This window comes from Photobacterium damselae (assembly GCF_003026815.1).
In the GTDB taxonomy this organism is placed as follows: Bacteria; Pseudomonadota; Gammaproteobacteria; order Enterobacterales; family Vibrionaceae; genus Photobacterium; species Photobacterium damselae.
In genome coordinates this window covers 1-57671 of record NZ_PYOG01000014.1, presented here as the reverse complement: position 1 = coordinate 57671, position 57671 = coordinate 1, and the positions used below count along the sequence as shown (strand labels likewise).

Annotated in this window: 58 protein-coding genes, 2 tRNA genes and 3 pseudogenes (1 of these 63 running past the window's edge); 30 read left to right on the top strand and 33 right to left on the bottom strand. The window is 40.0% G+C overall.

Going from position 1 to position 57671, the window contains the following annotated elements; genetic code table 11:
• On the bottom strand, window positions 1-46 hold the 5' end (the start) of the coding sequence (pdxY, locus tag CTN07_RS13320) for a pyridoxal kinase PdxY (protein ID WP_036765846.1). Its footprint begins 809 nt before the window's first position; 46 of the gene's 855 nt are visible here — the first part of the coding sequence; it begins with the start codon at window positions 44-46; its stop codon lies beyond the left edge, outside the window.
• 736 nt (window positions 47-782) lie between these two features.
• On the opposite strand from pdxY, the gene CTN07_RS13315 reads away from it, so the two are divergent.
• Both CTN07_RS13315 and CTN07_RS13310 read left to right on the top strand, forming a co-directional pair.
• Window positions 783-983: a S1 domain-containing protein gene (locus tag CTN07_RS13315; protein WP_005305940.1), complete on the top strand. Its 201-nt coding sequence runs from the start codon at window positions 783-785 to the stop codon at window positions 981-983.
• Between the two features lie 208 nt (window positions 984-1191).
• Window positions 1192-1282: transfer RNA gene (locus CTN07_RS13310), tRNA-Ser, on the top strand.
• Window positions 1283-1368: 86 nt separating this feature from the next.
• On the opposite strand, the gene CTN07_RS13305 is transcribed toward CTN07_RS13310, so the two are convergent.
• Both CTN07_RS13305 and CTN07_RS13300 read right to left on the bottom strand, forming a co-directional pair.
• Complete coding sequence (locus CTN07_RS13305; RefSeq protein WP_005305937.1) at window positions 1369-1917, bottom strand: RNA methyltransferase; 549 nt, start codon at window positions 1915-1917, stop codon at window positions 1369-1371.
• A gap of 99 nt (window positions 1918-2016) precedes the next feature.
• Complete coding sequence (locus tag CTN07_RS13300; RefSeq protein WP_005305934.1) at window positions 2017-2574, bottom strand: hypothetical protein; 558 nt, start codon at window positions 2572-2574, stop codon at window positions 2017-2019.
• 323 nt (window positions 2575-2897) lie between these two features.
• On the opposite strand from CTN07_RS13300, the gene CTN07_RS13295 reads away from it, so the two are divergent.
• Window positions 2898-3248 carry a GlpM family protein gene (locus CTN07_RS13295; protein ID WP_036765844.1) on the top strand — a complete coding sequence of 117 codons (351 nt, stop codon included), beginning with the start codon at window positions 2898-2900 and terminating at the stop codon, window positions 3246-3248.
• 129 nt (window positions 3249-3377) lie between these two features.
• A tRNA-Ser gene (locus CTN07_RS13290) sits at window positions 3378-3468 on the top strand.
• Window positions 3469-3564: 96 nt separating this feature from the next.
• Here CTN07_RS13290 and CTN07_RS13285 read toward each other — a convergent pair.
• Window positions 3565-4575 carry a LacI family DNA-binding transcriptional regulator gene (locus tag CTN07_RS13285; protein ID WP_232282478.1) on the bottom strand — a complete coding sequence of 337 codons (1011 nt, stop codon included), beginning with the start codon at window positions 4573-4575 and terminating at the stop codon, window positions 3565-3567.
• A 159-nt stretch (window positions 4576-4734) separates the two neighbouring features.
• Here CTN07_RS13285 and nhaC point away from each other — a divergent pair, with 159 nt between their 5' ends.
• Both nhaC and CTN07_RS13275 read left to right on the top strand, forming a co-directional pair.
• Window positions 4735-6183, top strand: a complete 1449-nt coding sequence (nhaC, locus tag CTN07_RS13280) for a Na+/H+ antiporter NhaC (protein WP_005305928.1) — start codon at window positions 4735-4737, stop codon at window positions 6181-6183.
• 58 nt (window positions 6184-6241) lie between these two features.
• Window positions 6242-7411: a MalY/PatB family protein gene (locus CTN07_RS13275; protein WP_005305925.1), complete on the top strand. Its 1170-nt coding sequence runs from the start codon at window positions 6242-6244 to the stop codon at window positions 7409-7411.
• 136 nt (window positions 7412-7547) lie between these two features.
• Here the strand turns inward: CTN07_RS13275 and CTN07_RS13270 are convergent, their stop codons facing one another.
• Together CTN07_RS13270 and CTN07_RS13265 are read right to left on the bottom strand one after the other, a co-directional pair.
• Window positions 7548-9020: a C69 family dipeptidase gene (locus CTN07_RS13270; RefSeq protein ID WP_005305922.1), complete on the bottom strand. Its 1473-nt coding sequence runs from the start codon at window positions 9018-9020 to the stop codon at window positions 7548-7550.
• 377 nt (window positions 9021-9397) lie between these two features.
• Window positions 9398-9748, bottom strand: a complete 351-nt coding sequence (locus tag CTN07_RS13265; RefSeq protein WP_036765843.1) for a DUF3316 domain-containing protein — start codon at window positions 9746-9748, stop codon at window positions 9398-9400.
• Between the two features lie 55 nt (window positions 9749-9803).
• On the opposite strand from CTN07_RS13265, the gene CTN07_RS13260 reads away from it, so the two are divergent.
• From CTN07_RS13260 to hypE, 6 genes are all read left to right on the top strand, one after another.
• On the top strand, window positions 9804-10097 hold the full coding sequence (locus CTN07_RS13260; protein ID WP_036765842.1) for a hypothetical protein: 294 nt from the start codon (window positions 9804-9806) through the stop codon (window positions 10095-10097).
• A gap of 326 nt (window positions 10098-10423) precedes the next feature.
• On the top strand, window positions 10424-11365 hold the full coding sequence (locus CTN07_RS13255; RefSeq protein WP_005305916.1) for a hypothetical protein: 942 nt from the start codon (window positions 10424-10426) through the stop codon (window positions 11363-11365).
• 154 nt (window positions 11366-11519) lie between these two features.
• The gene (gene hypF / locus CTN07_RS13250) at window positions 11520-13880 is read left to right on the top strand and encodes a carbamoyltransferase HypF (protein WP_005305913.1); all 2361 of its coding nucleotides are present in this window, start codon (window positions 11520-11522) and stop codon (window positions 13878-13880) included.
• A 29-nt stretch (window positions 13881-13909) separates the two neighbouring features.
• Window positions 13910-14164: a HypC/HybG/HupF family hydrogenase formation chaperone gene (locus CTN07_RS13245; RefSeq protein WP_036765841.1), complete on the top strand. Its 255-nt coding sequence runs from the start codon at window positions 13910-13912 to the stop codon at window positions 14162-14164.
• On the top strand, window positions 14164-15288 hold the full coding sequence (hypD, locus tag CTN07_RS13240; protein WP_005305908.1) for a hydrogenase formation protein HypD: 1125 nt from the start codon (window positions 14164-14166) through the stop codon (window positions 15286-15288). The genes CTN07_RS13245 and hypD overlap by 1 nt, the downstream gene beginning before the upstream one ends.
• A gap of 10 nt (window positions 15289-15298) precedes the next feature.
• Window positions 15299-16291: a hydrogenase expression/formation protein HypE gene (gene hypE, locus CTN07_RS13235; protein WP_005305906.1), complete on the top strand. Its 993-nt coding sequence runs from the start codon at window positions 15299-15301 to the stop codon at window positions 16289-16291.
• An 82-nt stretch (window positions 16292-16373) separates the two neighbouring features.
• Here hypE and CTN07_RS13230 read toward each other — a convergent pair whose 3' ends face one another.
• Window positions 16374-17408: an alkene reductase gene (locus CTN07_RS13230; RefSeq protein WP_005305904.1), complete on the bottom strand. Its 1035-nt coding sequence runs from the start codon at window positions 17406-17408 to the stop codon at window positions 16374-16376.
• A 2-nt stretch (window positions 17409-17410) separates the two neighbouring features.
• Window positions 17411-17953, bottom strand: a complete 543-nt coding sequence (locus CTN07_RS13225) for a peroxiredoxin-like family protein (protein ID WP_036766063.1) — start codon at window positions 17951-17953, stop codon at window positions 17411-17413.
• A gap of 175 nt (window positions 17954-18128) precedes the next feature.
• Between CTN07_RS13225 and CTN07_RS13220 the strand changes: the two genes are divergently transcribed.
• On the top strand, window positions 18129-19031 hold the full coding sequence (locus CTN07_RS13220; protein ID WP_005305899.1) for a LysR family transcriptional regulator: 903 nt from the start codon (window positions 18129-18131) through the stop codon (window positions 19029-19031).
• Between the two features lie 61 nt (window positions 19032-19092).
• Here the strand turns inward: CTN07_RS13220 and CTN07_RS13215 are convergent, their stop codons facing one another.
• Both CTN07_RS13215 and CTN07_RS13210 read right to left on the bottom strand, forming a co-directional pair.
• Window positions 19093-19929: an HNH endonuclease gene (locus tag CTN07_RS13215; RefSeq protein WP_005305896.1), complete on the bottom strand. Its 837-nt coding sequence runs from the start codon at window positions 19927-19929 to the stop codon at window positions 19093-19095.
• Window positions 19930-20113: 184 nt separating this feature from the next.
• Window positions 20114-21262 (bottom strand): iron-containing alcohol dehydrogenase, encoded by a 1149-nt coding sequence (locus tag CTN07_RS13210; RefSeq protein WP_005305892.1) that lies wholly within the window; start codon window positions 21260-21262, stop codon window positions 20114-20116.
• A 159-nt stretch (window positions 21263-21421) separates the two neighbouring features.
• Here CTN07_RS13210 and CTN07_RS13205 point away from each other — a divergent pair, with 159 nt between their 5' ends.
• Window positions 21422-22306 carry an AraC family transcriptional regulator gene (locus CTN07_RS13205; protein WP_005305889.1) on the top strand — a complete coding sequence of 295 codons (885 nt, stop codon included), beginning with the start codon at window positions 21422-21424 and terminating at the stop codon, window positions 22304-22306.
• 11 nt (window positions 22307-22317) lie between these two features.
• Window positions 22318-22572, top strand: coding sequence for a hypothetical protein (locus CTN07_RS13200; RefSeq protein WP_036765840.1), 255 nt, complete (start codon window positions 22318-22320; stop codon window positions 22570-22572).
• A gap of 57 nt (window positions 22573-22629) precedes the next feature.
• Here the strand turns inward: CTN07_RS13200 and CTN07_RS13195 are convergent, their stop codons facing one another.
• From CTN07_RS13195 to CTN07_RS13160, 8 genes are all read right to left on the bottom strand, one after another.
• Window positions 22630-22890, bottom strand: coding sequence for a Txe/YoeB family addiction module toxin (locus CTN07_RS13195; RefSeq protein WP_036765839.1), 261 nt, complete (start codon window positions 22888-22890; stop codon window positions 22630-22632).
• Window positions 22880-23140 (bottom strand): type II toxin-antitoxin system Phd/YefM family antitoxin, encoded by a 261-nt coding sequence (locus tag CTN07_RS13190; RefSeq protein ID WP_036765838.1) that lies wholly within the window; start codon window positions 23138-23140, stop codon window positions 22880-22882. The genes CTN07_RS13195 and CTN07_RS13190 overlap by 11 nt, the downstream gene beginning before the upstream one ends.
• Window positions 23141-23332: 192 nt before the next feature.
• Window positions 23333-25015: an RluA family pseudouridine synthase gene (locus CTN07_RS13185; protein ID WP_005305887.1), complete on the bottom strand. Its 1683-nt coding sequence runs from the start codon at window positions 25013-25015 to the stop codon at window positions 23333-23335.
• Between the two features lie 74 nt (window positions 25016-25089).
• Window positions 25090-25824 (bottom strand): hypothetical protein, encoded by a 735-nt coding sequence (locus tag CTN07_RS13180; RefSeq protein ID WP_005305885.1) that lies wholly within the window; start codon window positions 25822-25824, stop codon window positions 25090-25092.
• Window positions 25825-25830: 6 nt separating this feature from the next.
• Window positions 25831-26049 (bottom strand): YgjV family protein, encoded by a 219-nt coding sequence (locus CTN07_RS13175; protein ID WP_050787827.1) that lies wholly within the window; start codon window positions 26047-26049, stop codon window positions 25831-25833.
• A gap of 175 nt (window positions 26050-26224) precedes the next feature.
• Window positions 26225-26842: a TPM domain-containing protein gene (locus tag CTN07_RS13170; protein WP_005305882.1), complete on the bottom strand. Its 618-nt coding sequence runs from the start codon at window positions 26840-26842 to the stop codon at window positions 26225-26227.
• Window positions 26843-26844: 2 nt separating this feature from the next.
• The gene (locus tag CTN07_RS13165) at window positions 26845-27594 is read right to left on the bottom strand and encodes a TPM domain-containing protein (RefSeq protein WP_005305879.1); all 750 of its coding nucleotides are present in this window, start codon (window positions 27592-27594) and stop codon (window positions 26845-26847) included.
• Window positions 27595-28194, bottom strand: coding sequence for a LemA family protein (locus CTN07_RS13160; protein WP_036765834.1), 600 nt, complete (start codon window positions 28192-28194; stop codon window positions 27595-27597). It abuts the gene before it with no gap.
• A gap of 373 nt (window positions 28195-28567) precedes the next feature.
• On the opposite strand from CTN07_RS13160, the gene CTN07_RS13155 reads away from it, so the two are divergent.
• Window positions 28568-28984: a PACE efflux transporter gene (locus tag CTN07_RS13155; protein WP_036765833.1), complete on the top strand. Its 417-nt coding sequence runs from the start codon at window positions 28568-28570 to the stop codon at window positions 28982-28984.
• A 50-nt stretch (window positions 28985-29034) separates the two neighbouring features.
• On the opposite strand, the gene CTN07_RS23245 is transcribed toward CTN07_RS13155, so the two are convergent.
• The 4 genes and pseudogenes from CTN07_RS23245 to CTN07_RS13135 all read right to left on the bottom strand — a co-directional run bounded on the left by CTN07_RS23245 (window position 29035) and on the right by CTN07_RS13135 (window position 31630).
• Window positions 29035-29355: an oxidoreductase gene (locus CTN07_RS23245; protein ID WP_036765832.1), complete on the bottom strand. Its 321-nt coding sequence runs from the start codon at window positions 29353-29355 to the stop codon at window positions 29035-29037.
• 10 nt (window positions 29356-29365) lie between these two features.
• Window positions 29366-29608 (bottom strand): annotated as a pseudogene (locus CTN07_RS13145) (glutaredoxin); the annotation flags it as partial.
• Window positions 29609-29673: 65 nt separating this feature from the next.
• Window positions 29674-30861: an MFS transporter gene (locus tag CTN07_RS13140; RefSeq protein ID WP_005305867.1), complete on the bottom strand. Its 1188-nt coding sequence runs from the start codon at window positions 30859-30861 to the stop codon at window positions 29674-29676.
• Between the two features lie 100 nt (window positions 30862-30961).
• Window positions 30962-31630 (bottom strand): SDR family oxidoreductase, encoded by a 669-nt coding sequence (locus CTN07_RS13135; protein ID WP_005305863.1) that lies wholly within the window; start codon window positions 31628-31630, stop codon window positions 30962-30964.
• 121 nt (window positions 31631-31751) lie between these two features.
• Here CTN07_RS13135 and CTN07_RS13130 point away from each other — a divergent pair.
• Window positions 31752-32691 (top strand): annotated as a pseudogene (locus CTN07_RS13130) (LysR family transcriptional regulator).
• Window positions 32692-32726: 35 nt separating this feature from the next.
• Here CTN07_RS13130 and CTN07_RS13125 read toward each other — a convergent pair.
• Window positions 32727-33299, bottom strand: a complete 573-nt coding sequence (locus CTN07_RS13125) for an outer membrane beta-barrel protein (RefSeq protein WP_005305856.1) — start codon at window positions 33297-33299, stop codon at window positions 32727-32729.
• Window positions 33300-33388: 89 nt separating this feature from the next.
• A complete protein-coding gene (locus CTN07_RS13120) occupies window positions 33389-33967 on the bottom strand; it encodes a hypothetical protein (RefSeq protein WP_005305853.1) in 579 nt (192 codons plus the stop codon).
• Between the two features lie 618 nt (window positions 33968-34585).
• Here CTN07_RS13120 and CTN07_RS13110 point away from each other — a divergent pair.
• The 7 genes from CTN07_RS13110 to galM all read left to right on the top strand — a co-directional run bounded on the left by CTN07_RS13110 (window position 34586) and on the right by galM (window position 43776).
• On the top strand, window positions 34586-36463 hold the full coding sequence (locus CTN07_RS13110; protein WP_005305850.1) for a DUF294 nucleotidyltransferase-like domain-containing protein: 1878 nt from the start codon (window positions 34586-34588) through the stop codon (window positions 36461-36463).
• Window positions 36460-37209 (top strand): 3'-5' exonuclease, encoded by a 750-nt coding sequence (locus CTN07_RS13105; protein WP_005305846.1) that lies wholly within the window; start codon window positions 36460-36462, stop codon window positions 37207-37209. Before CTN07_RS13110 ends, CTN07_RS13105 begins: the two co-directional genes overlap by 4 nt.
• A gap of 188 nt (window positions 37210-37397) precedes the next feature.
• On the top strand, window positions 37398-39062 hold the full coding sequence (locus tag CTN07_RS13100) for a BCCT family transporter (RefSeq protein ID WP_005305843.1): 1665 nt from the start codon (window positions 37398-37400) through the stop codon (window positions 39060-39062).
• A 230-nt stretch (window positions 39063-39292) separates the two neighbouring features.
• Window positions 39293-40312: a UDP-glucose 4-epimerase GalE gene (gene galE, locus CTN07_RS13095; protein ID WP_036765829.1), complete on the top strand. Its 1020-nt coding sequence runs from the start codon at window positions 39293-39295 to the stop codon at window positions 40310-40312.
• A 78-nt stretch (window positions 40313-40390) separates the two neighbouring features.
• Window positions 40391-41443 carry a UDP-glucose--hexose-1-phosphate uridylyltransferase gene (locus CTN07_RS13090; protein WP_005305838.1) on the top strand — a complete coding sequence of 351 codons (1053 nt, stop codon included), beginning with the start codon at window positions 40391-40393 and terminating at the stop codon, window positions 41441-41443.
• A gap of 98 nt (window positions 41444-41541) precedes the next feature.
• On the top strand, window positions 41542-42702 hold the full coding sequence (gene galK, locus CTN07_RS13085; protein ID WP_036765828.1) for a galactokinase: 1161 nt from the start codon (window positions 41542-41544) through the stop codon (window positions 42700-42702).
• A 9-nt stretch (window positions 42703-42711) separates the two neighbouring features.
• On the top strand, window positions 42712-43776 hold the full coding sequence (gene galM / locus CTN07_RS13080) for a galactose-1-epimerase (RefSeq protein WP_005305832.1): 1065 nt from the start codon (window positions 42712-42714) through the stop codon (window positions 43774-43776).
• Between the two features lie 100 nt (window positions 43777-43876).
• On the opposite strand, the gene CTN07_RS13075 is transcribed toward galM, so the two are convergent.
• The 5 genes from CTN07_RS13075 to CTN07_RS13050 all read right to left on the bottom strand — a co-directional run bounded on the left by CTN07_RS13075 (window position 43877) and on the right by CTN07_RS13050 (window position 48693).
• Window positions 43877-44221: a hypothetical protein gene (locus CTN07_RS13075; protein WP_005305830.1), complete on the bottom strand. Its 345-nt coding sequence runs from the start codon at window positions 44219-44221 to the stop codon at window positions 43877-43879.
• A 183-nt stretch (window positions 44222-44404) separates the two neighbouring features.
• Window positions 44405-44977, bottom strand: a complete 573-nt coding sequence (locus CTN07_RS13070) for a DUF2913 family protein (RefSeq protein ID WP_005305828.1) — start codon at window positions 44975-44977, stop codon at window positions 44405-44407.
• A gap of 250 nt (window positions 44978-45227) precedes the next feature.
• On the bottom strand, window positions 45228-45713 hold the full coding sequence (locus CTN07_RS13065) for a VOC family protein (protein WP_005305825.1): 486 nt from the start codon (window positions 45711-45713) through the stop codon (window positions 45228-45230).
• A gap of 175 nt (window positions 45714-45888) precedes the next feature.
• Window positions 45889-46827: a DMT family transporter gene (locus tag CTN07_RS13060; RefSeq protein ID WP_005305822.1), complete on the bottom strand. Its 939-nt coding sequence runs from the start codon at window positions 46825-46827 to the stop codon at window positions 45889-45891.
• An 822-nt stretch (window positions 46828-47649) separates the two neighbouring features.
• Entirely contained in the window at window positions 47650-48693 is a 1044-nt protein-coding gene (locus tag CTN07_RS13050; protein ID WP_005305818.1) for a GMP reductase, read from the bottom strand.
• Between the two features lie 546 nt (window positions 48694-49239).
• Between CTN07_RS13050 and CTN07_RS13045 the strand changes: the two genes are divergently transcribed.
• Entirely contained in the window at window positions 49240-49602 is a 363-nt protein-coding gene (locus tag CTN07_RS13045) for a hypothetical protein (RefSeq protein ID WP_036766061.1), read from the top strand.
• A 50-nt stretch (window positions 49603-49652) separates the two neighbouring features.
• On the opposite strand, the gene CTN07_RS13040 is transcribed toward CTN07_RS13045, so the two are convergent.
• Complete coding sequence (locus CTN07_RS13040) at window positions 49653-50663, bottom strand: AraC family transcriptional regulator (protein ID WP_005305811.1); 1011 nt, start codon at window positions 50661-50663, stop codon at window positions 49653-49655.
• Between the two features lie 161 nt (window positions 50664-50824).
• Between CTN07_RS13040 and CTN07_RS13035 the strand changes: the two genes are divergently transcribed.
• From CTN07_RS13035 to CTN07_RS13015, 5 genes are all read left to right on the top strand, one after another.
• On the top strand, window positions 50825-51184 hold the full coding sequence (locus CTN07_RS13035; RefSeq protein WP_050787826.1) for a hypothetical protein: 360 nt from the start codon (window positions 50825-50827) through the stop codon (window positions 51182-51184).
• The gene (locus CTN07_RS13030; RefSeq protein WP_005305810.1) at window positions 51177-52400 is read left to right on the top strand and encodes an HlyD family secretion protein; all 1224 of its coding nucleotides are present in this window, start codon (window positions 51177-51179) and stop codon (window positions 52398-52400) included. The genes CTN07_RS13035 and CTN07_RS13030 overlap by 8 nt, the downstream gene beginning before the upstream one ends.
• A gap of 271 nt (window positions 52401-52671) precedes the next feature.
• Complete coding sequence (locus CTN07_RS13025; protein ID WP_036765825.1) at window positions 52672-52998, top strand: VPA0510 family protein; 327 nt, start codon at window positions 52672-52674, stop codon at window positions 52996-52998.
• A gap of 147 nt (window positions 52999-53145) precedes the next feature.
• A complete protein-coding gene (locus CTN07_RS13020) occupies window positions 53146-53463 on the top strand; it encodes a hypothetical protein (RefSeq protein WP_005305808.1) in 318 nt (105 codons plus the stop codon).
• A 57-nt stretch (window positions 53464-53520) separates the two neighbouring features.
• Entirely contained in the window at window positions 53521-53700 is a 180-nt protein-coding gene (locus tag CTN07_RS13015; RefSeq protein WP_005305806.1) for a hypothetical protein, read from the top strand.
• Window positions 53701-53820: 120 nt separating this feature from the next.
• On the opposite strand, the gene sstT is transcribed toward CTN07_RS13015, so the two are convergent.
• The 3 genes and pseudogenes from sstT to CTN07_RS22795 all read right to left on the bottom strand — a co-directional run.
• A complete protein-coding gene (gene sstT / locus CTN07_RS13010; protein WP_036765824.1) occupies window positions 53821-55071 on the bottom strand; it encodes a serine/threonine transporter SstT in 1251 nt (416 codons plus the stop codon).
• A gap of 516 nt (window positions 55072-55587) precedes the next feature.
• Window positions 55588-57297: a BatD family protein gene (locus tag CTN07_RS13005; protein WP_005305801.1), complete on the bottom strand. Its 1710-nt coding sequence runs from the start codon at window positions 57295-57297 to the stop codon at window positions 55588-55590.
• Window positions 57298-57303: 6 nt separating this feature from the next.
• A pseudogene (locus CTN07_RS22795) lies at window positions 57304-57671 on the bottom strand (hypothetical protein); the annotation flags it as partial.

Here is a 57671-nt window from a genome sequence, read left to right as displayed (position 1 = left end):
CATGACCATATACAACATGCGACTGAATAGAAATAATGCCTTTCATCTAGGTGCCTTTTTTACCTACCTAAGTAATATCCATACTTTACTCTCGTATACAAAATAAGCATAGCTCTTTGAATGAAATCCATGATTACAAAAGTTGAAAGATTAAAATAAGGACAAATAGTTTTAGTTTTCAACACTATAGTGGATGTTTAACTTATTGTTCGTATTTGTGAATTCTAAAAAGTCGATTTTTTAAAAAGACGTAATTTAATTGAGAAAAGCACCTGTTGATATTTTTATATCCATTCTTGATAAGGCTTTTGGTGCATATGGATGCAAATTATGACCTGGTTTTAACAAATATTATTCACTTTAAAATTAATTGGTTAGAATATTTTTGTGAAATTAATCTCAAAAAAATGAAAAAACCTATTTACAGTTACTGAAATTCTGATTACTGTTCATAACGTCTGAACTTTAGACCTAAATACTAAATCAGAAACTTTGCATGCTGAGCTTACCTCGCCAAAGCTTGCATTCTGAATGAGTTGAAATAGATAAAGCAAGTTTCTTAGCCTGAGTTCGTATCGTTGCAAATTCGAACTTAAGAGGCCGTACTAAGAGAAGGGTGTACTCTTAGCCAGAAGAAGTAGGTCAAGAAGTTAACAGAAATGATATCGCACTATCAAAACGATGGTGTGAACTAACTTTGTTCTCTAATTGATAACATCGCGATACGTAGAAAGCTTTTAATTGAATATGAGCAGTATCGTGGTGTCAGAAGGAAAATTACTATGACTTCACAAACAGGTATTATTCGTAGCTTTAACCCTGCAGAAAAGAAAGGCTTGATCACATGTGATTTAGGCGGTGACATCTCATTTGATGCGTCTCAGATTTCATGTACATCATACCCAACAATGGGCAGTATGGTTGAATTTACCCTGGATGAATCTAATAGCAAATTAAAAGCAGTTAAGATCCGTTATCTATAATCTGTTTTTATTTGTGATTGATATTAACGCGAGGCTTAGTCCTCGCGTTTTTAGTTTTAAATATAATAGTTATGCTCGCGATTAGTGATTAAAGCTAAGCTTGATGCACTTATATACAATAGAAAGGAAAAACTGGCTGTTATTTAGGCGCTTGATCTTATAGACCTTTACAACGAAGAATCCTATCTATATTATACGCAGCACTTACGGAGAGATGGCTGAGTGGTTGAAAGCACCGGTCTTGAAAACCGGCATACGTTTGTAGCGTATCTAGGGTTCAAATCCCTATCTCTCCGCCATATTAAAGAAGGCCGCTGAGTTTTGCTCAGCGGCCTTTTTGCGTTATTCTTCAGGCTATTTTAAAAGAGATTTAAAAGCATTTGGTTTAGTAAGAATAGCTAGAATCTACCGTATTGCTTTCTTTTACTTTCAGACGATTTTTATTGTCTCGACTGCGGCGGATTAACTCATTATCTTGAACAATCTGGCTTGTTTTTGCTAAACGATCATAAAGTAGAACGTTTACTGAGGCTGCAAGGTTCATACAACCAACTGTCGGTACATAAACCACATGTTGTGCGCGATCGGCAATCTCTTGGTCAATAGAACCATCTTCAGGGCCAAAGATATAAATAGCTTTATTTGGATGCTGAAACAGAGGGAGTGGAGTTGCCCCTTCTGCTAACTCAACGCAAACAATTTCGATGTCGTCATCAAGACCGTCTAAAAGAGAATCGACACCAGTAAGAGGAATCGTCTGGGACATCGATTTTGTATCAGTGCTGAACTTTGCTGCGCGGTCATAGCGTTGGCCGGTATATTTCACTTCATCTGCTTGATAGCAGCCAGCGGCACGCATAACGGCCCCTACGTTCGTCGGACTTTTAGGGTTGGTGAGTCCAATAATGGTATAGCTGTTTTGTTGCTTATTCATAATTTGGTTATCGACTGGATCGTTATATTTGATATAAAAAAGCCGCCTTATATACTCAAAATCGTATAAAGCGGCTAGTTATAATAACAGGGAGAGAAATTAAACGTTAGCTTCTTGCTGCTTAACTTCTTCTTCGGTTTGGTTACGTGTGCTATAGAGCTTATAGGCCATAATACCGATCACAAGCGCTTTGATGATCATCATCTGTGGATTGCCATAATAAGCAGCCATACCGACAAAACCAGATAAGAACATAAGAATTCGGTATTTCTTCAGTTCGGTCATATAGAGAGCCAATAGAATTAAGGCAAGATCACCAAACTGTAACGCTTCTGAAATCGTAGGATTGTTAATAAAACTACTGATAGCCACATAAGCAACGTAAAGGATACCGCCAGCCATTAAAGCTGCAACTGTGTTAATGATGGCTTTACTGGTGTTAGTAAAATCCTTTACATATCGATATGCGTTAATTGCGCCAACAGACAGGTTTAGAATAACCTTTGGCCACCATCCCATTAAAATAGACCAAGCTGTATCGTTTGTTGCAGAAGCAAAAGCGGCATAACGGGTAAATTTCATTGAGTTGAAGATGGTGAGTGATATGTAGAATGCGACAGATGTCCATCCTAATACTTCGCGAATTATATCAAGCAAAATATTATCTCTTTTCTAAACGTAATTATCATTCGCAATGGCGAAATTATCTGCTATTTCTATCATAGTGGATGGTTTATGCATCTACATCTGAGAAGATAGTTGCGAGATAATACCACGCCAGAGACAATAAATCACAGAAAAGCGATATATCAATAACTAATTGAACTTAAAAATATTTTTATCCTATTAAGCAGATTAACTTGTTATATCTCTTCGCGATTACAATTTATTATCTATTTGATTACACCATAAACACAGACACTGTGATTTATCTCAAATAAGACTGCTTGAGCATATTAAAATCGGATAGGGAAGATTAAATGATTGCGTTATTTGCTAAATGCTCATTAGGGGCGTTTGCGGTTCTATTAATTGCATTGTTGTCTAAGACAAAAAACTTCTATATTGCAGGCCTTGTGCCTTTGTTTCCAACGTTTGCTTTAATTGCACACTTTATTGTTGGTTCTGAGCGTGGGGTTGAAGAGTTAAGAACAACAGCTTTATTTGGCTTGTATTCGTTGGTTCCATATGCGGGGTATCTATTAGCGGTGTATATACTCAGCGCCCGTTACGGATTATGGATGACTTTATCATTAGCAACGGCAATATGGGTATTATTTGCTGCGGGGCTATTGGTCAGTTGGTCTAAGCTGGTTCCTGCTGTTGGTTAGATAGTAAACAGCGATATCTACTATGTCGAGTGTTTTTAATGCAAAATAAACCAAATAGATTGATGTTAAGTCAAACGGTTTGTAGAAGCTTTACAATATCGATGAACCACTCTAATATCCGTCCCCGTAGGAGAGATGGCTGAGTGGTTGAAAGCACCGGTCTTGAAAACCGGCATACGTTTGTAGCGTATCTAGGGTTCAAATCCCTATCTCTCCGCCATATTAAAGAAGGCCGCTGAGTTTTGCTCAGCGGCCTTTTTGCGTTTTGTTACTGAAATACTCCATACTAACGACCCCTTAGAAAGAGTAATCTTGATTATTCAAAAGGCTTCTGCACCGAATCGCGTTTAATTAGCAATGGATGAAATGTATTCGATACTGGTAGCTCGCAACCTTCTAAAGATAGACGAGCAGCATTCATCGCCATACTTTCAATTGGGCTGCGAATAGTCGTCAGCTTAGGATTAAAATAACACTGAGGTAGAACATCATCGAAACCTACAATAGATAAACGTTGTGGGATCTCTATGCCATGTTCTTTAAAGACTTGCATTGCAGCTGCTGCGTAAAAATCGTTAAATGCAACTAGCGCTGTTACAGGTAATCCTTTGTTGAGTAAATTAATAGCAGCTTCTGCACCACCAGGCTCTCCAAAAGGCACTTCTTCAACCCAATCGGGATTAAATTCAATACCAGCTTCAGCTAACGCTTGTTGATAGCCATTAAAACGATCAAATTTATCATCAACTTCCATTTCACAAGAAAGATAAGCAATTTTATGATGACCCTGTTCAATTAAGTGCTTCGTTGCCAAATATGTACCTGCGCTATTATCTAACCATACACATTGCGACTCAATTTCGGCTACATGACGGTTAATAATAATGATCCCTGGATGTTGTTTGACATAACGGATCAACATCTCATCAGTCATTGCTTTGCTATGAACAATGATATTGCGGCAGCCTTTACTTAATATAAATTTTAGCGCCTCTTCTTCACACTCTATATCGTAGTTACCACTTGCCACAATGAGCTTACGCCCGTGCTTTTTCGCAATTTTTTCGACGCCTTGAGTCAATAAACCATAAAAAGGAGAGTGAAAACGGCTTACGATCAAGCCAATAGTATCTTGTCCTTGATTAATGGTAAGGCGTCGGTTGTCTTTAATTTGATAGCCAAGCTGTGCCATCACACTCTCTACCTTCGCTACGGTTTCTGGCAGCACACTATCAGACTGATTAATGACTCTAGAGACGGTGGCGGTTGAGACATTTGCCGCTTTTGCTACATCTTTAATGGTTGCCATATGTGTTGAAGATCCCATTTTTTAATCATGTAATTTACATTGAATATTAATATGTTACATCAGTGAATTCCATCACAGATCGATAGATATTTAGTATTTATCCTAATAATGTGATTCAAAACAGATAAAAACAATTAATAACCTTTGTTCCTTTTATGACGTGTGGATGTAAATTACATGAATAATAAATCTATAACGGCACCACCAGTAGGGTTAGCTCTGCTGCCATTAATTGCAATGATCGGATTGCTGGTAATTGGATATGGTGTATATGGTCTTCCGATTGAAAGTCTTTTGTTAACTTCTGCGGTAATAGCAGCTGCAGTGGCATGGAAAATTGGCTACAGCTGGGATGATATTCAAAATGCTATTATCGACCGCTTAGCGAAAACTTTGCCTGCTGTCTTCATATTGGTGCTAGTTGGTGGCTTAATCGGTAGTTGGATGGTCGGTGGTACTATTCCAATGCTGGTCTACTACGGTCTAAAGATCATCAGCCCTGAATATTTAGTGCTTACATCATTTTTAGTGACTTGTATGGTGTCTCTATGTACAGGAACATCATGGGGTTCTGCGGGGACAATTGGTGTGGCTTTGATGGGTATTGCAACCGGTATGGACGCAAACCTTGCCGCGGTGGCTGGTGCTGTGGTTTCTGGCGCATACTTTGGTGATAAGATCTCACCACTTTCTGATTCTACTAACTTTGCCCCTGTTGTTGCTGGCACTGATCTGTACTCGCACATTCAGCACATGCTTTGGACTACAATTCCTGCATTTATCCTTTCTGCCGTTGTGTTCTTCTTTGTGGGTAGTCACGATGTTACCGCAGATACGCCGGAGAAGGTGATTGCAATGCTGGCTAATATTGAGCAGCTATTTTCTCTTAACATTTTCCTATTATTGCCTCCTGCGTTGATTTTGTGGGGCGCTATTCGTAAGTTGCCAACCATTCCTTTGATGTTATTAGCTATCGCAATTGGCATCTTTAACGCAGTAACATTCCAAGGCTTCAGCTTAGTAACGGCTCTAACTGCGATGCTTAATGGCTTTAACGCGAGCATGTTTGCAGATGCTGGCTTAAGTAATGTGACCGTGGTTAGCGATGTTTTAACTTTGGTTAATCGCGGTGGTATGACTTCTATGATGGGCGTTGTGTTACTGGTCTTTTGTGCTTTCTCTTTTGCTGGAGCTCTGGCTCTTACAGGCGCTCTAAATGTTCTTGTCGATCTACTAAGTAAAGGGATCAAAGGGACCGCAAGTCTTATTGGTGCAACAATTGTGACTACTATTACCGTGGTGTGTACAACATCCGATGGCAAACTGGCGCTGCTTATTCCTTCAGAGCTGTTCCGTGATACCTATAAGCGTATGCAGTTAGATCCTAAGAACTTATCTCGCACCATTGAAGATGCCGGCACCATTATTGAACCGCTTGTTCCATGGACTAATGCTGGTGTATTTATGGCTGCAACATTAGGTGTTTCAACGCTAGATTACATGCCTTGGGCAATTCAAAACTACTCTGCAATTTTCTTTGCCATGCTGTGGGCTGTAACGGGTGTTGGTATTGCCAAAGCGGTAAAAGAGACAAAAACAACAACACAAACTAAAGCAACAGTTTAAATAAATTAATTTGGAAAGCCCGTCTATTTGGGGCTTTCCTTTCTTACGTGAGGAAGTTATGGCACACGAACTAGATACTATTATTAATCGTTACGGTACAGATTGCTTAAAATGGGACTACATGGAGAAATGGTTAGGGGTTCCAGAAGGGGAAGCTCTGCCTAGTTGGGTATCGGATTGGGACTTTAAAGCTCCTAACTTTATTACTGATGCTTTACAAGAGCGTTTAAATCACGGCATTTTTGGCTATTCTGAGCGCGGTGATGAATATTTTAATTCAGTAATTGATTGGTGGGCTGAACGCCATCAAGTGAGCTTGCAAAAGGAGTGGTTCCATACAACACCGGGAAGCTTACCTGCTATTGCGATGCTGGTGGAGCAATGGTGCCAAGTCGGGGATAAAGTTTTAGTGCTTAGCCCGGTTTATCATGCTTTTTATCGCACCATTGAAAATACAGGTCGTACAGTTGCTGAATCGAGTCTGATCAATGACAACGGTTATTACACGATTGATTTTGCTGATCTTGAAGCGCAATTTCAAAATGGTGTGAAGATCATGATATTCTGCAACCCTCATAACCCAGGTGGTCGAGTGTGGACAGAGCAAGAAGTGACTCAGGTTTGTCAGTTATGTCATCAATATGGTGTGTATCTAATTTCTGATGAGATCTGGGCTGACATGGTATTTAGTGGCCACACGTTTTACAGTTGTCTACGAGTTGAACCTCAGTACTTTGATAAACTGGCGGTGTGTATCGCGGGAACTAAGACCTTTGGTTTGCCGTCAATGCGTTTGACTAATACTATGATTCCAAATGAAAAAGAAGCTCAAGCGCTCAAAACAAAGTTATTGGCTTATGGTATTGATGTCTATAGCGCCTTTAGTATTATTGCCAACCAAGCCGCTTACCGAAATGGTCATGCATGGGTTGATGAAACCGTTAAATACCTTGAAGAAAATAATAAAATTCTAGAAGCGTTTGTTCGTGATGAGCTAAAGCAAGTGACTTATCGCGTTCAAGAATCAACATATTTAGCATGGTTAGATTGTCGAGCGATGGGGCTTGATGATCAAGAACTTGAGCAAAAGTTGCATCAAGCTGGGGTGATTCCAACTATGGGATACGGATTTGGTCGAGATGGTAGTGGCTTTATCCGTCTTAACTTAGGTTGTCCAAAATCTATTTTAGAAGAGAAAATTAGCCGCTTAAGAACCGTATTAAAATAAAATCTTAGCGAACATATATCGATTGTAGAAGAGTCGAAAATAGAAGAAAGCCACGTTTTTCATAATGATTTTAATGATGAAAACGTGGCTTTGTATTTCTTATTTATTCGGTTTTGCTTTTAATACTAAGCTGATTCTATGCCCCTTCAAAATGGTAGGTCATATCAACTTTGTGCGTCAGTTTAGTAAATAGCGTGTTGGTAAGTTGATCGGTTAATTTGAGTACATCGGTAACGGTTTGTTGCTCAAAATTATTGATCAACGCCTGAGCTTGTTTTGGCTCTGACTTATAAATGGCTAGATACTGTTTTTCCATCTCTTTTTGTTTTTGCGCAGTCTGTTGTTCAAAGTTTTGATACGCCTTTTGAACAATAGGAGCAAAGTCATTCCAATCCATCATGGCAAGTGTTTGTAACTTACGGAACTTCCAATTAGCGGATTGATCATCTGCTTGATCGGTACCTAATGTAATGCTGTGAGGTACTTTGGTCATACCTTGGTAATACGGCAAATAAACACTAAGTGATGTCATACCATATGCCATGTATTCCACTTCACCAATTGCTTTGGGTAGGTTAGGACGAACTTGTAACACGTGGGATTCTTGAGTTCTAAATACCGACACCGGACGGTATGGTTCTTTAGGATTTTTATTGGCGTACGGATCGTGGGAAGTGCCTTGATAATGATTACGCAAGCCTTGTTCTACGTCAGCAACGGTAAGCTTGTGAGTTGGTTTTAAGAAGACTGGAAATGTTTTACCTTGATCAATTTTTGTTTTAAGGCCCTGAGTATACATATGTTGTAGGGTCCAAACGCGAGGGTAGTTGTAGGTGATATCATTTGGGGTATCTTGTGAATAAGCCGCATGAAAATCAAAAGGTTGACCCTTAACGGCTTGATATAAACCGTGTTGTTCAGCAAAACTCACTAAGGTTGGAGAGGCTAAATAATTTGGATTATTTGGAAGATAGTGCTGCAATCGACCTTGGTTTGCTGATACGAAGTATTTATCTGCAGGTACTTTTTCTGCCATCCATTGGTGACCACTACCGGTTTCTAAATACCAAATCCCGTCATTATCAACAAAAGCGACCCCAAAACCTTCAGAAGCCCCTTGTGTTTCAATGATCTTACCAAGTAACTCTACCCCCTCTTTGGCAGAGTGAATACGCGGTAAAATCACGTTCTCAATGGAATCTTCGCCAATACCTGTTTTGGTAACGTAAGGATCGACTTTCAGTGCTTTAGCGCCATTATAAATGGTTTCAGTTGATGACATGCCAACCCCGGCAGAGTTGAATCCAACTTCACCCATGCTTTTACCATCAGTATTAAAATCAGACATTGAAGTGTATTGCAACGCCTCTTTTGCTGCCGGATAGGTAAAGTCATTGGCATTAGAGTGGAAAGCTTCTTTCTGTGGTTTTTCTGCTGGATGGAAAACAAAATTTTTCGCGTTAGTTGCTTGGTAATCTTCATTACGGGCAACAATATATGAACCGTCTTTAGTTGCTTGATTACCTACAAGAATCGTCGTACAGGCGCTTGCTTGCCCTGCAATAGTTGCCGCAATAATACTGCTAGCCAAAAGTGTGAGTTTTTTCATTTTTTTGTATAACAAATAGAAGTGGAGAATCTGTTATACGAGGGTTAGAGGTTAATTTATGTGATCTTGATCAAATAGAGAGTTCGGGGATAGGAAGACTAAATTTTCATTTTTTGTGAGAGTGGTTATTTACTTATGGTATTGATAGTTAATAGGAAATTTATAATATCAAAACAAAGACTGTGTACGCTAAAAAAAATAACCGAGTTGTTTCAAATAGCGGCAAAGGGCTTAGATATTTCCATTCACACAATTTACCGCTATTTACGAGAATTGAAGGCTTAATCTTTTCTCATGTTAGGTGAGTTATATTTTCCCCAATATACAATAAATTATTCTCTTATTATTAATGAGGTGTCATTGGGGATTGGTAATAATCAATTATTACGGTCACGAGCTTCATAGCGATAAGTAATATCAACAATAGGTTGATAGATCATATCACCCTGTGAATTTAGGAACTGATCCACTTTCACTTTTGACTGAGTAATCTGATAACTGCGAGGGTTAACGCGATCGGTTAAGATCGGGTTCAAAGCTTTGCCAAGTTCAAATGCACTTTTACTTTCAAACCCTCGCAACAGAACTAACCCTGCATCGAAAGCTTGTTGAGAGCTTGTAAACTGAGCTCCATCTATGGTGGTCTGCTGAGACTTCCAAGTGTACGGAGAGGCATTCACGGCAAAGCTTAAAACAATACCTGAAAGAAGAGAAATTAACTTAACCATAATCTTTATACCTTATGCTTTCCACAATATGTGTTCGGTAATAAAGACCTATATAGTGAATTATTCTTTCACGGCGAAATGTAAAAAGTTATTTCAGCGATATATCGTTGAGTTAAACCGTTACTTACGACACATCAATCCAAATCCTAAGACACTTATCAATAGCCATAACGCAAATGAACCATGGCTATTTAGCGTATTCATTTCGGTCGCCATTGCAGAAGATGATGCAAATAGAGTTGAGAAGAAAAAGGTGGCTTGCTTTAGTTTTGCGGGGAAAGTATCCATCTTTGGTATTCGTATTGGTCGTTACAGTAAAAAAGTTGCGCGTATAGTAGTTAACCAGTGAAAAAAAACAATCTTTAATTGGGAAAAATGTGACTACAACACGTGAAAAAAAAGCACTATAAATATTATTTATTATCAAGTGAAAAAACATCATTTGGAGTGAGTTTTTAGTTCAATATAAATTCAGCAATGTAATTGAATTGTTTGTTTTTTGTATTGTAAATATGATGTTTTTGAGAAGGGTACAGCGATAAGCTAAAAAAATTGGCTTTTGGACAAAAAATACATTTCTACTTATTCCGTTTCCATTGATAATGCGCAAAAAGAATTTAATTGTATGATTTATTATTAATCATCTCATATATTGCTTTCAATCATGGAGAGATCATGAATGCATTATTAGGTCGTTGTGATATTACATTGCTAACGAACCGACAAGAAATCGAAGCGGCAGAAATCCACTATGTTCGCCCTGAAATAGAACACGCTCTAATCGGTTTAGAACCGCAAAATGCTATTGATGTTCTAGGCCATTTACCCAATGCATGTCGAATCTCTCATCAACTTGCGGCAAGTTATGTCTTGGGTTGTTCAACAGGGACATTATTGCGGCAGGTAAATCATGAGTGGATTAATACTCACGCGATGCAGCTTTTTTTAATGCTAAACAAGTTAGGTTGGAAGCAGTACGCAGATTCAACAACATCAGCATTAATTGCGGGGCAATGGGATATTTCAGAGCAACTGTTTGGTATGTCTGCAGAGTTAACCGTTGAGCTCATTGCAAATCATGGCGTTATTGCTTGGCTTGAGAGTACTGATATGTCAAAGCCGTATCCAAAATTACTGTCGTGGGCACTGCGTTATGGTTGGCAGATGGATTACCAGATCTTGAAGCATTCAGATCTGTATCAACGACATGCGAGCACGCTGAGTATTTCAGAAAAAATGCAAGATAATGTGTTGTTTCTTTTGATTTTATCTCGAGTATATGAACTGGCTTTATTGCTCTCTGATCATCGTTTATCGGGACAGTGGCAATTTATCAAACCAACGGTTGAAGCTGGAGGGGTGAGAGTAAATGCGCCCCATGGTGAACTTTATCATCAAGCCGTTGTTGGTTGGGATAATAAAATTGTTGAATATCAGATCATTACACCAACAGACAGATTGTGTGAACCTGATGGATTATTTGACTATATTTTTCAGCACTGTGAATTACCTGAAAATGATCCAACCGTTGGGCTTGATCTGCTCGTTGGTGCGCTCGATCCCTGTGTGAATTTTCAGTATTCGTTGCAGGATGTACAACACACATTAAATTCTTAACGTGAAATAGGCAAAGCAGAAGAGTGAACCGGCAAATTATAAGTGTTATTTCACTGTTTTTCTTTGCTTATTTTAGAGTATCGACTTAAACCCAATAACAATGAGAATTTCGCTCTAGGTTGCTGGGGAAGATTATAATTAGGTGATAGTGACAATGATTTCTCATCAATTTATTCATGTCACAGGTATTGTGCAAGGGGTCGGTTTTCGCCCTTTTGTCTATCAATTAGCTCTGGAATATCAACTGTTAGGATGGGTAATCAATGACTCTGAAGGAGTAAAAATTGATGCTCAAGGAACCGTTGAGCAACTTACGCAATTTGTTGAGCAGTTAGAACGTCAAGCCCCACCGTTAAGTCGTATTGATCATATTGAGATCACCGTTTTACCTAGTTGGAATAAGGCGCAATGTCCAACAGAGTTTGCGATTCAAGAAAGTTGTGAGCGAGAAAGTACCTCTGTCTCGATCTCTCCAGATCAAGGGGTATGTCAGGCGTGTTTAGCCGATCTTGAAGATCCCCGTTCGCGCTATTATCACTATCCTTTTACCAATTGTACCCACTGCGGTCCCCGATACAGTATCATCAAAGCGCTGCCTTATGATCGCTGTCATACCAGTATGGCGAATTTTCAGTTCTGCCAGCCGTGTGAACAAGCTTATAAAAACCCATTGGACAGACGCTACCATGCTCAACCGATCAGTTGTGAACATTGCGGCCCTTGGGTTAGTTGGCACCAGCATTCTACCGCTGAGACGGATAGTGTTGGTGAACAAGCCATTGAATCTTTAGCTAAACAGATCTTAGCGGGCGGCGTTGTTGCGCTAAAAGGCTTAGGTGGTTTCCATCTTATTTGTGATGCCAGCGATAATGTTGCTGTTGAACGATTACGTCAGTATAAACATCGCCCAAAAAAACCATTAGCGATCATGGTTCAAAGCTTATCTGATGCTCGTGTATTCGCGCAAGGTTGTGATAAAGAGTGGCAGACTCTGGATGAACAAAAACGTCCTATTGTGTTACTTAAGAAAAACCGCGAATCGATACTCGCCCCAAATCTTGCGCCAAATGTGCCGTACTTGGGGATCATGTTGCCTTATACCCCTTTGCATTTTTTGCTTTTTGCTAAATTAGCTGAACTAAAGCCTCATACACCTCACGCTTTGGTGATGACCAGTGCTAACCGTTCTGGATTGCCGATTGCAACATGCTTTGAAGAGGTTATTGCTCAATTTGGTACTGAGTTAGATGGTATTTTAAATCATAATCGTCCAATTCTTCATGCCTGTGATGACAGTCTGGTTCATGTGATTGACGATAAAGTGCATGTTTTAAGAATGGCCCGAGGTTATGCGCCATTTAGTCGATTTGCTGATACTCATAATCAAGCAACATTGGCGATGGGGGCACAACAGAAAGCATCTATAGGCCTTGCTTTGCCGCAGCAATGGATGTTATCTCCATTTATTGGCGATCTTGATAATGTCGATAATGAAATGCGCTATCAAGAAGCGATAAAAACCTTCACCTCTCTCTATCATGTTTCGCCGCAACGCATTGTTTGTGATTATCACCCAGGATATCGCTCAACCGAACTGGCGCAGAGAATGGTTACAGACGACTCCTCGATTTCGTTGACTCAGATTCAGCATCATCATGCTCATGTGCTTGCCGTGATGGCCGAGCATAATTTAACAGAGCAGGTACTTGGGTTTACCTTTGATGGAACTGGATATGGTGAGGATGAAACCGTCTGGGGTGGGGAAGTGTTATTGGCCGATACCCATAACTTTAAGCGCGTGGCAAGTTTACGATCGTTTCGTTTATTAGGTGGAGAGCAAGCCATTAAAGAGCCTGCACGTTTGTTATTGGCTATTTTGCTTGAATTTATGTCGATTGAGCAGGTTTGTTCATTGCAAGAAAAACTCTTTCCACAATGGACAAGTGCAACGTTAGAGAATCTATATCAACTTTGGCAAAGTGGCAGTCGTTCTCCATATACTTCATCAATGGGGCGGCTTATTGATGCGATGGCTTATCTTTTAGGGGTACTAGAGCGTGTCAGTTATGAAGGTGAAGCCGGGCTTTTATTGGAACAAGCCGCATTAAATTCTCAATATGAGCTTTTGTACCCGTTACCAGAATTGTCATTGGTTTCATTGAATGCGCAATCTGATTTTACGGTTATTGACTGGCAACCATGCTTTGAGTCTGTGCTATCTTGCCGATTATCGGTTGCGTTCAATCAAATGTTGCAGAACCGTCTTGCTCATGCTTTTTTACGAAATATCGCCCAAAGTATTTTTACCTTAGCCGAGAATTATCCAGCCCTACCTCTTGTGCTTTCTGGTGGTGTATTTCAAAACCGAATTATTTTGCAGAGCGCTTATACATTAGCATCCGCTCGTGATAGTGCTTTGCAACAAAAACAACCTATTTACAGTGGCGAATTGATCCCTGTGAATGATGGCGGTATTGCAGCAGGTCAGCTGTGGTATGCCATTCATAATAACTAACCACTGATATCTCATTTTTGGAAAGCAATATGTGTTTATGTATTCCGTCTAGTGTCATTGAATTATATCCAGATGAAACTGCTGCTTTAGTTGAAACCATGGGGGTTCAGCGCAAAGTTAGCACCCATTTAATTGCAGAGCCGATTGAACTTGGCGATCATCTGTTAGTTCATGTGGGTTTTGCGATCAGTAAGATTAACGCAAAAGAAGCGCAAGAAAGCCTTGAGATGTACAAACTGATTTTGGCTGATATGGAGCGCCAAGAGTTAGAAGGTTTGGTGTAATGGCAGTATCAACTCAGTTATATCAAGGATTTCGTCAGCCCGATTTGGTCAAAGCGTTGGCTGAAAAAATCGCGCAACGAGCTCAGCTACTCACCAAGCCACTTTATATGATGGAAGTATGTGGTGGTCACACTCATACCATCATGAAGTTTGGTCTAAAGCAGTTATTACCTGATAACTTGCATTTTGTTCATGGTCCAGGTTGTCCAGTCTGTGTTATGCCAAAAGAGCGTATTGATCAGGCCATTGAACTGGCTCAGCAGCCCGATGTTATTCTCGTAACTCTAGGCGATATGATTCGAGTACCGGGGTCAAAAAGTTCACTAGCTCAGTGTCGTGCTCAAGGTGGTTTAGTCGAGCCTATCTATGATCCGATGGATACACTCAAAATTGCTAAAGAAAACCCTGACAAAAAAGTGGTTTTCTTTGCTATCGGTTTTGAGACAACGACACCAATGACCGCCGTGTTGGTCGAAATGGCAGAAGCTCAACAGATCAATAATCTCTATTTTCACATTAATCATGTATTGGTTACTCCAGCTATGGAAGTGATTTTAGCTGATGGTCAGTCTCCGATTAATGCTTTTATTGGTCCTTCTCATGTGAGCGCGGTAACGGGATCTAAAATTTATCAATCGGTCGTAGATAAGCACCATATTCCGTTAGTGGTTGCGGGGTTTGAACCTGCCGATGTATTAGAATCTGTACTGATGTTGGTTGAGCAGGGCATCAAAGAACAAGCGTTACTTGATGTGCAATATAAGCGTGTTGTTACTCAGGCTGGAAATACCGCAGCACAAAGTTTGGTTGAACGTGTGTTTGATGTACGAGATGAATTCAATTGGCGTGGTTTAGGTCCAATTCCTCACTCTGCTCTTCAACTTAAGCCGTGTTATCAACATCGAGATGCTGAAATTATTTTCGACGACTGCTTCTCTCATATTGATACACCAGATCATAAAGTGTGTCGCTGTGGCGATATTTTAAAAGGCCTTGCAACACCACCTGATTGTAAAGTCTTTGGTAAAACATGTAACCCCAATCGTCCAATGGGAAGCTGTATGGTGAGCTCTGAAGGCGCTTGTAATGCTTATTACCGTTATGCTGGTACGGAAGATTTATAGGAATTAATTCATGAAACAGGTTCAATTAAGTCATGGTGGTGGCGGTGTCGAAATGAATAAACTGATCAATCAGTTGTTCTTTCGTTATTTGGGTAATGAGATTTTGCTGCGCAATGAAGATGCCGCTGTTTTAGAATGCTCTGGTCCTATCGCGATGACTACCGACAGTTTCACCGTATCGCCTCTGTTTTTTGAAGGCGGTAATATCGGTAAACTAGCCATTGCTGGCACCGTAAACGATTTGGCTATGATGGGCGCTGAGCCTCAATATCTCACTTCAAGCTTTATTATTGAAGAGGGCTTCTCGCTTGATGACTTAGAAGTGATTGTTAAGAGCATGGCTGATGAACTGAAGGTATCTGGGGCAAAAATCGTTTGTGGTGATACCAAAGTCGTGCCTAAAGGATCGGCCGATGGTGTTTATATTAATACAACAGGAGTTGGTCATATCCGTCAACGAGGAATTTCATCTCATAATGTAGCTGAGGGGGATACGCTATTAGTGTCTCGTGATGTTGGTTGTCATGGTGCGTGTGTTTTAACGGCACGAGAGTCACTAAAGCTGGCATCTCCGATTGCAAGTGATTGTGCGACTCTATGGCCAACCGTAAAAGCATTGCTTGATCAAGGTATCAAGATTCATAGCCTTCGAGATGCAACCCGAGGGGGTATTGCCGCAGTATTTAACGAATGGTGCCAAACATCAGAAGTGCAAATTACGCTAGATGAGCAGCAAATTCCTGTTAATGATAGTGTGCGTGGCATTTGCGAATTATTTGGTTTCGAACCTTATGATTTAGCCAATGAAGGAACATTTATTTTAGCGGTTCCTCATCAAGATGCTGAGCGCGCTTTGGATGTTCTACAGCAGTTTAATCCGCAAGCGGCGATTGTGGGTACGGCTTGTCGATCGGAGCAACATCGAGTGGTATTAAACAGCCCTTGGGGAAGCCGTCGTTATTTAGATTTCCCAGCAGGTGAGCTTTTACCTCGTATCTGCTAGTTAAGTTATTAGCAATCAAGAAAAACAGCCTCTTAACTAAGCGATTATCATCTGTTAAGAGGCTGTTTTTTATCGATGGGTTTTACTCTAATGTATTGAGCATTTCGGCATTATATTCAGTGATTGGCTGATGGTTTTTCAGCTTCGCGACATAATCTGGATTGGCAATTAGGGGACGACCTATTGCAACCAGATCTGCGTCTTTTTGTTCTAGTACTTGTTCTGCAATGTCTGGAGTATAACTGCCATTGCCAACCACTTTGCCTTGATAGTGACGACGCATATATTGTGTAACCGTTCCATCAATATAGTCGTATTTCACATCATCAAACGCCCCATTGTGCAGATAAACCAGATCGTAGTCGTTCAGTTTCTTTAGAACATAATCTGAAACTTCTCGATCTTTTTCATTCAGAGCCATATGAAGATAACCAACAGGAGATAGACGCAATCCAACGTGATCTATTTCCTTTTGCACCGCTTCAATCACTCTAAAAAGAAAACGTCCCATATTTTCAGGAGTCCCGCCCCATTGATCGGTTCGCTGGTTTGTCTCCCAATGTAAAAATTGATCGATTAGATAACCATTAGCGCCATGAATTTCTACACCATCAAAGCCTGCAAGTTTTGCATTGGCAGCAGCTTGCGCAAATTCTTGAATAACGCGTTCGATCTCCATATCCGTCATGGCACGAGGTTCTTCATACTGCAAACCATCAGTACGAGGAACACGACCTTCAAATGAAACCGCCGATGGTGCTATTGGCTTTTCACCATTTAGGTAGATAGAGTGAGCGATACGCCCACAGTGCCATAATTGGACGAAGATCTTACCACCTTGTTGATGCACACGATCTGTTACTTCCTGCCAATGTTGTATTTGTGATTCGTTATAAAGTCCCGGTGTATTTGGGTAGCCTTGTCCTAATGGTGAAACAATGGTTGCCTCAGTGACGATTAACCCTGTTTCTGCGCGCTTAGCGTAATATTCAGCCATAGCTATTGTTGGATTGAGATCATCATCGGCCATAGAACGCGTCATAGGTGCCATAACAATGCGGTTTTTTAGCGTTAAATTCGGTGCTAGTTCAATGGGCGTTAGCATTTGTAAGCTCATGATTATGCCTCGCCTTGATACATACCACGAATTGGGTAATGGTTGTTCGGATCACGAATAAAGCCGATACCAGAGAGTAAAACTTCAAGCTCTGGGCGAACGAATGGGCCATTTGAGATATCAACGATTTGCAATTGACCTTTATCATTGATTACAAAGAGTCCCGGTTCTGCAAATAGATGATCGGTCTCTTTTTCTGAACGAGGCTCAGAGATATAAAGTCCAAGCTGTTCCATTTGCGATACCGTTAGACCGTAAGCAATAGGGAAGGTCACATTAAGTTGTTCTTTATGAGTGAGTGCCTGCTCTTTGCTGTCAGCTGATACAGCAATAATATCAACACCGACTTTGCTAAATTGGTCTTTTAGTGTTTCTAACTGATTAAGATAGCGAGTACATAAAGGGCAATGCTTGCCGCGATATACGACAACCATTTTCCAATCATGATTGCCTTGAGGTTGGCTAAGTTCTACATGTTGGCCGTCTAATGTTGTCACTGTCATGGTTGGAAATTGAGCGCCAGCGGTAAGTTTGTGTGTAGTCATCATTATTATTCCTTAAGTATTTGGCTTGAAAGAATCATAGTGTAAAACCATAAGTTCTAGAACTAAGGTAAAATGACTACCAGCTATAACTTTTTGGAATGGCTCTGATATTATGGATACTACATCGAGTTGATGACAGCTCATTAACCCTGTTTATATAAAGAGAGAGTGGGACATGGACAAATTAGGGGCAATGCGAGCGTTTGTCCGTGTGGTGCAAACAGGAAGTTTTTCAGCAACGGGGCGAGAGTTAAATACTTCTCAAACAGCAATCAGCAAAAAAGTGGCTGCTCTTGAAAAAGAGATCGGAGTAAAGTTGCTGACTCGTAATAGTCGCGAACTGGCGCTTACTCCATCGGGTACAGAGTACTTTAATAAGTGTGTGGCGATTCTCGGTGAAATAGACGAAGCTGAGGCTAGCGCAAGAGAAGATGTTGCTGTACCGAAAGGGGTGCTAAGGATCTCTGCGCCGATCGCATTTAGCCGCTTAGTTTTAGCTTCGTTATTATCGGAGTTTAATTCTTTATATCCTGAGATCTCAATTGACTTACTTGCCAGTGATCAACATGTTGATTTGATAAGTTCGGGTGTGGATGTGGCGATTCGAGCCCGTAATCTCGAAGATTCTACCCTGATTGCTCGTCATCTGTTTGATAATGTTCTGATGCTTTTTGCATCTCCCGATTACCTTGCTAAAAACGGAACGCCAAATAAGCCTGAAGATCTGCTAGACCATAATTGTTTAGTCTATTCGCGTCTACATTCGGTGAATACATGGTCTTTCAGCTGTAAACAACAAGAGCATTTAATCTCTGTCCATGGTTCATTCCGTTGTGATAATGGTGATGTGTTACTGGATGCTGCACTTGCTGGACTCGGTATTACTCATCTACCTAAATGGATGGTAAGCCGTTATGTTGAATCGGGGGAGTTAATACCATTGCTGGTGGATTATGAAGGTCAAAAACTGCCATTTAATGCGGTATATCTACAAAACCGATATGTACCATTGAAAGTCCGCTGCTTTGTCGATTTTTTAAAGCAGAAGATAGATGGATGTGGGGAGTTTTTTGGTTAGGGTTTTGTATTATTTTGAAGTAATCAGCTCAATATAGATGAGTATTGAGCTGATTGAATATTTAACCGAAATGCAGTTTTCGATGGCAATTTGGACATAAGCTTTGAACATTATCTAAACTATCTTCACCACCTTTAGATAGTGGAATTAAATGATGCACTTCTAGATATGGTTCACCATTTGATTTTTTATTAAATGGAGCCTGACATCCACATGCTTCACAAATACCTGCTGCTCTAATTAAAGCTTCTGCAACAATATCAGGGTTTCGTTGATAGTCTTTTACAACACGAGAAATTAGTTGAGGTTTTTTATTTGCTTTTTCGATTCGCTGTCGGCGTTTTTTAGGATTATCTTGTAAAGACTTAATAACTGATTGCTCAAAATTAGTAAAATAATCAGCTTGTTCATAATCAATTTTATTTATATCTGCATTATGGATGAATGTATCGTTAGTAACGAATTCAATGTATGTTTTTCGTTTTTCTTCATTAAAATCTTTAATTAGACCAATATGTACATTACGTAATTTCTTCTTGGTTTTAGTAATTACGAATAATGGTATCTGTGCTGTGTAGCAATTTCTTAACGCCTGAATTTCATTATTATCATGTGATCCTCGACGATTAGTTGCTGGAAAATCGTATAAAATACCACAGTCCGAAAAATCATCTGCATAGTCTTTACCTGTATGTAAGATACTAACAGCAATACCGAACTCGTTGTTTATAATCTTTTTAGTTACAGTTGAATGAACCCAAATACCAGCAGCTCCACCATATAGCTGTAATTCTCTTAACTTGTTTGGTGTGACATTAGTTGCGATATCACCATAACTAATTTTCTGAAATAGATTTTTTCTACGCAGTATTTCTTTTTGGATTAATTCAGTATTCATGTGTAATATTATACATCTTCACGATAAGTGTCTGATATATTAGATGCCTGAATTAAATGCAAGTAGTTTTAGTGCTCAGTGTTTATTATTTGTGACTAGATAAGCATACCGAGTTGGTTGTGAACAAAAAAACGGCAGATCCTAGATCTGCCGTTTACTATTGCGCTGGGCGAAAACCTACCCTTTAAGCAATTGCATTTTCTAAAATTTCACGACTACGCTCTAGAGTGATGGATTGGTTTTCACTTAGAGCTGTCATTCCATGCTTACCTAGTTGGTCGATAACAGCACTAACTGCCGACTCTTTATCACCTGTGTACTCAGTTAATTGAGTTGCAACACCTAACTGATGGTAGAAGGCTTCAATTGCATCGATTGTGCGCTCTGCAAGATCGGAGGTTGCTTCAAGACCAAATACATTTCGACCCATTTGCTCTAGCTTAGCGCGCTTATATTCAATCTGATTGCGAAGCAGCGATGGTTGAACAATAGCAAGAGATCGAGCGTGATCAACATGCCATAACGCAGTCAATTCATGGCCGATCATATGGGTTGACCAGTCTTGCGGAACACCACTACCAATTAGACCATTTAGCGCTTGGTTTGCTGTCCACATTAGGTTTGCACGCCATTCATCGTTATCACGTTCTGCATAGTGATCGCCTAATGTTTTCAGGTTACGAAGAAGCACTTCTGCATAGCCGTCTTGTACCATAGCGTGTGTTGGCTTAGTTAGGTATTGCTCACAAGTATGAACCCAAGCATCCACGATACCGTTAATAAGCTGGCGCTCTGGCAGTGTTTTCATTACATCTGGGTCCATTACTGCAAACTTTGGCTGAACCGCTGGGTGTAAGAAGGCCAGCTTATCTTGTGTTTCTGCTTTAGTAATTACCGCACCCATATTAGATTCAGAACCCGTTGCAGGTAGTGTTAGGATCGCGCCAATTGGGGTTGCTGATTCAATGGTATGCTTACCAATTAAAATATCCCAGCCATCACCATCGTATTTCGCTGCAGCTGCAACATACTTAGAGCCATCAATAACGGATCCGCCACCAACAGCAAGGATGTAATCCACACCTTGTTCTTTCACAATAGCAACGGCTTTATCTAGTGTTTCTTTGGTTGGGTTTGGTTCAACACCAGAAAACTCAAGCCATGTGTGATTTTCGAGCGCTTTAACAACTTGATCATAAACGCCATTTTTCTTAATAGAACCGCCACCATAAATCACTAAAACTTTGCTTGTTGTTGGAATATCGTTAGTGATTGCTGCGATTTGACCTTGACCAAAATGAATTAGAGTAGGGTTTACATAAGTAAATTGCATATCGACCTCTTGCTTCCTTAGATGGATGATTTTCGTTGTGATAGATGCATAATAGTCTTGAAAGCTGGTATAGAATAGGCAGATTTCTGTTTATTTATTGCCTATTTCTCTTAATTGGTGCATTTTGATAAGCAGTAAACAAAAGTAAGGGGATGGAATATGCAATTAAAACGCTCGATGGAGTTGTATGTTGAGAAGCAGCAACTAAATCATTTAGAAGGCATCTACCAAACTGCGATTCCAGAAGTTTATTTTTATCGCAGCAGTAAAGGTAACCAGCGTCAGCCTTTTACCTACCAGTCAGGGCTGATTATTTTAGGCCAAGGACATAAGAATATTCATATTGGTGATGAAGCAGTTCATTATGGCGAAGGTGATTACTTAGTTGTTGGAATGCCAATGCCTTTGGAGTGTGAAGCGTTTCCTGATAATGAGCAGTCACTGTTGGGTATTTCGGTAAATATTCCACCTCAACTTTTACACCGTCTTGTACAGCAGTTGGAAGCTAAAGGGTTTCGTCCACAAAAAGAGAATCCAGTAACTTGTGGCTGCTTACAATCTGTTGCTATGGATAGTGCAATGCATGATTGCTGTATTCGATTAATGAATGCGCTATGTAATGAGGTGGAAACTGATATTTTAGGAAATGCCTTAGTTGAAGAGTTAGCATACCGAGCCCTGATTGGTCGAGAAGGGCATTTGTTGTTTGAGTTAGCCCACAGTGAAGGCCATTACGCTCGTATTGCTAAAGCATTAAATAAAGTACATCTCTCTTTTGATGAGCCTCTTACCGTTCAACAATTAGCCGAAGAGGCAAGTATGAGTGTTTCTGCTTTTCATACGGCTTTTCGAAATGTGACGTTAGAATCACCGTTACAGTACATCAAAAAGGTTCGACTAAACAAAGCGAAAGAGCTTATTCATATTGAAGGAAAACGAGTAAATGAAGCGGCGAGAATGGTGGGTTATACCAGTCCATCGCAATTTAGTCGTGAGTATAAACGTCATTTTAATGAAACACCGAAAGGTACAGTATTCGCTTAAGGAAATGAATCATGTTGTGGTTTTTAATGGTGACTTTACCACTGGTTTTGTTGGTAATTCATAAACTGTTTACTTTGGCTGATTGGTATCACGATGTTCGCAAACTTTGGATTATTCCAGGCTTAATTGGCGGATATTGCTTATTTTCGTTGCACTCTGTTTTTGATAGAGATGCGCTACCTACGTTGATATTAACCATTTACTATTTGGTTTTAATGTTTTTTGCTGTCAAGTTTACTTTATCAGAGATACGCCAGCTAAAATGATTTGAAACGAAATTAGATGCGAAGAATATAGATACTCTGATTAAGAAGGCTTATAACTTACTTTTGGTAGTGAAACCGAACAGCAACAATGACTAAAGTATCTTGAGTGGCTTTATAGACTAATCTATGTGTATCATCAATGCGTCGCGACCAATAGCCTGATAAGTTATCTTTCAATGGTTCAGGCTTTCCAATTCCTTCGAACGGCGTTCTAACACAATTCTCAATCAGTTTATTGATTCGTTTTAAAGTCTTCTTATCTTGAGATTGCCAGTATAAGTAATCATCCCAAGCGTTAGGCGTGAAATTAATCATCATGGCTTAGTAGCTCATGTGTCTGTACATTACCACATTCAGCTTGTTTTATTGATTCAAGTAAGTTTGCAGCATTCACAGGATTAGACATGAGATACATCGTTTCCTTCCAGCTATTAAACTCAGATTCAGACATAAGCACGACATTATCTGCATCACGTCGATGGATAACTACTGCATCGCAATCATCAACGACTTGATCGCATACTTTTTTAAAATTGCCTCGAACTTCAGAAAAACTCAAAACGGTCATAATTAATCCCCTTCTCATTGTTGTACTTAAAATAGTACAAGTTCTAAAAGTATAGAACAAGTGCTATTTGTTGTACTTGTTATAATGGCCGAGATTTCAGGTGAATTATTTAGAACAACACCCTTAATGACACGAAAGTAAAAGTCATTAAGGGTGCAGTTAGAAGCTACAAAACTATCCGTTGTCCGCTATTTAAAACTCAGCATCAACTTGGAATTCCATTGGTTCATGAGTAATAGGGTGTTCAAGTGATAAGTACTCGGCATGGAGATGGAGTCGATTTGATTTTTGGCCGTAGAGATCGTCACCAATAATTGGCATGTTCATTCCCATTGGGTGTGCTGAGTGAACTCGTAATTGATGGGTACGACCTGTTTTTGGGTAGTAATAGACTTTGGTTTTACCATCTTTTCGGCTGATCACCTGCCATTTAGTTTCAGCGGGTTTTCCGTGTTCAAAGCACACTAACTGACGAGGGCGATCGTTAATGTCGCCTCGCATAGGTAACGAGATAATACCTTCGTCACTATCTGCAAGGCCATCTAATAAAGCGACATAACGTTTTTCAACCGTGCGAGTAATAAATTGTTTCTGAAGATTTTTATGAGCCCGTTTGGTTAAAGCTATAACCAACAGGCCTGATGTCGACATATCAAGTCGATGCACAATCAATGGACTATCAGCATCAGGAAACATTGCCTGCATACGGGTGTAAACCGAATCTGAGATGGTCTTTCCTGGAACAGATAAAAACTCAGCTGGTTTATTAACAATAACCATGGCCTCATCTTGATAGATAATCTCAAGCTCTTTGCCTTCTGCTGGGTTTTTCAGCAATAAATTTTCTTCTAATTCAATGCCTTTTAGCATATGCCCAAGAATTGGCTCGCACTTACTTTTACACGCTTCATAAAAGTATTTGTGTTTACGAATTTCAGATTTTGGTGACGCTCCCCACCAAAACTCTGCCATAGCAATAGGCGTCATACCATGCTTAAACGCATAATGAAGTAGTTTAGGTGCCGCGCATTCACCAGAACCTGCTGGTGGTGTTTGATTTGGCGTTTGGGCAAAGATATCAATGAGATCTTTTTCTTCACCGTATTGATTTAAGAAACGATATTGTGCAAACAGTTTTGCTTGCAAGGTTGAAGAAAGATGACGACGTTTTTCTTTTAATTCATTAATTTCATTATCAAATACATCAACTTGATTTGCTAATACTTGCAATTTCTCATCCCAAGTTGACTTAAGAAAACGTTGTTCGTGTTTCTGTTTTGCACTCTCTTTAGCCAAACGAATAGCGGTTTCTTCAATCAATTGGCTGTCATTGGTTGCTTCTGCGGCTTTTCGTTGTTCTTTGCGATCTTTGCGACTATCAATAATCTGTAAACGGCACTGTTCAATTTCATCTGCGGCTTGAGCCTGACTTTGAGCAAAGGTATCGCGTAATGCTAGCAATTCTGCATTAGTTTCAAGTTGGCGAATTTCTGCGGTAACATCATTAATCACTTTTTGTTCGGCTTGAAAAAAACCATCATCCGTTAGCATATCAAACACAGGCGGGACAAAGTGAGGCAGTAAATTTTGATCTGCAATTTTGCCTGAAAATGCCGATAAATAACCGATTTCACCGTCAGCATTTTTGACTAAAAGCACCCCAAACATCTTGCCAATTGCCGTATCTAAATCGCCATTAAGACCAAAATTATGTTGCCATTGTGTCTGCGTTTCTAAATGCAACTGAAGCTCTTGTGCTGCAAGCTCACATAAAGGGTGAGGGGTGTAGTAAAACGGAAACGTAAAACGCTCAGGTAAAGTATATTGATCAATAGAAGATTGAAAACGAGTAAAACAAGATTGAGGAGAGTGCATCATCTAAACTAACTAAGGCCGAGTTCACAAGGAGGCGCGATTCTAGCACTCTCCCCGGGGAAATACGAGGTAGACTAGGCAAAAGGTATCTGCTTAACAAATTGTGCCATTTGCTGCCAGTCTTGACTCACTCTATCTACTTTTCCTTTATTTCGGCAGGCTCGCCCAAGTCCACCTGGATGAGATTGTGCACAGATCCAAACCTTCACCTTACTAGAAAAAGAGAGCAAAAAAGGTTGTTCTATAGCTTGGTTTAGATTTTTAACTGGCTTTAAGGATGCATCTTTTAATCGGTTTTGTTCTTTAGCAGCACGTAACAGTGCATTATAGGTAGCGACACCAAAACAAACTGCAACTTTTGGCGCAATAATTTCAATTTCTTCTAGAGTAAACTGCTCTGCTGCTTGAATCAGTTCACCAATGGTAATGTTACCTGCCATTGCTCCGGGCTTAACAAAAGGAAATAGATTTGTACCATAGGTTTGAGCGACAGAGAGTTGAAAATAACGCTGCAAATATTGCTCTAAATTACGAGTAGTCGGAAAACTTGGCTCAATTCCATAATGTATTAAATTACGATTAAGGGGTTGTGATAAAAAATCATCAGAACACCAATCTTGCAAGATTAACATCACTGATGCATTTAGGTTTCCTGCATATTTACTATAAGGTGAGACATAATCGCAATCATAAGCGCCATGATGATAATCGGTAATGCTATTAAATCCGTTTGGTGTTAAGCAACGTCGTTTTTGCGCCAAACGGATAAGTTGTTGATGCTTTTTCTGCAGCGAATTATCTCCCTTCATAATATTTTACTGTTCCTGTTTATTTAAAGTGTAGATACGGTATAAATTAATACCAACACAGATAAAGTTCATTGCAAAGACAGGCCAAGCTTGAATAATCAAACCATAAACAGCATATAGGCTGCATCCTGCAAGGTTTACATAGCGCAGTGTTTTGATATTTTTCATGATCAACGAAAGAATAATCAAGGCAGAAGCAACATAGCCAAGAAGGGAAATTTCCATACTTATTATCTCTAAAGTTAAATGATGAAATAAGTATAAAAAATACCTGTTATGTATGAGAAGAGGCTTTAAACCTTAAACAGTTTTGCACTACATGCAAAAGCTGGTGAGATATAAAAAAAGCACCGAAGATTATCCGGTGCTTTATGACATGCATCATGAAATTCTGTGAATACTAGTCGATCACAACTAATGCATTAGGAAGTTCATTTTTTTGCTGTGTTAATGGGAAATGTTGTGCCAGTACTTCACCACTTGCCGTTAAACATTGGATATACCCTTGATAAGTATTTCCTTGTTTTACATTTTGAGTGAAATCCTGAACCAATTTCTGCCATACCTGATTATCTATTTGCTGGCTGATACCGTAGTCAGTTATGATCTCAACATAATGATCGGCTTCACTTACAAAAATCATCATTCCTAAATGTTGCTGAGTCTTATGTATACCATTAAGCAAAAATTGCTGGTGGGCTAATAAACTTGCTCGGCGATATTTCACTGATTTTGGAATCATTCGATATTTAATTGTTGGTACTCGAAACAGTAAAGTAAGAGCAACAAACACCGCCAGTTGTGCCATCAATAAATCGGTTATATCAAGCCACAAGGGTGACAGATACAACAGAGCTGGAGTAAATAGGGCAATAATGGCAGCCCATAGTGTAGGTACAAAATAGTAATCATCAGATGCTGTGGCAATGACTGCCATTAATTCTGCGTCTGTTTGTTGCTCAATATTGCCAATCGTCTGGCTAATTTGTTGCAACTCTTGTTCTGAAAACATCTTCATTCTTACCAACCTCCCGAAGCGCCACCAAAGCCGCCACCGCCACCACTAAATCCACCGCCAGATGAGCCACCAAAGCCACCTGAATGGTTTGAACCATGGCGATGAATGCCGCCCGAACCAAAAGAACCCGTAGTGAAACCATCGCGACCACTGCGGTAATATTTCCCACCATTCTTACGGCGGCGGGTATAAGCGATGATCTGAATGACAACAACAAATAGAACAAACAGATAAAAATCGTACGGTGGCTGATCTTCTTCTACAATCGGCTTATATTCACCGTGAATGGCTGCAATAATCGCTTTGGTACCGTTACTGATCCCTTGATAGAAACGCCCAGCCTTAAATTGCGGTTTGATTTCGTGATTGATAATACTGTACGCAGTTGCATCGGGCAGTACTCCCTCTAACCCATAGCCAACCTCAATTCGCATCTTCTTATCGTTATAAGCAATAATTAAGAGTACGCCATTATTATGCTCTTTCTGCCCAATGCCCCATTTGCGTCCAAGTTGATAACCGTAATCAGCAATAGGAATACCTCCTGTGCTTGGAACCGTCACAATAACAACCTGATTTGATGAGCTCTTTTCTTCCTCTGCCAGCAAGGTGTTTAAAGCCTGTCGCTGAGGCTGAGTTAAGATGTGCGCATCATCAACCACTCTTCCTGTTAAAGCTGGAAATGACGGTTGAGCAAAACACAGTTGACTTGCAAATAAGAGAAATCCGCAGATCAATAGGTTTTTTCTCATTTAAAATTCTACCTTTGGTGCAACATCAGCATTCGGTGTTGTTGCTGTAAATGTTGGCTTCACTTCAAGGTCGCTGTACATTAGCGAGTGCCATAAACGACCAGGGAAAGTGCGGATCTCTGTATTAAAAGCTTTAACACTTTCAATGTAATCACGACGAGCAATAGCAATACGGTTTTCAGTACCTTCTAGTTGGGCTTGCAGCGTTTGGAACTGTTCGTTTGCTTTTAAATCTGGGTATCGTTCAGAAACCATCATCAAACGAGAAAGCGCTGAACTTAATTGGCTTTGAGCTTGTTCGAACTGTTTAAATGCTTGTGGGTTGTTTAGTGTTTCTGGCGTGATTTGAATCGATGAAACTTTAGCTCGCGCTTCAGTCACTACGGTTAACGTCTCTTTTTCATGAGAGGCATAGCCTTTCACTGTTGCAACAAGGTTGGGGATAAGATCAGCACGACGTTGATAGTTGTTTTCCACCTGAGCCCAATTGGCCTTTACTTGCTCATCAAGTGTTGGAATCGTATTAATGCCGCAACCTGTTAATTGAAACACAAGGGCTAATACAATGAACCACTTGTATGATTTTAAATAATTAGTCATAACAGTCCTTATAAAAGTGCTTTTTTTGATATAATTCTCGACTGCATATCCTAGCATAAAACAGTCAAAAACTTGTCATGGTGATGAGTTTGTGAGTCAACGACCTAAATTATAGTAGATGGTAAGGTTAAGATTTCTAAATAAAATTCCATGTATGTTTAAAAGGAATCTTAAAAGCGTTAAAATACGTCATTCATTTTAAAATGCACTTTATTTAGATTTATGCAAAAATAACGAATAAATCTTTATTTACCAGAAGCAAGATATTAGTTTTCCATATTGTGATCTCGCTAATACGCGATATGCTATTAGGCACTTAATTTGATCACAATTTTGTGAGTGATATAACTAATTAATAGAACGATAATGATATATGAGAACAAGAGCACAACGTATTGGCCATGCTATTGGCTTTGAAGTAATTGGGTTAATTTTAATTGTAGGTGTATTGAGCCAGTTTGGTTTTGATCAGAGCCACAGTGGAATGATGGCCATTGTTGTTACGATTGTAGCAACGTTTTGGAACTACGCTTACAACGTCCTTTTTGATAACTACTTGAAGCGAAAATACGGTTCAATTCATAAAACACAGAAAATGCGCTTGGTTCATACTGTGTTATTTGAAGCGGGCCTATTGGTTGTCACGACCCCAATTGTTGCAGTAATGATGGATCTGAATTTATGGGATGCCTTTTTACTCGATATGGGTATGGCTCTGTTCTATCTTGTTTACGCTTACATTTATAACTGGATTTTCGACAAACTGTTTCCACCTCAAGTTGCGATCTAAGTTTATCGATTGTTATAGATACAAAACGGGGAGCTCAATGCTCCCCGTTTTTATTTTGAGCACATAGAATAATCCGTATAGCCGTATTCATTGCCACCAAATAGTGTGAAGCCATCCAGTTCAGCCTGAGGCTGTTGGTGCTGTAAGCGCGCCACCAAATCTGGGTTAGAAACAAACGGGCGTCCAAACGCCACTAAATCCGCATAGCCTTTCTCAAGTACCTCGTCAGCACGCTGCTTGTAGTAAGTCGCCATCATTTGGTTTGGAATGTTTCCCAGTTGACTGGTGCGCGCTCGGGTCATTGGAGCCATGGCTACGCGGTTTTGTAGATCCAGTTGTTTCAGCTGTGTTGGTTCAAATAGTTTGCTCATGATCGATTCCTTACTTAAGTAGTGGTACTTGGGTTTTGTTGCTTACAGATTCCATCCAATCTTTCACGGCGTTATCCCATTGGATTTCTGTGGCGCTGAAGAACCCGCGCAAAATAGAAAATAGGATTGCTTCGTCTACCAAAGTCACATGCTCATAAGAGTCGAGATTCAACACGCTTTTCGCGCGTTCGATGAGTACTTCGACCTCTTTGGCAATGTTTGGTGTGTCTTGTAAAAGTGCATCAAAATTGAGTATTCGTATTGGGTAGCCCCGCTTGATCGAGAAGCGTTAAGTCAGGGCTACCTGTAGGGATGACATTAGTTATTGAAGCTCGGAGCTAACTCCACCTGTTTGCTTTCTTTGCGGTTTGCCTTGGCGATGAATAGCAAACCAATCAGTGGAACAATGATGGCTGCGTAAGGGATCATGCCTGCGCCCATTTGGCTATCGAGCACCATGCCGCCTAAGAAACCACCAAAGGCATTGGCTAAGTTGAAGGCTGAGATGTTTGCCGTCGCTGCTAATTCCTGACCTTCACCACCGTGTTTCATTACTCGAAGCTGCATTGCTGGCACGTTAGCGAATGATGCAATACCAAATACAAAGGCGGTGGCAATGAACAGCACTTTGCTGTCGACAGTTAGGCCGACCAGTACCAGTGACACAATCATCGCGCTAGCCCAGAACATGGACGCTTTTTGTAGGTTTTTATCTGATGAACGACCACCCATGGTGTTGCCAACAATCAGACCGACGCCAACGATAACTAGAATCCAAGTAACGGCACTTTCACCAAAGCCAGTGATGTGCATGGCGATAGGGGCGATGTAGCCATACAAAGTCATAAACCCCGACCAAGCAAATACGGTGATCGCAAGGCTGATAAGTAACATTGGGTTTTTGAATGCAGCCAATTGCGCTTTGACATCTTTTGCTTCGCCATGACCAGTCGATTTGATCACTGAAGTGATGGAGAACAGAGCCACTAAACCAAAAGCGGCAACGGTTAAGAAAGTGGTGTGCCAGCCGAATTGCAAGCCAATCCAAGTACCGCCAGGCACACCTAAAACGTTAGCCAGTGTTAGGCCTGCGAACATCTGTCCGACCGCACGACCTGCCATTTTTTCTGAAACCAAATTAGTCGCTACCACGGCTCCGATGCCGTAGAAAGGACCTTGAACCAAGCCAGTTACCACTCGGCTGACCATCAATACAAAGTAGTTTGGTGCGAAAGCGGACAATACGTTGCCGAGAATAAACAACACCATTAGCCCAGCCAGTACGGCTTTCTTGTTAAAGCGTGCTAAGTAAATCGTAAGTAGTGGACCGCCAAACACAATGGCAAGTGCGTAGGCGCTGATTAGGTAGCCTGCTTGCCCTTCCGTGATGGACAATGAGTTGGCGACTTGAGGAAGGATTCCTGCAATAACAAATTCTGCGGTACCGATAGCAAAAGCTGCAAGCGTTAAGATCCATACCTGCAGCGGCATTTTTTCTTTATTCATGGGGGAGTCTCTTTTTTTAATTAGTTTGAACCCATTGGTGCCATGCTTTTTTCTTGCTCTGTCACCTTGTTTTTATTTGCGGTTAGCTAAATGTATGTTGTTAGCCAAGCAGTGCGCCACCATCAACATCAATCACGGCGCCGGTCATGTAGCTGTTTTCAATCAGAAGTCGGTAAGCTTTTGCAACGTCACTGGCTTCGCCAACTTTGCCCACAGGTAAACTATTTTGTGTGCGTTGGTACATGGCATTTCTATCGTCTTCGCTCATGCCTTGATATGCCTCAGTTCTAGTCAAGCCTGGGCTGACTGCATTCACTCGGATAGGAGCTAATTCTTTCGCCAGTATTTTTGTGGTTGCTTCAATGGCTGCGTTAATCGCGGTTTTTACGTAGGTGTTAGCAACAACTTTGCGCGATAACATGCCGGACGTTAGCGTGATTGAGCCGCCTTTCTTGATGTAGCGTGCTCCATGTTTCGCCGCGTTGATTGCGCCCCAAAATTTGGTATCAAAAGCGTATTTCGCTTGGGAAACATCCACGTCCACTACTTTGCCTGCTGGAGCATAAGAACCTGCCGTGACGATCAGGTGGTCAAAAGCACCAATGGTTTCGAAGTAGTGGTAAACCGATTGTTCATCGCTGATGTCTAACCCTGTTTTGCGGCTTGCTACGTGGATAATCGAATTGTCGTTTGCAAGTTGTTGGCTAAGTTCAGCACCAATACCTGATGTGCCACCTAGTACGACGTAAACAGTTTTTTCTGTTTTCATGATTTGTTTCTCCAATCTCGTTTCGTTGGAGCCAGTATATTGACTGGAAGAAATTTGATAATTGGGTAATATTTGAATTGATTATTCAGCTCAGTCGAATAATGAGGTTTTAGGAGAGAATGTGGACAAGTTTTCGGATATGACGCTGTTTGTCAGCATAGTGAAGAACCAAGGGCTGGCGGCGGCTGGTAGAGAGCTCGGCTTATCGCCGGCAACAGTAACGGCAAGATTGCAGTCGCTGGAAGATCGTTACGGGGTGAAGTTACTTAATCGCAGTACAAGGCATATCTCACTGACGGACTCTGGCGCTATGTACCATCAGGCATGCTTGGAAATCATCGACAGCGTTAAAGAGACGGAGAACTTACTCCAAACTGGCACGCAAAGAAGTGCGCGGCACACTTAAGATCTCGGCTCCTCGCGATATTGGTAAGCAATACATTTCGCCAATACTGTCGGAATTTAGTCAGCTCTACCCCGATGTGATCCCTTATCTGTATTTGAACGATAACTTATCCAACTTGGCGGAGTCCGGTTTGGATATTGTTATCCGATATGGGGAGCTAGCCGACAGTAACCTTATCTCTCGCAAACTGGCGTCCAGTCGCCGTGTGCTTTGCGCTTCTCCTCAGTATTTGTCAAAGAAAGGCACGCCAATCACGCCACAAGATTTAGCACAGCACGATTGTTTAGCTTTGGTTCGCAGCAATGAAGAGTTGAAAACATGGCACTTTCAAGATGAAGAGCAGCACAATGTTGTTACTGTCGTACCGAAGCGTTTTTCTGATGATGGTGAAGTGATTCGTCAATGGGCGTTAGATGGGGCGGGTATTGCGTTGAAATCGATTCTCGATGTACAAGAGGACATCAAACAGCAGCGTTTAGTGACTGTGTTAAATGGCTACATGAAGAACTTCAACGCATCGACCTCTTCTGCAGGCGCAGATTTGAACGTGATTTACCTGAGCCGCCAGTATCAACCCAAGCGACTTCGTTTGTTTTTAGCGTTTCTGATTGAGCAGTTTAAATTACGATTCGAAGGCAACAATATAAATGAGTGAATAAACTTCATCTATATTGTGTTTATATCAATGAATTAAAAATGAATACTTGTACCAAATTGAACACCAGAAGTTTCGATAAGATCACTTTTGCTATACATATAGCCAAAATTAAAGCCTAACCATTTGTAACGCCATTCCACACCAGCTGCAACTTCTCCACCTAATTCAGAATCTGTGATTCGGTGTTGTTGCTTTTTACCTTCAATATTTGTTTGGTAGGTGTAATCTAATTTGTAATAGTTGATACCGACTTTGCCATATAGACTAAATCCGCCAGTTAAAGGATAGTTAGCGTACAGGTCAGAGTGAGGACCATAGTAGCTGATGTCAGTAATTTTTGTTAACGGGCTGATTAACATACTACCTAAACCGCCAGTTGAACTTCGATAACCAACTTCTAGACCAAAGTTTTCATTAAACATACGGCGGTAATAAAGATCACCATCGAATAGATCGCTGGAATCAAAGTCTTTCAGTTTTGTGGAAGCATTGAGGCCTCCATAACCAAGGTTTAGACCAATAACATTTGAGGGCGTTGCGGCCCAAGTTGCTGCTGATGCCGTAAATAGCGACGAGATAATATAAAGACGAAAGAGATTTGACATGCGATATCCTTATAGTATGTAGTGATATCGCATGGTATAGCGTAGAGTTGGGCGACTCTATCGGATGTTTGTCGTGAGTGTGTCAGACGTTACTCAATAAACTCATACACAAATGGTGCTTCAAGATCTTTTAGGATCATCTTTTGTAGATTGATACCAAACATCATAATGATTAAACACCAGTTCAAAAATGGCAATTTACCCGTATTAATACTGTCGATAAATTTTGCTGGGTTCCAATTATGAAGCTGACAGATATTTTCTGCCGTCATTTCTGGGTATAAACCACTATCAATTAGTTTGGAAAATTGTTCAGGTGTTGGGCACACAAAAGTGTTACGAGGACCAAACGCCGTTGGTTTGAAGAGGCGCAGTACTCGACGAATATCATCAACTTCAATGATCTTTTCATTTGTGCTGATATTTGGAATGCCAGCGAGCGCTGAAAGAAAACACCAACATGGGTATGGAATTGTAGAAACATCTAGCGGCTCTTTTTTATAGTTTGCCGTCCAGCTGTTGATATTTTTTTCTTGTAAACCTGTAACAAGAGCCAACTTTTTAGAATCGTAACCATGTTCTTTTAGTAGGTTCACGACTTCTGCAACTTCAGAAACTAAAGGTTTGCTCCACTTGTCGTAGGAAGAAAAAACACTTTCTCTAATCACAATTTTTTCCAGTGTGTTGATAAATTCGATGATGACCGCGAATGATACGTCTTAACGCTCCGTAACGCTACTGTTGACGAGGTTATTTCTGCGTTTGTGATGGTCTTAATAGATCTTTATTGATCTTATGAGGTAGGTTCTCATTATATTTTAGTTCTGTGAGAAGGAGATATTGAGCGATGCTACCGAGTAAAAGATGGAAAGCATGGGAGGAGACTCGTTCGAAAGGACAACGACGTTATGTTTTGACTTATGGTCTTTTTGTCGCACTAGCTATGATTTGTGGTCGTTTACTCACAGAGTATTTCACAACGGAACTTTCCTTATATGAACTTCTTAGAGAGCAATCTTCTTACATAATTTTTCTTTTCGTACTCTCACCGCTGTTTGCTTTACTCTTTTGGTATATACAGGAGGGTCTATATCAATTCTCTAAAAAGAGTAAGTGGGTACATCCTCTTCAATATTTTGATCAAAACGAGATATACCTCACATTAGCCTGCTTACACTTCGCCTCTCTAGTAAAAGATCGCTATAACTGATCAGTTTACATTCTAATATCCATAGTGGTTAGGTGGATATTGTTTCGGTGCGCGTACCGTACACAGTGAGAAGGTCATGGAAGTAGAACAAATCGAAGTATTAAATTTTATCAGTCAATATCCTCCTTTTGATGATTTGCCTGAAGATCGGTTAAAAGAGATCGCGCTTAATGTTGAAATCTCTTATTACCGAGCAGGTACCACCATTGTCAATTTTGGTGATGCTATTCATGACTTATTTATGGTACGCAGTGGTACGGTTGAAATTTATCGTCGTAAAGGTGAGTTATATAACCGAATAGATACTGGCGGCTTATTTGGTCAGATGGGATTGCTGATGAACAATAAGGTGCGTCTTCCTGCTAAAGCGACCGAAGATACGTTGGTTTATTGTATTCCTGAAGCGATTTTTAACGAGCTTTGTGACGAATTTGATAACTTTGCTGACTTTATGGAGTTAGAAGACAGTGCTCGTCTGCGCAGTGTGGTTTCAAATCATGCAGAAGGTAATGATCTTACCACAGTTAAAGCACGTAAAATCTTAACTCGTGAACCTGTGATCATTGATGCGTCTGAAAGTATTCAAGCTGCAGCCAACTTAATGGCAGAAGAAAATATTACAGCTTTGCTGGTTGCTAATTCAGAATCCTCTGATAGCGAAGAGCATGACCATTTATTGGGTATCTTAACCGATCGAGATCTCTGTATTCGGGTATTAGCGCAAGGTATTGATACGAATTTACCGATTTCTGAAGTGATGACAACAGATGTTATCTCACTAGATTATAACGCCTATGTTTTTGAAGCCATGCTAATGATGTTGCGTTATAACGTTCATCATTTACCCATCATTAAAGATAAAAAGCCCATCGGTATTATTGGCCTGACGGATATTGTCCGTTATGAGTCGCAAAACAGTCTGCTGTTAGTTAGTTCTATTTATCAGCAACAAAGTGTGGAAGAGCTAAAGAGTATTTCGACTCAAGTTAAAGATTGCTTTGTCCGCATGGTGGGTGAAGATGCCAATGCTCATATGATTGGTAATGCGATGTCGGTGATTGGCAGCAGCTTTAAGCAACGTTTAGCAGAATTAGCAGAGGCAGAACTTGGGCCTGCTCCTATTCCATATTGCTTAGTCGCAATGGGCTCTATGGCTCGTGATGAGCAATTGATTGTTACCGACCAAGATAATGCGTTGATTTTAGACGACAGCTATGACGAAGCTATTCACGGTAACTATTTTGCGCAATTTGCTAAGTTTGTGAGTGACGGTTTAGCTGAATGTGGTTATAGCTATTGTGATGGCGATATTATGGCAACCAATCCTCAGTGGCGTAAGACTCGTACTGAATGGGAAGAATGCTTTGCTGAGTGGATTGATCATCCGAACCCTGAACGTTTACTACATAGTTCGATTTTCTTTGACATTGCAGGAGTTTATGGGCGAGTAAAATGGGCTGAACAATTAAACAGCTTCATTGTTCGTCGAGCTAAAAAGAACAACCGTTTCTTAGCTTGCTTGGCTCATAACGCGATCAATCGCACTCCACCTCTGGGGTTCTTTAAAGATTTTGTGATGGAAAAAGATGGCCGTCATCGTAACTCTATCAACTTAAAACGTCGAGGAACGGCACCTCTTGCTGATCTGATCCGTGTTCATGCTTTAGCTGTGGGTTCACAACAACAGAATTCATTTGATCGCCTAGATGACATTATTGATGCGGGTATTTTGCCTAAGGGACGTGGGCAAGACTTACGTGATGCTATGGAATTGATCTATATGGTTCGTATTCGTCACCAAGCTCTGGATATAGAAAATGGTGATGAACCTGATAACAGTATCGAGCCTGAAAATATGTCGGAGTTTGAACGTCGTAACTTGAAAGCGGCTTTTCAGATTTTAAGTAATGCCCAAAACTTTATTAAATTCCGTTATCAGAGAAATAGCCGATGATCCGTTTATTTTCCTCGGCAAAAGAGGATGAGCCATTACTTGATACATCTACCACACCCAATTGGCCTGAGCGTTTTGTTCAGTTAGCAACAGAAAGCAAAGACCAGCGACTCAAGCAGTTTTATGAAGCATCTTGTGTGGCAGGGGATACTCCATTAAAAGAGGTTCCTTTTGTGGCTCTGGATCTTGAAACGACGGGGCTAGATTCACAACAAGATCAGATTATTTCTGTCGGGTTAGTACCGTTTACACTCGATCGTATCTATTGTCGTCAATCAGCCCATTGGGTGGTTAATCCTCACCGTTTGTTGAATGAAGAATCGGTCGTTATCCATGGTATTACCGATTCAGAAGTTCAAGATGCCCCCGATCTGCGAGTGATTTTAGAGCAAGTTTTGCAAGCTCTAGCAGGTAAAATTGTGGTGGTTCATTACAAAAATATTGAGCGCGGTTTTTTGAATCAGGCGCTGCTTAAACGACTTGGGGAGGGCATTGAATTTCCTGTTGTAGATACATTAGATCTTGAGGCGGCGATTCAATATCGGCAGTGTCGTGGTTTTTTTAACCGATTAAAAGGAAAAAAACCAGGCTCAGTGCGTTTAGGTCATGCTAGAGAGCGATATGGATTGCCGACATATCAACCGCATCATGCCTTAACGGATGCATTAGCGTCAGCGGAATTGCTACAGGCGCAACTGGCTTATTATTTTACGCCAAATACGCCTATTTCAGAGGTTTGGCAGTGAGTAAATGATTAGCTTTATGATGCCTTTACATTGGCATCAATAAAGATAACATATTGGTGCCTACCAATAACGGAAGCAAAAAGATAGGGAAATAGAGGCTAAATGTTGCCTTGATCATTTTTGTTATTCCTCTCTACATCACATACATAATAATTTTGGCATCTTGTCACGTATTTAAGGAGTAATTCGTGAGCAACGATAATAATGGCGGGATCCAACGTCCCGACGGTAAAGTAAAAGCAATTGATACTGATTATCAGATTGGTCAGGACAATATCGCTTTGAAAGTAGGGCCATTTGGTCTCGATATCCATAACCGAGTATTTGCAATATCAGGCATGTTTATCATCCTGTTTGTTGTTTTTACTCTTCTTTTCCGCGAACAAGTGGAACCATTTTTCTCAGGTTTGCGTAATTGGCTCACCTCAAACATGGATTGGTTCTTCTTATCTGCGGGTAATATTTTTGTTCTTGTTTGTTTAGGACTGATTGTCACACCGTTAGGTCGAGTTCGTATCGGTGGTACAGAAGCAACTCCTGATTATTCATATGCTGGTTGGCTAGCCATGTTGTTTGCCGCTGGTATGGGTATCGGGTTGGTTTTCTTTGGTGTATCAGAGCCTATGTCACACTTTAGCTCTGCTCTTGGTGGAGTTACGGTTGAAAATGGCGTTCGTACCGACTGGGCTCCGTTAATGGGCGCAGAAGGTAACACGGAAGCTGCGGCGGCTCTTGGTATGGCTGCAACTATTTATCACTGGGCTCTTCACCCGTGGTCAGTGTATGCATTATTGGCGTTAGGTCTGGCGATCTTCTCGTTCAATAAGGGATTACCTCTGACTATGCGTTCTATTTTCTACCCATTATTTGGTGAGCGAGTTTGGGGTTGGGTGGGTCATATCATTGATATCCTTGCCGTAGTAGCAACTGTTTTTGGTCTTGCGACATCATTAGGTTATGGCGCATCACAAGCTGCGACAGGTTTGAATTTCTTATTTGGCGTACCGATGACAGATACGACACAAATTGTGTTGATCGTTATTATTACTGCGCTGGCTTTGATCTCTGTTGTTGCAGGTCTAGACAGTGGTGTTAAACGCTTATCTGAAATCAATATGGGGCTGGCAGCATTATTACTACTTTTCGTAATTGTTGTTGGACCAACGCTGGCTATTTTCACTGGTTTCTTTGATAACATCGTTTCATACCTAAAAAATCTACCTGCTTTATCAGTACCTTTTGCTCGTGAAGATGTGAACTACTCTCAAGGCTGGACGGCATTCTACTGGGCTTGGTGGATCTCATGGTCTCCATTTGTTGGTATGTTCATTGCTCGTGTATCGCGTGGTCGTAGCGTTCGTGAGTTTATTGTTTGTGTTATCTTAATTCCATCAACAGTATGTGTATTGTGGATGACTGCTTTTGGTGGTACAGCAATCAGTCAATATGTTACAACGGGTTATCAAGCAGTATTTGATGCAGATTTGCCTCTGAAACTGTTTGCGATGTTAGATATTATGCCATTTGCAACGATCACATCGATTATTGGTATTGTGCTGGTTGTGGTCTTCTTTATCACATCCGCTGACTCGGGCTCTCTTGTGATTGATACCATTGCAGCTGGTGGTAAGGTTGATGCTCCTGTTCCTCAACGTGTATTTTGGTGTACGTTTGAAGGCCTTGTTGCTATTGCACTACTACTTGGTGGTGGTCTGGCAGCAGCTCAGGCGATGGCTGTCACAACAGGTTTGCCGTTTACGTTTGTTCTACTGGTCGCGACAGTTTCGTTAATCAAAGGATTGATGAGTGAGCCGCGTCCAGCTCGTAAATCTCGTAAGACAGCAACTCAGTAACCTAATTACTGTTATCGATATAAAGGTGAGCTTCGAGCTCACCTTTTTTTTACCTAGTATTTATATGAGCTCTTAATATATCGAGTGTTTTTTTATGATTTTGTGGAAACGTTTACACATTGAGAAATAGATCACGGAACTGAATCCTATTTGATTGATAGACTCTGAATCAGTTAAGCAACTTGAGCATCATGAGAAATAAGGTGTTCAGCAGTCTTGGAGAGAGCAAAGTGGAAATTCTTGTCACTGGCGGTATGGGATACATTGGTAGTCACACCTGTGTTCAAATGATCGAAGCAGGTATAACACCTATCATTGTTGATAATTTATGTAATGCAAAAGAAGAAGTTCTTACTCGAATTGAAGCATTGACGGGTATCCGACCGATCTTCCATCACGGTGATATTCGTGATGAAGCGTTTCTAGATACTGTATTTTCGCAGCATAGAATTGAAGCCGTTATCCATTTTGCAGGCCTTAAAGCTGTTGGAGAGTCCGTAGCTAAGCCTTTGGAATATTACGATAATAATGTGACAGGCACTTTAGTTTTAGCTCGAAGCATGCGCAAAGCGGGTGTAAAAAGCATCGTATTTAGTTCATCTGCTACCGTTTATGGCGATCCTGATATTGTGCCTATTACTGAAGACTCTCCAACAGGGGCAACCACAAACCCTTATGGCACTAGCAAACACATGGTTGAGCAGTGTTTAAGTGATCTCTTTAAAGCTGAAGATAACTGGAGTATTACCCTACTTCGTTACTTTAATCCAGTAGGAGCACATCCATCGGGTTCAATGGGTGAAGATCCTCAAGGTATTCCAAATAACTTAATGCCATTTATTGCTCAAGTTGCCGTTGGTCGTCGTGAAAAATTGGCTGTTTTTGGTAACGATTACCCAACTCCTGATGGTACAGGTGTTCGTGATTACATTCATGTTATGGATCTTGCCGATGGCCATATTGCAGCACTCACGGCAGTTGGTAAAAAGGCTGGATTACATATTTACAATCTAGGTACGGGTAAAGGCTCAAGTGTTCTCGAAATGGTTGAAGCGTTTAGCCAAGCTTGCGGTAAAGCGGTTCCATTTGAAATTTGTCCTCGTCGAGCAGGTGATATTGCTGAATGTTGGGCAAGCACGACTAAAGCTGAGCGCGACCTTGGTTGGAAAGCAACACGCACTGTTGCAGAAATGACGGCAGATACTTGGCGTTGGCAGTCTGAAAATCCACAAGGCTATTCCCTGGTGTAACTAAAGCCTTACCACGATTACTTGCGTTTTCCACATCGGTTTGGAAGGCGGATAAAAAATTTAAGAGTTGAGAAAAGCATGTCAAACGTTGAATTTAACCCAGTTGATCATCCTCATCGTCGTTATAACCCATTAACGGGTCAGTGGATTTTAGTCTCTCCTCACCGAGCAAAACGTCCATGGAGTGGTGCGGATGAAAAACCTGCTACCGAGCAACTTCCGAGTTACGATAGCAAGTGCTTCTTGTGTCCAACTAATGAACGTATTTCAGGTGATGTAAATCCAGATTATAAGGGCACTTATGTCTTTACGAATGATTTCGCAGCTTTGATGGTCGATTCGCCTGACGCACCTAAATCGGATAATCCACTATTTCAAACCCAAGGTGTACGTGGCTTAAGTCGAGTGATCTGTTTTTCTCCTGATCACAGTAAAACTTTACCTGAATTACCTGTCGAGAAAATCCGAGGGGTGATTGATACTTGGAACGACCAAATTGAAGAGTTAGGTAAGGATTATATTTGGGTTCAAGCTTTTGAAAATAAAGGTGAGGCAATGGGTTGCTCTCAGCCTCACCCGCATGGACAGATTTGGGCGAACAGCTTTTTACCTAATGAGATTGAACGTAAAGAGCACAATTTAAAAACTTATTACCTAGAAAATGGCCGTAACCTGTTAGTTGATTATGTCCAAGCCGAACTTAAAGATGGTTCACGCATTGTGGTTGAAACAGAACATTGGGTTGCTTTGGTTCCTTACTGGGCGGCGTGGCCATTTGAAACTATGTTGCTACCGAAAACGCATATTCGTCGTATGAGTGAACTGACGGAAGGGCAACGAGACGATCTGGCGTTGGCGATAAAGAAATTAACGAGCCGTTATGACAACTTATTCCAATGTTCTTTCCCTTATTCCATGGGGTGGCATTACGCTCCATTTTTTGAACAAGGAACGAATATTGACCATTGGCAACTTCATGCTCTGTTTTATCCGCCGTTACTTCGCAGTGCTACTGTTCGAAAATTTATGGTCGGTTATGAAATGCTGGCAGAAAGTCAGCGAGATCTTACTGCAGAACAAGCTGCACAGCGTCTGCGTGATCTTAGTGACATTCATTATAAAGAACAATAACTGCAGTCAGATTTGAAGCTGAACTGACAATATCAAAAATATACATTGCGGCTTGAGATTCGAGTCGCTATTAAAGAATTACATCGTGAGAATTTACTATGTCTGATCTAATCCAAAACGTAACGCATTCATTTAATCAAGTTTTAGGTTACGCGCCAACACACATTATTCAAGCGCCTGGTCGAGTTAATCTTATTGGTGAGCATACCGACTATAATGATGGCTTTGTTCTACCTTGTGCCATTAATTATCAGACAATGGTTGCGGCTGCAAAACGTGATGACAATATTGTTCGTGTTGTATCTGTTGATTACGATAATGCGGTAGATGAGTTTGATATCACTCAGGAAATTACATTCCAACAAGATAAAATGTGGGCGAACTACATTCGTGGCGTGGTGAAATATTTGCTTGCTCGTGGCTATCAATTTACTGGCGCTGATATTTCTGTGAGTGGTAACGTTCCTCAAGGTGCAGGTTTAAGTTCGTCTGCAGCGCTTGAAGTTGTTATTGGTCAAACATTTAAAGTCTTATTCAATCTTGAAATTAGCCAAGCCGATATTGCCTTAAATGGTCAGCAAGCAGAGAACCAATTTGTCGGCTGTAACTGTGGCATTATGGATCAGATGATTTCCGCTGAAGGCCGAGAAAATCATGCTATGTTATTAGATTGCCGCAGTTTAGAAACAGAAGCTGTCTCAATGCCAGAAGATATGGCTGTGGTCATCATTAACTCAAATAAGAAACGTGGTTTGGTTGATAGCGAATACAATACCCGCCGTCAGCAATGTGAAGAAGCGGCTCGTATTTTTGGCGTTAAAGCGCTGCGTGACGTCACGATTGAACAGTTTAATGAAAAAGTGTCTGAATTAGATGAGCTGGTGGCAAAACGTGCTCGTCACGTAATTACTGAGAATGATCGCACAGTAGAAGCCGCTCAAGCCCTACGAGCTCATGATATGAAGCGTATGGGAGAGTTAATGGCTGAGTCACATGCTTCAATGCGTGATGATTTCGAAATCACAGTGAAAGAGATTGATACTTTAGTTGATATCGTAAAACAAGTGATTGGTGAGCAAGGTGGTGTTCGTATGACTGGTGGTGGCTTCGGCGGTTGTATTGTTTCATTAGTTCCACCTTCATTGGTTGAGGATGTAAAAGCCGCAGTTGAATCTCAATATGAAGCAGCCACAGGCCTTAAAGAGTCTATCTATGTGTGCCAAGCAAAAAATGGTGCTGGCCTAGTAGACGCTCTATAAGGGGTAACAATGAATCCCGATATCATTAAACTAGTTCAAACGATGGCACAGTCGCCATCGTTTGATGGTCAGCCGGCAAAGTTGGTACATCTAACCAATGCATCTGGCATGACGGCTTCATTTATGGATATAGGCGCGACTTGGTTAAGTTGTACTGTTCCAATGCCAGAAGGAGCACGTGAAGTTTTATTGCGCTCTGCTAATATGGATGAGCACATGAAGCAAACCGCGTACTTTGGTTCAATCGTTGGTCGCTTTGCTAATCGTATTGCGAAAGGTCAGTTCTCTGTTGATGGTGTTGATTATCAACTTGATATCAACAATGGTGAGAATGCCCTTCATGGTGGGTTAGTTGGCTTTGATAAACGTCGTTGGGCAATTGAGAAGCAAACAGATAATCAAGTATGTTTTGCATTACGTTCTGTTGATGGCGATCAGGGTTACCCTGGTAATCTGGATGTGATGGTGACCTACACACTGGATGAGGAAAATCAGCTTACTATTTTATACCAAGCACACTGTGATGCTAGCTGCCCGGTCAATTTGACGAATCATGCGTATTTTAATCTGGCAGGAGAAGGTAGTGCATTTAATGCGTTAGAGCATAGCCTGCAGATTAAGGCTCCTTATTATTTACCTGCAGATGCTACCGCGATACCAACGGGTGATTATAAACCGGTAGTCGGTAATAGCTTTGATTTTACGTCATTAAAGCTGATTGGTTCTGAGTTTTTGCAAGATGAAGATCAAAAATTAGCGGCAGGTTATGACCACAGCTTTGTCTTTTCTGAAGAGATAGTTGATGGTAAAACGCCTGTTGCAAAACTGGTCTCGCCAAATCATGATCTTACTATGATAGTGAAGACGACAAAGCCTGCAATGCAAGTGTATACAGGGAACTATTTGTTAGGTTCAATTGGTGCAAGTAAAGCGTATCAAAACCATGATGGTGTGGCACTAGAGACTCAGTATTTCCCTGATTCGCCAAATAAAGAACAATGGCAGCAACTATGTCCACTGTTATTGCCAGAGCAAACTTACCATCATCAAACCTGTTATCAGTTTGAGTTTTAAATTTTGGGAATAACTTCTAAGTTTTGATAGTAAAGCCCGCTTAATTGAAGTCGTCACATTAAGTTAGACTTTCAGTTAAGCGGCTTTATTTTTTCGGTTCTTAATGCTTAAACGTATTCGTTTCTGTTGCACTTGTGGCGGTTAGATCGCCTGATGGATTGATCAGATGAGGAATGATTTTTGGAAGATTTAATTCAATATCATGATTCGTAACAGGGTTAATCGCCTCATTATACCAACCAAGTAAGCCAAGAACGGCATAGCCGATAGCATCATCTTCATCACGATGTTCTATGATAATCTGCAAAAAACGAAGAATTGCTTTATCATTCGATTTTGCTTGCTTTAATGTTTCGTGAAAGATAGCGGTTGCTTCACCAACAAGTCCTTCGTATTCGGTTTTGATTGCAACTTTAAATGAGCCGCCATCAACAGAAATTTTCATTATGATTCTACTTATGAGTCCTAATACATTGGTTGTCATGGTATCGAAGATCGTAGAAATTGTCGTGATAGAAGAGGATAAATCACGAGATAATCACAGAAGTGGGAAGTAGTTGGTGGATTTATATACCCAAGCCATTAACTTGATAAATTGCTTGGGTATATATCATTGCAATACGAAAAACTACATTCTGAACAACTCAACACGTAAGTGCATTTCATCTTCGTAAGCAACAACCGATTGGAAGTATGTACTCTCTTCAACAAATTGTGAAAAGAGTTCTTTGTCAGCTGCTTGACCAATAAAGAGAATTTGAGTCGATTTGATCATTAATCCGTCTTCATCAAAGCTGGATGTTAAATCTTCGTCCACAACACAAACAAGTACACGTCCATAACGAGCATTTAGATCGATACGATGAGCTTGAGAGTACTGAACTTTCGTTTCTAAATTAGCTTCAATTTTTTGAATTAAATCGACGAAACGATACAAATCGCTAGAGCAGGTTTGTAGCAAACTTTCATGATGTTGAACTAAAATGGTTTCTAAATCTGCACCAGATTGACGACCTAGAGATAGCCACTGTCGAGCAGGTTTCTTTGCTCCACGGTATTGATTACTTTTCACAATGCGCTTGAGAAAGTGGATAAGAAGGGTATTACGCTCTGCAAGACTTAAAGTTTTCTCAAGCTTTTTAAACTCTAAATGAAGTAAGGCGTTGGTTGTTACGTCTAGTAGTTGCTGGGATTGGTTCATTCGCGTACCGATTTGGAACTAGTATTAAGTATAATCATACTCTTACTGCCAAAAGATAACAGTTTTGTTTACATTGTTCCAGATGCAGCAACCATTTTATAAGAGTTGGTAAAGCGGTATTTATTTCAGCATGTAGCGATAGATTAGAGTATCAGTAAAAAGGATCGAGAGATATGCCAAGTTATGTGGCTATATCAAAGCTTCTATGTGAACAACTTTAGTATAAATCTCGACCCTTAAGACTTAGGTATTACTCATAATCTGAAGCATAAGTTTCCTCATAAGTATGAGAGTAAAGCTCAAAGAGGTTACCAAATGGGTCTTCCATGTAGATCATTTGAGCTGGCTTGTTATCATCTTCTGGGTGATAGCGCATAATATCCATACGTGCTTTACCACCATATTGTTCAATATTTTTAATGGCTGTTTCGAAATCGTCTGTTTGTAGACAAAAATGGAAAATACCTAAGCGAGAGAAATCAACTTCATGACGCTCTTGGCGCTCTTTCATTTCAAATAACTCAACGCCAATACCATCTGTTGTTACAAGGTGTGCAATATTAAAGCCTTTAAAACCTTCGCCGAATACAGCAATACACATACGACCAATAGCAGTTTCACGTTCTTCAATAACTTTGGTATTGCCCATAACAACCTTTAAACCTAAAGCTTTCGTGTAAAACTCGACGGCTTTGTCCATGTCGCCAACCATAATACCAACGTGATTCATTTTCATAATTAAGGTTCCTAGCTCTGATGTTTGTGGGTTTTGTTTCGATGAGATGAGTATAGGTAAGTATTATTAAAACAGGAAATTATCAAAAATTATAAAGTTAATAATATTTTGTTATTGCATGAAGGGGAAATAAAATCCTCCTATATAAAGGAGGATTTGAGATCATATAGTAAATTTATTTACTAAAGATGTTTTCTGGTTTATGTGGAGGATTTTTAGAGATCGACATTTTTCTAAACCAGTAAGGATCTGCCTTTGTTATGAATATGCCACCTAGAAGTAAAAACATTAACCCAACCGATAGCATTGAGATACTATTACCTGCAATCCATGTTGATAAACTTAATGCTATTAATGGAAAGAATAAAAAACATAGAGATGCGGTAAATGGTGTCGATACCTGTCCTAATTTAAAATATGCAACGATACCGCCAACACTAGCAATTAAACCTAAATAAATAACGGCAGCGATAGAGTCTGTAGAGAATTGCTCTATCTGTGGTACTTCAATAAATAATGAGGACATTATAAGAAGAATTGAAGCAATGAAACTTGGTAAAGCATTGTATGTAAGTACAGGCGTCCCTTTACAGAATTTTTCTACAAATACATACATGATTGCATGCATGGCCACTGCACCGCCTAAAGCCATAAATCCAAGTAGATAATCACTTCCACCAAGATTCATCTCTATTGTTAAGATGCCTATTAGGCTCAAAACAGCAATTAATAGCCCGAAGATTTGGTATTTTTGTAACCTTAGTCCAAGAAATAAATTGGATGTTAACATAACTGCAATAGGCATATTAGCAAAAATAATGGATGCTAATCCAGATGAGATATATTGTTCACCATATATCATTAAGGTAAATGGAATTGAAAAGTAAAAAACAGCTACAATCAACATCCAATGTCGCTTTCCCTTTGGGAAAAATAGAGGTTGTTTAAGAATAATAGCTAAGCTTATGAGTAGTGGTGAAGCCACTAAAAAACGTAAACCAGTAGCAAATATTGGTGGGATTGTTTGTACCGCAACTTCCATTGCAAGCCAAGTTGTTCCCCAAATTAAGCAAACAGACACAAATAATAACGTAGGAAGATGTTTATTATTCATAACAACCTCCAATGGAACTATTTATTGATATTATATGTTGTGGCTTTTTATTTATCTTACTATCTATATTTAAAGTAGTATTCATTTTGTAATCCCATTACAGGCCATGTAGATAATATTATCCACACAGATTAATCACAGGTACTGATATGCTTCAGCGCCTAATTTTATTGGGCTCATAATAAAGAGCGTATGAGTATATTGGGATTACAATATAGGAGGGCGGTGTTGTGATGAGATATCGATGTTAGTATATAACTCAACCATATTAGACTTTGGCTCATATGTATAATATGTTCCATAAGATACGTTATGTAGAGTGAAAATGGCACTATTCGAAGGAACATGGTGATGAGAACAGCATTGTTTTACATAACAAGTGCCACCTGGTTCACAACAGTTCGGCTCATTACAATTTGAATCTAGATGTTGCTCAGAGTAAGATGATAACTCACAAGATACTGATAAATCAGTATTTAGTGATAAAATATGAGAGGCTTGGTTTACGCTTGTGATATTAGCATATGTCATACCACTAGATAACGACAGAACAAATAGTGCTGTAAGTAATAAGTAAATTGTCGAGACGTATTTACTAAATTTCACATCTGTTCCATGATAAAAATTAAACCTAAGTATTAAGATATCGATAATAACTCGATAAAACAATAGCAGGAATGTTGAATTTACATTGTTTTACGCTAATCTATTTTATAAATACAAGTATTAACCAAGTTTGTATTCACTATTTGTATATTTCTTTATTAATGTTGATACAACCACTTATGGTTGTATCAACAACAAGAACATCTAAAATAAAACTTATTCTTTTCCGTACACGTTATTTTCTTGCTCTTGTACTCGAATAAACGTTGTGCGTTTTGTGAGTTCTTTTAGCTGAGCTGCACCGACATAAGTACAGGTTGAACGAACGCCACCCATGATATCTTGAATAGTGTTTTCAACAGGGCCTCGGAATGGTAGTAGGACTGTTTTACCTTCTGCTGCACGGTACTTTGCTACACCACCTGAGTGCTTATCCATTGCGCTCTGGCTCGACATGCCATAAAACTTCATGAATGTCTTGCCATTTTGTTCTATAACTTCACCGCCACTTTCTGTGTGAGCTGCAAGCATGCCTCCAAGCATAACGAAATCAGCACCACCACCGAAAGCTTTTGATACATCACCAGCACAAGAACAACCACCGTCACCAATAATACGACCACCAAGACCATGAGCTGCATCTGCACACTCGATGATAGCCGATAGTTGAGGGTAACCTACGCCAGTTTTCACTCGTGTTGTACATACTGAACCAGGGCCGATACCGACTTTAACAATATCAGCACCAGCAAGGATCAGCTCTTCAACCATATCGCCTGTTACAACGTTACCTGCACTAATGACTTTATTTGGGAATTGGGCTCGAACTTTTTGTACATATTCAACAAGATGTTCTGAGTAACCGTTGGCAATATCAATGCAAATGAAGATGAGATCATCACTCATTGCCATAATATCTTTGGTTTTTTGGAAATCAGCATCAGATGTGCCAGTAGAAACCATTGCGTTGTTGAGAACGCTAGCATCGTTTTGTTCAACAAATTCTTGCCAGTCAGCCGTTGTGTAGTGCTTATGAATTGCTGTCATTACATTATGTTTAGCAAGTGCTTGCGCCATAGCGAAGCTACCCACAGAGTCCATATTTGCTGCAATGATAGGTACACCTGACCATTGACGACCGCTATGCTTAAATGTAAACTCGCGGGTTAATTCAACTTGAGAACGGCTTTTTAAAGTAGAACGTTTTGGACGAAACAGTACATCTTTAAAACCTAACTTCAAGTCTTGTTCGATACGCATGGTTATTCCTTAATCAATTCGTATTGTTGCTCTTAGCAATGTCTGGTGGCAGCCAAACGTTTGCACTTAACGAGCAGGCACAAAAAAACCGGAGCGTTGGCAGACGCTCCGGTTTTCAGCATTATAGGTTCAGAAACTTTTTTAACAAGACTGATATTGTAAAATTTTTTGTGTTATCCTCTCGAAGATATACTCAATTTTAACCAATCATTAAAAATTGTTAACCTTCTCACACTTCCTGTTCTTTTATTTCTGATTTGTGCTTATTTAGACCTATACCTTATAATTATCAAAAAGATATACAACATTCATAGTCTGTGTTTTTGCCGTTTTTTATCGAAGTGGTTAAATAAAACAACGTTAAAAATTCTGAATTTATCTGTTTTTCACTTCCATTATTATCAAATGACTGCATAATCTAGACCCTATAATTTAACGCAGCAGTAATTTGGTTGTTATGCGTCATACACCAAATACATAACAATAGTGTGTTAAGACTGAAAATGGTCAAACATCGTACACTCACTCTTAGGATGGTTTACCTTGTTGAATAACAAAAAAATACAAAAACATTTTCCTTTAGATTTCTACGGAGAAGAGGGTAGCTGGCGGTTTATTATTCGTGCTGAGAAGCCGAATGAAATTGTTGATGCTATGTACTGGCGATCTTATGTTTCTTGCCATCGTAAAGACTTTGATTTGCTCAGAATGGCGGTAGATAAGTTTAATTATAAGTATAATTACTCAGCATCAGATTCTTCTGAGTTACATTATGGTCTAGGCGGAGCTCCTATGCGTGTAAACATGATGGGACCGATAGTTTTGATCTCTGATCTGCTAGCGAAGATTAAAGGCGAATCAGATCCAGATAGTGATGAGAGTGTCGAACTGGTTCCTGCCACTGTATAGATTCAATCCATAAGTAAAAGCAAAGGGGGAAATATTATCCCCTCCCTAGCTTATCGTGCACGCTCTAATAAACGTTGTTGATATTGTGTCGGTGTCACTCCGCGATAACGTTGAAACGCTTTTGAAAAACTCTGAACATTCTGATAACCCAATAAACTCGCAATTTTCTTAATATCCATCCCTTCCAACATATACTTTATGGCAACATTACACAGCACATAACTTGTAATACTGGTAAAGTTCAATCCGTAATTGTGTAATCTTCTGCTTAACTGCTGCGTTGAAAGCTGTAGTTTTTCTGCAACAAAATGAATACTTGGCCGATCATAATATCGGTTGTAGTTCACCATTTCATACATTACTTTGGCAAAGTCTTGTGGCTGAGGCATATTCAGTAAATCATCGAGTTGAAGGTTAGAAAGTAGCATTGGTTTGGTGACATTAAAAACGCACTCATTTCCTGTTTCTAAAATCGCAATATCAATCCATACTCGAGTCATCGGCGCATTCCATGTGATGTTGCAGCCAAAAAAATCCTGATAATCAACGACGCGTTCAGGTTTTCCGGATATCTCTACATGAATAGGATGATAGTCGGTTCCCATATAGTTACGAATTACATTAGTAAACATTATTGCAACTCTTAAGCTATCAAGTAATCGTTGTTGTCCCATGAGATAATGGTTGCCATACGTCCATTTAATCACCTTGGCTGATTGCTCGCCATGGAAGGTTGCACCTGATTGCAAACATGATGAACCATAGTTAATTCTTCGAAATGCCAGCGCCAGATCGGGAGATGAAAGGAACCATTCACCGAGCATACCCATTTGTTCAAATCGAACCAGATCTGCAATCTTTGCTAAATAATTCGGATCTCCAGTCATCTCAATGGCACTTTCTAGCCAAGCTGTCATATCCAAAAATGGTGTAAGCGACATAGGTTCTTGCAATAGTTTTGCTGGTATATCCCAATGTTGAGGGGATAGCTGATAGCGCTTTTCTAAACCATTTAAAATTGGCTGAAAGAACAGGGTTCTAATAAAGGCTGTATCAATCATTATTATTTTCTCGGTGGATTGATTTAATCATAAAAGACCATTTTAAGATTAAATCAATCCAATTTCATTTCTATAGTCACATAATTGTCTGAGAATATCTGCAACAGATAACAAGAACATAATGATAAATATTTCGTTTTCATCTTAAATTGGAGATGTGTATGAGCCTCTTTAGTATGCCGTTTGTTGATACGGGTGTAGATACGGCACTGCATGTATTTGCAGGTGTTGTGTTAATTGCAACCATTGCCGCTGCTGCGATTGGTTTTTGGAAAATTCATGAAATACCTATTCATAAAGCTCATAAAAGTGATCATCATCAAATAGGTTTGATAACTGCATTAACTTGGATTGGCTTTATTTGGCATTGGGTTTGGGTTGTTGCCGTAATTGTTGCTTTTGTTGATGGAGAGCAAGCTCTGCGCCGAATCAGAGATATTTGGCACGGTAAAGAAGAGGAACCTCAGGTTGATACTGCCTCTTTAAAAAAGATGAAAACTGAGGAGGTAGAAAATGCTTGAAGGTTTAGCCGTATGGGCTCTATTTATTTATCTACTTCGCTTAGTGGGAATGCCGTGGAATAAGTTTACTAAAAGCTTTGCTTATCTAGGTGGTGGGGGATGGCTTGTATTTGTCTGGTTTGGCTTGATCACTTTCGCCCCTATGGATTTATCGGGGGGATCACTGGTTCAATCACCTCATATTCAGTTAAGACCTGCATCGTCGCAGATAAAAGGTCATGTGAAAGCTATTCATGTTGAGCCAAATCAAACCGTTGAGAAAGGACAACTCATCTATGAACTGGATGATGAACCATATCGTATCGCGCTCACTAAAGCAGAGACGAAACTTGACTCGGCCCATGTTGATTTAAAAATGGCGATTGAAGATGTCGCTAATGCAAAAACTCAGTATCGTTCTGCGGTAAAAGATATTGATATCACAAAAAATCAGTTAGTTGCAGCAAAAGAAGATTTAAGATTTAAACAAGCAACATTGAATCGATATGTTAAGCAAAATCAGGTGGTTAAGCACACAGTTACTGAAAGTATGTTAGATGAACAACGTACTGCAGTTAAAGTGGGTAAAGCACAAGTGACCACATTAGACTCTCAGGTTGAGAAAGCTGTGATTGCATCAGAACAAGCAAAAGTAAGATTAGAGCAAGCACAGTTAGCGGTTACGAGTCGAGAAGTTGCGGTTAAGAGTGAGCAAGAAAATGTGGCACAAGCCCAATGGAATTTAGAGCACACACAAGTTTATGCTCCTGCTGATGGATATCTGACCAATTTCATCATGCGTGAGGGCCAATATGTTGGTGTTGCTCCTCGTATTCAAATGTATACCGATGAAAAGTACGTATTAATGCGAGTCAATCATCAAGCTATCCGTAATGTAAAAGCAGGGCAGATGGCTGAGTTTGCTTCTGCTGTCTATCCAGGAAAAGTTTTTGCTGCTGAGGTTGAGGGTATTATTGAAGCAACAGGAGAAGCTCAAGGTAGTTTGTTAGCTCGTGATGATAATGTTCGACAAACAACAGGAGCTAATATTGCCAATAAGCATCATTTTGTTCGCTTAAAACTTATTGAAACAGAGGGCTATGATATCCCTGTAGGCTCGGTTGGACTTGCTTGGGTCAGCGCTGAAAAACCGATTGGATTTCTTGGGTTTCTTGATGTTATTCGAGGCATTATTATTCGAATGAAATCTCAGATCTTTTACGTATGGTCAATGTAGATCAAAACAAGTAAAGAGCATTAATAGAGATAATATGAGTAACTTGTAGTTTTGGCTGTAATTCCAATTGTTCATCTGAACGAGGCTCTGGGATTACAGCCTTTTTTCTTTGTGGGGTGGAGTTTGGTAAATATGAAAAAGTATGTCGTTGTCATTGACACTAATTTACGAGCATAACTTTGACATCTCATTGACCAATTGCTGACATCAATATTAATCTCTAAGCCTATTATCTTTCCAAAGCAATTCCCGATTACAAGAGAAGGATGTGATGAAAAAACTCATTATTGGCATGGTTATTACTACTCTATTAGTACCCTCTATGGCTTTTGCAAAACCACATAAGCATCATCATCATAAAAAACACCATAAAGATGTGATCATTGTTAAGCCCAAACACCATCGACATCACCATCGTCATCATCGTGATGTTGTGATAGTAAAGCCGGGTCGACCGTATTATAAACCTTGGTATTACCGCTCAAGTCTGCCTGAAATTGCAACATTTGCGGTGATTGCCGGAGTGACCTATGCAATTGTAGATAATATGTATTACAAACGAGATGGTGACCGTTATATAAAGGTAATGAAACCATAATAAATTAACTATCTGATATAATAGAAATTTCAGATTGATTCAGAAGCTTTTTGTATTTGTAAGTGTGTTTTTTCTTTAGAAAATAATATAAAGAGCACTGTTTTTTTGTTCTGGATATGAACACTCTCTATTAAGGAGCCTCTGATAATGAAATTTGTTAAAATTCTACCTTTACTGTGTATGGTTATGGCTTCTACGGCTCAAGCGGATAATCTAGTTGACCGCTTAAATCAGGTAGATCAAGGCTTACAAAGTGCACAAAATGCCGTAAACAGTACTCAGAACTCAATTCGTGATGGTCAAAATCGTATTGATAATACTCAGCGCTCTATCGATGAAATCAAAGATGGAACTTATGTTGAGAATCGTGTGAACAATAAAGTGCGTAATACGAAACGTCGTGCAGTTGATAACTTGATTCAGCGTTCAAACAATGCGATTCGTAAAGCGACAAATACTTACTAATATTATGATGTCTAAGCGGTCTTTAGACATAAGATTCTAACTAAACAGAGAAATAATATGTTGCGTTTGATTGTATTAGCATTAGTTGGGTTTGGTATTTATTTAGGTATAACTTATAAAGACAAAATTGACGATGCTCGTAATGTTCGCCCATTTGAGAAAGTGCAAGATGCGGTAGAAGATGCTAGGGATAATGTCAAAGATAAATTTGAAGAGCTAAAAGGCCATAATAATTAGTTCTATACCTAGATAACTTAAAGATTCAGAATGTTATCTCTGATTCTTGTTCAAAAAAAGCCTCCAGTGTTTATGAAATGACTCATTAACGCTGGAGGCTTCTTCTATTGTATGAAGATATTATTCAGCAGGCGCCAGATTTGGCGCTTCAGACTTTTTTCGCTCTACCGCACGACAGGCTGCTGCTGTGAAGATAACATCCGTTGAACTGTTAAGAGCCGTTTCGGCAGAATCTTGAATTACCCCAATAATGAAACCTACCGCAACAACTTGCATTGCAATCTCATTTGGAATACCAAATAAACTACAAGCAAGAGGAATCAATAGCAAAGAACCACCAGCAACACCAGATGCACCACAAGCGGAAACTGCAGCAACAATACTTAGCAATACTGCTGTCGCAATATCTACTTCGATACCTAGAGTATGAACTGCTGCTAACGATAAGATCGTAATCGTAATAGCGGCACCACCCATATTGATTGTTGCACCAAGCGGAATAGAAACAGAATAAGTATCTTCGTGAAGGTCAAGTTCCTTACATAACTGCATATTAACTGGAATGTTAGCTGCAGAGCTACGAGTAAAGAAGGCTGTAATACCACTTTCACGAGTACATTTTAGGACTAATGGGTATGGATTCTGGCGTGTTTTGTAGTAAACGATGGCAGGGTTTACGATAAATGCAATGATTGCCATAGAACCTAGTAGAACCGCCAGTAGATGCGCATAGCCTGCTAGTGCAGCAAAACCAGTTTCTGCAAAAGTATTTGCTACAAGACCAAATATACCGATTGGCGCAAGACGAATAATAAAACGTACGATTAGTGTAACGCCATTAGACATGTCATGGAAAACCTGTTTGGTTGCATCACTTGCCTGATGAAGAGCAAAACCTAATGCAATTGCCCACGCTAAAATACCAATGAAGTTACCAGTCATAAGAGCATTGATTGGGTTATCAACAATTTTGAATAAAAGAGTATTGATAACTTCTGTAATACCTTCTGGTGGTGCAACACCAGTATTACTAGCAACAAGCGTCAAAGTGGTAGGGAAAAGGAAGCTCATTACTACAGCGGTTAATGCCGCCATAAAAGTACCAAACAGATAAAGCACAATAATAGGCTTCATATTGGTGTTACCGTCTTTCTTTTTGTTGGCGATGGACGATGCAACTAAAATAAAGACAAGAATAGGTGCGACAGCTTTTAGTGCGCTAACAAAAAGGCCTCCAAGGAAGCCAACACTCAGTGCTGATTGAGGTGACAGTGTCGCGAGAATAATACCCGCAATGATACCGACTAATATCTGGACAACCAGACTGCCATTCGCAACGCGTGCGAGAAAAGGTTGTGGTGATTGGTTCATATTACATCCTGCATGTTGTGCCAAGCTACATGGTGCGTTTACGTTGTGGCGAACAAAGCAAAACCGTATAGCATATAGCAGCATTCCCAGTGCTGTTATATAAGTTTAGCTATAGTTTACGCTCTACAACGATATTCCGCGTATTTATATTGGTTTATTATTTTGTGTCTGCAACATTTTTTAACAGGATCTGTTCAAAATATCCAGTATTGATTTTAGAAACTTTTAATCAACCATATTTTAACAAAATACTCGATATTACTAAGGGCTTAAGCTATTGCGATATTCAATAGTGAAATATTCTGTGATAAAGCTCAAAAATAGTCTGTTATTAAATTGTTTGAAAAAAGACAAAAATTAACTGCTGGCACTTTTTTGCCCCCTAAACGGGCATACAGAGAAATTAGTTGCAGATGAAATCTAAAGGAAAATTTTACACAAAAAAGCAGCGAGAAATATCACATTTATCGCTGCTTAAATTTGGCTTTAGAATGTCTCTTTCAATTAAGTCATACGCTACTTATTAGGGTCTAATTCAGCTAAATGAGAGCGCGATTGACTTTTCTTAGTGCTGGCTGTCGGTAATGCTTTGATTGCTTGCAGTAGAGCATCATTTTTCCATGTTGTTGCTTGCTTTGAGTACGCAGCATTCATCATTATTTCTATTTCATGAGCAACTTTTTGTGCTTCTGAGCTACCAACTAATTGTAAGTTTTCATTTTTCCATTGGCGGAAATAAGTTTGGGCTTTGATTGGTTCATTACGTTCTGCAGCTTGCTGTAAACCTTCTAATGTAGAGACTGTCACTGCTTCAGAATTGATTACTGCTGATCTTGTCTGTTTGCTGCGTTTTGCTTTAAGCAATGCAATGGTCGTACCTAGCCATAAAATTGTCATTAATGCAGTCAACCAAGGCCAAATACTTGCGTAAGCACTATCATTTTTAGTTACTGAAGATGATGTGCTTGGTGCTACATTTGTGTCTGTAATGTTGGCTATTTTATCTTCTTGGTTATTAAGTGCAGAACTGGTATTGGCTTCTTCTTGCATTACCGTTAATTTCATGCCATCAATAGAGCTTGTTTGTTCCTTTCCTGTCACTGTATTGAACCAATTTACAGACAGTCCTGGAAGTGACAACTTGCCTTCCTTTCTTGGAATAATTACTTGCTTTACTGTCATTACAGTATAACCATTTTGATTGCTATACTCTGGCTTTTCGTTGTAACTACGAACACTACTTGGATATTCCAAGCTGATATTTGGCATATTACTTTGAGAGGTATTTTTAATCTTCAAAGTAATGAGGCGAGTAAGCGGCTCTCCAACTTTCACCGTGCTATTTTGAGGTTGCCATTGCTGCTCTAATTTTAGATCTGTCGTGGGAATCCATAATCCGGTGTAACTTTCAGGTTTTGCTTTTATCTCTAACGCAATATTTTCTGCGGTACGTTTTACCGGAATATTGACGCTAGGACTAAAGCCAAACCCACCTCGATTACCTTTCACTATGTTGCCACTAAACTTTGCTCCGTTTAGCGTGATTTTACCGGGTTTTTCTGCCGTAATTTGATAGTAACGAGTTACGACAATGTAGCGACGACCGTTTACTACCGTTTCTGTCTGGCGATCATCTCCTTGTTGAACAACATCAAGACCGTCACCATATGGTGCAGTTAGTGAGGCTTGTGACATTTGTGCCCCAATTCGTAATTCGACACGGTAAGAGAAGGTTTCGCCTTGATATAACGAGGATTTATCTACTTCTGTTAGTAGTTGAACCGCTTGTTGATCTTGAGTTGTTTTTGTGGCGCTAGCATTTCTATTTTTTTCTACTGTGATAGTAATTGGTTGAGATTCTGTTGCTCCAATTCGGAAAGACGGGATAACAATTTTTCCCATCTTTTTAGCTGCAAGGGCGACATTCCATTCTGTTGAGCGGGAGATGGCGCCATTAATCATACTAGTACTGTTACTCACACTGGGTGTGCCATAGTTAAAATCGGCATCCAATGGGCTCAGATCGAGTGCATTAGCATTTACACTATCATCGATTTTTACTGTGAGTTGGAATACGTCATTGAGCCCAACTATGTTTTTTGAAACTGTTGCTTCGACCTGTGCTGCAAACGCAATAGCAGGAGAGAGTATTGTTAACAGTGCGATAAGAAAGAGACTTACCCACTTTGATTGGCGGTTTTTTTTGTTATTAAGTAACTTTTTCATTCTTTATTACCATGAGTTCTCTGTTTCTTGCTGCTGTTGAGCTCGCTGTCGAGCTTGTAAGATCATCTGAGCTCGAATTAATTCACTTGTATCATCAGGAATCTGCTCAAGTTTTTTTAATATAGGGTTACTTTGTGTAACAGTAGCTTCTCCCGGTTTTTTGCCTTCTTGGCTAGGAGTGACGGCTAACTCTTTTTCTTTGTTATTACCTTTTTTTCCTTTACTTTCATCCGTTTTAGCTTCAGCCTGCTGTTGCTGTTGCTGTTGCTGTTGCTGTTGCTGTTGCTGTTGCTGTTGCTGTTGCTGTTGCTGTTGCTGTTGCTGTTGCTGTTGCTGTTGCTGTTGCTGTTGCTGTTGCTGTTGCTGTTGCTGTT

Bases quoted from the DNA above. Each gene is read 5' to 3' on its own strand.
- CTN07_RS13170 (WP_005305882.1), bottom strand. From the start codon at position 26,842: ATGAAGATGTTTTCAGAACAAGAGTTGCAACAAATTAGCCAGACGATT.
- CTN07_RS13050 (WP_005305818.1), bottom strand. From the start codon at position 48,693: ATGCGTATCGAACAAGACTTGAAGTTAGGTTTTAAAGATGTACTGTTT.
- CTN07_RS13005 (WP_005305801.1), bottom strand. From the start codon at position 57,297: ATGAAAAAGTTACTTAATAACAAAAAAAACCGCCAATCAAAGTGGGTA.
- CTN07_RS13020 (WP_005305808.1), top strand. From the start codon at position 53,146: ATGAAATTTGTTAAAATTCTACCTTTACTGTGTATGGTTATGGCTTCT.
- CTN07_RS13245 (WP_036765841.1), top strand. From the start codon at position 13,910: ATGTGTTTATGTATTCCGTCTAGTGTCATTGAATTATATCCAGATGAA.
- CTN07_RS13175 (WP_050787827.1), bottom strand. From the start codon at position 26,049: ATGGAAATTTCCCTTCTTGGCTATGTTGCTTCTGCCTTGATTATTCTT.
- galK (WP_036765828.1), top strand. From the start codon at position 41,542: ATGTCTGATCTAATCCAAAACGTAACGCATTCATTTAATCAAGTTTTA.
- CTN07_RS13135 (WP_005305863.1), bottom strand. From the start codon at position 31,630: ATGAAAACAGAAAAAACTGTTTACGTCGTACTAGGTGGCACATCAGGT.
- CTN07_RS13215 (WP_005305896.1), bottom strand. From the start codon at position 19,929: ATGAATACTGAATTAATCCAAAAAGAAATACTGCGTAGAAAAAATCTA.
- CTN07_RS13165 (WP_005305879.1), bottom strand. From the start codon at position 27,594: ATGAGAAAAAACCTATTGATCTGCGGATTTCTCTTATTTGCAAGTCAA.
- CTN07_RS13295 (WP_036765844.1), top strand. From the start codon at position 2,898: ATGATTGCGTTATTTGCTAAATGCTCATTAGGGGCGTTTGCGGTTCTA.
- CTN07_RS13225 (WP_036766063.1), bottom strand. From the start codon at position 17,953: ATGACTACACACAAACTTACCGCTGGCGCTCAATTTCCAACCATGACA.
- CTN07_RS13070 (WP_005305828.1), bottom strand. From the start codon at position 44,977: ATGAACCAATCCCAGCAACTACTAGACGTAACAACCAACGCCTTACTT.
- CTN07_RS13155 (WP_036765833.1), top strand. From the start codon at position 28,568: ATGAGAACAAGAGCACAACGTATTGGCCATGCTATTGGCTTTGAAGTA.
- CTN07_RS13220 (WP_005305899.1), top strand. From the start codon at position 18,129: ATGGACAAATTAGGGGCAATGCGAGCGTTTGTCCGTGTGGTGCAAACA.
- CTN07_RS13030 (WP_005305810.1), top strand. From the start codon at position 51,177: ATGCTTGAAGGTTTAGCCGTATGGGCTCTATTTATTTATCTACTTCGC.
- CTN07_RS13230 (WP_005305904.1), bottom strand. From the start codon at position 17,408: ATGAGCTTACAAATGCTAACGCCCATTGAACTAGCACCGAATTTAACG.
- CTN07_RS13305 (WP_005305937.1), bottom strand. From the start codon at position 1,917: ATGAATAAGCAACAAAACAGCTATACCATTATTGGACTCACCAACCCT.
- CTN07_RS13015 (WP_005305806.1), top strand. From the start codon at position 53,521: ATGTTGCGTTTGATTGTATTAGCATTAGTTGGGTTTGGTATTTATTTA.
- CTN07_RS13140 (WP_005305867.1), bottom strand. From the start codon at position 30,861: ATGAATAAAGAAAAAATGCCGCTGCAGGTATGGATCTTAACGCTTGCA.
- CTN07_RS13025 (WP_036765825.1), top strand. From the start codon at position 52,672: ATGAAAAAACTCATTATTGGCATGGTTATTACTACTCTATTAGTACCC.
- CTN07_RS13160 (WP_036765834.1), bottom strand. From the start codon at position 28,194: ATGACTAATTATTTAAAATCATACAAGTGGTTCATTGTATTAGCCCTT.
- nhaC (WP_005305928.1), top strand. From the start codon at position 4,735: ATGAATAATAAATCTATAACGGCACCACCAGTAGGGTTAGCTCTGCTG.
- CTN07_RS13210 (WP_005305892.1), bottom strand. From the start codon at position 21,262: ATGCAATTTACTTATGTAAACCCTACTCTAATTCATTTTGGTCAAGGT.
- CTN07_RS13180 (WP_005305885.1), bottom strand. From the start codon at position 25,824: ATGAAGGGAGATAATTCGCTGCAGAAAAAGCATCAACAACTTATCCGT.
- CTN07_RS13190 (WP_036765838.1), bottom strand. From the start codon at position 23,140: ATGACCGTTTTGAGTTTTTCTGAAGTTCGAGGCAATTTTAAAAAAGTA.
- CTN07_RS13090 (WP_005305838.1), top strand. From the start codon at position 40,391: ATGTCAAACGTTGAATTTAACCCAGTTGATCATCCTCATCGTCGTTAT.
- CTN07_RS13275 (WP_005305925.1), top strand. From the start codon at position 6,242: ATGGCACACGAACTAGATACTATTATTAATCGTTACGGTACAGATTGC.
- hypE (WP_005305906.1), top strand. From the start codon at position 15,299: ATGAAACAGGTTCAATTAAGTCATGGTGGTGGCGGTGTCGAAATGAAT.
- CTN07_RS13285 (WP_232282478.1), bottom strand. From the start codon at position 4,575: ATGGGATCTTCAACACATATGGCAACCATTAAAGATGTAGCAAAAGCG.
- galM (WP_005305832.1), top strand. From the start codon at position 42,712: ATGAATCCCGATATCATTAAACTAGTTCAAACGATGGCACAGTCGCCA.
- CTN07_RS13065 (WP_005305825.1), bottom strand. From the start codon at position 45,713: ATGAAAATGAATCACGTTGGTATTATGGTTGGCGACATGGACAAAGCC.
- hypF (WP_005305913.1), top strand. From the start codon at position 11,520: ATGATTTCTCATCAATTTATTCATGTCACAGGTATTGTGCAAGGGGTC.
- CTN07_RS13265 (WP_036765843.1), bottom strand. From the start codon at position 9,748: ATGGTTAAGTTAATTTCTCTTCTTTCAGGTATTGTTTTAAGCTTTGCC.
- CTN07_RS13195 (WP_036765839.1), bottom strand. From the start codon at position 22,890: ATGATGATTAATTTCACGCCTAACGCTTGGGATGATTACTTATACTGG.
- CTN07_RS13060 (WP_005305822.1), bottom strand. From the start codon at position 46,827: ATGAATAATAAACATCTTCCTACGTTATTATTTGTGTCTGTTTGCTTA.
- CTN07_RS13125 (WP_005305856.1), bottom strand. From the start codon at position 33,299: ATGTCAAATCTCTTTCGTCTTTATATTATCTCGTCGCTATTTACGGCA.
- CTN07_RS13185 (WP_005305887.1), bottom strand. From the start codon at position 25,015: ATGCACTCTCCTCAATCTTGTTTTACTCGTTTTCAATCTTCTATTGAT.
- CTN07_RS13270 (WP_005305922.1), bottom strand. From the start codon at position 9,020: ATGAAAAAACTCACACTTTTGGCTAGCAGTATTATTGCGGCAACTATT.
- CTN07_RS13040 (WP_005305811.1), bottom strand. From the start codon at position 50,663: ATGATTGATACAGCCTTTATTAGAACCCTGTTCTTTCAGCCAATTTTA.
- CTN07_RS13315 (WP_005305940.1), top strand. From the start codon at position 783: ATGACTTCACAAACAGGTATTATTCGTAGCTTTAACCCTGCAGAAAAG.
- CTN07_RS13200 (WP_036765840.1), top strand. From the start codon at position 22,318: ATGTTGTGGTTTTTAATGGTGACTTTACCACTGGTTTTGTTGGTAATT.
- CTN07_RS23245 (WP_036765832.1), bottom strand. From the start codon at position 29,355: ATGAGCAAACTATTTGAACCAACACAGCTGAAACAACTGGATCTACAA.
- CTN07_RS13075 (WP_005305830.1), bottom strand. From the start codon at position 44,221: ATGAAAATTTCTGTTGATGGCGGCTCATTTAAAGTTGCAATCAAAACC.
- CTN07_RS13035 (WP_050787826.1), top strand. From the start codon at position 50,825: ATGAGCCTCTTTAGTATGCCGTTTGTTGATACGGGTGTAGATACGGCA.
- CTN07_RS13110 (WP_005305850.1), top strand. From the start codon at position 34,586: ATGGAAGTAGAACAAATCGAAGTATTAAATTTTATCAGTCAATATCCT.
- CTN07_RS13205 (WP_005305889.1), top strand. From the start codon at position 21,422: ATGCAATTAAAACGCTCGATGGAGTTGTATGTTGAGAAGCAGCAACTA.
- hypD (WP_005305908.1), top strand. From the start codon at position 14,164: ATGGCAGTATCAACTCAGTTATATCAAGGATTTCGTCAGCCCGATTTG.
- sstT (WP_036765824.1), bottom strand. From the start codon at position 55,071: ATGAACCAATCACCACAACCTTTTCTCGCACGCGTTGCGAATGGCAGT.
- CTN07_RS13105 (WP_005305846.1), top strand. From the start codon at position 36,460: ATGATCCGTTTATTTTCCTCGGCAAAAGAGGATGAGCCATTACTTGAT.
- CTN07_RS13255 (WP_005305916.1), top strand. From the start codon at position 10,424: ATGAATGCATTATTAGGTCGTTGTGATATTACATTGCTAACGAACCGA.